The organism is Hydrogenophaga flava NBRC 102514, assembly GCF_001571145.1.
In the GTDB taxonomy this organism is placed as follows: Bacteria; Pseudomonadota; Gammaproteobacteria; order Burkholderiales; family Burkholderiaceae_C; genus Hydrogenophaga; species Hydrogenophaga flava.
In genome coordinates this window covers 110,321-164,455 of the sequence record NZ_BCTF01000003.1, presented here as the reverse complement: position 1 = coordinate 164,455, position 54,135 = coordinate 110,321, and the positions used below count along the sequence as shown (strand labels likewise).

General features: G+C 68.8%; 55 protein-coding genes, 1 tRNA gene and 1 pseudogene (2 of these 57 only partly in view). 27 read left to right on the top strand and 30 right to left on the bottom strand.

Annotated elements, in window-relative coordinates; genetic code table 11:
- From HFL01S_RS04125 to HFL01S_RS04115, 3 genes are all read left to right on the top strand, one after another.
- A protein-coding gene (locus HFL01S_RS04125) for an HpcH/HpaI aldolase/citrate lyase family protein (protein ID WP_245644729.1) crosses the window boundary here: on the top strand, window positions 1-606 show its 3' portion. It extends 378 nt beyond the left edge of the window; only the last 606 of its 984 coding nucleotides appear in the window; the start codon falls outside the window, past its left edge; it ends in the stop codon at window positions 604-606.
- Between the two features lie 41 nt (window positions 607-647).
- On the top strand, window positions 648-3,245 hold the full coding sequence (gene acnB, locus HFL01S_RS04120; protein WP_066255069.1) for a bifunctional aconitate hydratase 2/2-methylisocitrate dehydratase: 2,598 nt from the start codon (window positions 648-650) through the stop codon (window positions 3,243-3,245).
- 149 nt (window positions 3,246-3,394) lie between these two features.
- The gene (locus tag HFL01S_RS04115; protein ID WP_066255065.1) at window positions 3,395-3,991 is read left to right on the top strand and encodes a hypothetical protein; all 597 of its coding nucleotides are present in this window, start codon (window positions 3,395-3,397) and stop codon (window positions 3,989-3,991) included.
- A 13-nt stretch (window positions 3,992-4,004) separates the two neighbouring features.
- Here the strand turns inward: HFL01S_RS04115 and HFL01S_RS04110 are convergent, their stop codons facing one another.
- Both HFL01S_RS04110 and HFL01S_RS04105 read right to left on the bottom strand, forming a co-directional pair.
- A complete protein-coding gene (locus tag HFL01S_RS04110; protein ID WP_066255061.1) occupies window positions 4,005-4,880 on the bottom strand; it encodes a Rossmann-like domain-containing protein in 876 nt (291 codons plus the stop codon).
- Entirely contained in the window at window positions 4,877-5,704 is an 828-nt protein-coding gene (locus tag HFL01S_RS04105; protein ID WP_066255056.1) for a helix-turn-helix domain-containing protein, read from the bottom strand. The genes HFL01S_RS04110 and HFL01S_RS04105 overlap by 4 nt, the downstream gene beginning before the upstream one ends.
- A 112-nt stretch (window positions 5,705-5,816) precedes the next feature.
- Between HFL01S_RS04105 and HFL01S_RS04100 the strand changes: the two genes are divergently transcribed.
- From HFL01S_RS04100 to HFL01S_RS04090, 3 genes are all read left to right on the top strand, one after another.
- Complete coding sequence (locus HFL01S_RS04100) at window positions 5,817-6,218, top strand: hypothetical protein (protein WP_066255054.1); 402 nt, start codon at window positions 5,817-5,819, stop codon at window positions 6,216-6,218.
- Between the two features lie 102 nt (window positions 6,219-6,320).
- The gene (locus tag HFL01S_RS04095) at window positions 6,321-7,484 is read left to right on the top strand and encodes a YjgN family protein (protein ID WP_066255053.1); all 1,164 of its coding nucleotides are present in this window, start codon (window positions 6,321-6,323) and stop codon (window positions 7,482-7,484) included.
- Window positions 7,485-7,495: 11 nt separating this feature from the next.
- Window positions 7,496-8,635, top strand: a complete 1,140-nt coding sequence (locus HFL01S_RS04090; protein WP_066255050.1) for a M48 family metallopeptidase — start codon at window positions 7,496-7,498, stop codon at window positions 8,633-8,635.
- A gap of 7 nt (window positions 8,636-8,642) precedes the next feature.
- On the opposite strand, the gene trhP is transcribed toward HFL01S_RS04090, so the two are convergent.
- Window positions 8,643-10,022, bottom strand: coding sequence for a prephenate-dependent tRNA uridine(34) hydroxylase TrhP (gene trhP, locus HFL01S_RS04085; RefSeq protein WP_066255048.1), 1,380 nt, complete (start codon window positions 10,020-10,022; stop codon window positions 8,643-8,645).
- A gap of 83 nt (window positions 10,023-10,105) precedes the next feature.
- Between trhP and acnA the strand changes: the two genes are divergently transcribed.
- The 7 genes from acnA to HFL01S_RS04050 all read left to right on the top strand — a co-directional run bounded on the left by acnA (window position 10,106) and on the right by HFL01S_RS04050 (window position 19,310).
- On the top strand, window positions 10,106-12,919 hold the full coding sequence (gene acnA / locus HFL01S_RS04080; RefSeq protein WP_066255045.1) for an aconitate hydratase AcnA: 2,814 nt from the start codon (window positions 10,106-10,108) through the stop codon (window positions 12,917-12,919).
- 65 nt (window positions 12,920-12,984) lie between these two features.
- Window positions 12,985-13,917: a S1C family serine protease gene (locus tag HFL01S_RS04075; RefSeq protein ID WP_066255042.1), complete on the top strand. Its 933-nt coding sequence runs from the start codon at window positions 12,985-12,987 to the stop codon at window positions 13,915-13,917.
- A gap of 16 nt (window positions 13,918-13,933) precedes the next feature.
- The gene (locus HFL01S_RS04070) at window positions 13,934-14,935 is read left to right on the top strand and encodes an AAA family ATPase (RefSeq protein WP_066255040.1); all 1,002 of its coding nucleotides are present in this window, start codon (window positions 13,934-13,936) and stop codon (window positions 14,933-14,935) included.
- Between the two features lie 13 nt (window positions 14,936-14,948).
- On the top strand, window positions 14,949-15,977 hold the full coding sequence (locus tag HFL01S_RS04065) for a DUF58 domain-containing protein (protein ID WP_066255038.1): 1,029 nt from the start codon (window positions 14,949-14,951) through the stop codon (window positions 15,975-15,977).
- On the top strand, window positions 15,974-17,041 hold the full coding sequence (locus tag HFL01S_RS04060; protein WP_066255033.1) for a VWA domain-containing protein: 1,068 nt from the start codon (window positions 15,974-15,976) through the stop codon (window positions 17,039-17,041). The genes HFL01S_RS04065 and HFL01S_RS04060 overlap by 4 nt, the downstream gene beginning before the upstream one ends.
- 54 nt (window positions 17,042-17,095) lie before the next feature.
- On the top strand, window positions 17,096-18,319 hold the full coding sequence (locus HFL01S_RS04055; protein ID WP_066255031.1) for an FAD-dependent monooxygenase: 1,224 nt from the start codon (window positions 17,096-17,098) through the stop codon (window positions 18,317-18,319).
- Between the two features lie 16 nt (window positions 18,320-18,335).
- The gene (locus HFL01S_RS04050; protein ID WP_066255027.1) at window positions 18,336-19,310 is read left to right on the top strand and encodes a Bug family tripartite tricarboxylate transporter substrate binding protein; all 975 of its coding nucleotides are present in this window, start codon (window positions 18,336-18,338) and stop codon (window positions 19,308-19,310) included.
- On the opposite strand, the gene HFL01S_RS04045 is transcribed toward HFL01S_RS04050, so the two are convergent.
- From HFL01S_RS04045 to kynB, 4 genes and pseudogenes are all read right to left on the bottom strand, one after another.
- Window positions 19,297-20,388 carry a DNA glycosylase AlkZ-like family protein gene (locus HFL01S_RS04045; protein WP_066255024.1) on the bottom strand — a complete coding sequence of 364 codons (1,092 nt, stop codon included), beginning with the start codon at window positions 20,386-20,388 and terminating at the stop codon, window positions 19,297-19,299. The genes HFL01S_RS04050 and HFL01S_RS04045 overlap by 14 nt on opposite strands.
- A gap of 25 nt (window positions 20,389-20,413) precedes the next feature.
- Window positions 20,414-21,292 (bottom strand): tryptophan 2,3-dioxygenase, encoded by an 879-nt coding sequence (gene kynA, locus HFL01S_RS04040; protein WP_066255021.1) that lies wholly within the window; start codon window positions 21,290-21,292, stop codon window positions 20,414-20,416.
- A gap of 12 nt (window positions 21,293-21,304) precedes the next feature.
- A pseudogene (kynU, locus tag HFL01S_RS04035) lies at window positions 21,305-22,579 on the bottom strand (kynureninase).
- A 19-nt stretch (window positions 22,580-22,598) separates the two neighbouring features.
- The gene (kynB, locus tag HFL01S_RS04030; protein ID WP_066255019.1) at window positions 22,599-23,246 is read right to left on the bottom strand and encodes an arylformamidase; all 648 of its coding nucleotides are present in this window, start codon (window positions 23,244-23,246) and stop codon (window positions 22,599-22,601) included.
- A gap of 191 nt (window positions 23,247-23,437) precedes the next feature.
- On the opposite strand from kynB, the gene HFL01S_RS04025 reads away from it, so the two are divergent.
- From HFL01S_RS04025 to HFL01S_RS04015, 3 genes are read left to right on the top strand one after another with little or no spacing between them, the layout of a single operon-like run.
- Complete coding sequence (locus tag HFL01S_RS04025; protein WP_066255471.1) at window positions 23,438-23,746, top strand: FeoA family protein; 309 nt, start codon at window positions 23,438-23,440, stop codon at window positions 23,744-23,746.
- Entirely contained in the window at window positions 23,743-25,617 is a 1,875-nt protein-coding gene (feoB, locus tag HFL01S_RS04020; RefSeq protein ID WP_066255016.1) for a ferrous iron transport protein B, read from the top strand. The genes HFL01S_RS04025 and feoB overlap by 4 nt, the downstream gene beginning before the upstream one ends.
- The gene (locus tag HFL01S_RS04015; RefSeq protein ID WP_066255013.1) at window positions 25,614-25,799 is read left to right on the top strand and encodes a hypothetical protein; all 186 of its coding nucleotides are present in this window, start codon (window positions 25,614-25,616) and stop codon (window positions 25,797-25,799) included. The genes feoB and HFL01S_RS04015 overlap by 4 nt, the downstream gene beginning before the upstream one ends.
- Before the next feature lie 6 nt (window positions 25,800-25,805).
- Here the strand turns inward: HFL01S_RS04015 and HFL01S_RS04010 are convergent, their stop codons facing one another.
- From HFL01S_RS04010 to HFL01S_RS03990, 5 genes are read right to left on the bottom strand one after another with little or no spacing between them, the layout of a single operon-like run.
- Entirely contained in the window at window positions 25,806-26,735 is a 930-nt protein-coding gene (locus tag HFL01S_RS04010; protein WP_066255010.1) for a class I SAM-dependent methyltransferase, read from the bottom strand.
- 9 nt (window positions 26,736-26,744) lie between these two features.
- The gene (locus HFL01S_RS04005; protein WP_066255007.1) at window positions 26,745-27,065 is read right to left on the bottom strand and encodes a YkgJ family cysteine cluster protein; all 321 of its coding nucleotides are present in this window, start codon (window positions 27,063-27,065) and stop codon (window positions 26,745-26,747) included.
- A gap of 4 nt (window positions 27,066-27,069) precedes the next feature.
- Complete coding sequence (locus tag HFL01S_RS04000) at window positions 27,070-27,381, bottom strand: YkgJ family cysteine cluster protein (protein ID WP_066255003.1); 312 nt, start codon at window positions 27,379-27,381, stop codon at window positions 27,070-27,072.
- An 8-nt stretch (window positions 27,382-27,389) separates the two neighbouring features.
- The gene (gene argF, locus HFL01S_RS03995) at window positions 27,390-28,337 is read right to left on the bottom strand and encodes an ornithine carbamoyltransferase (RefSeq protein ID WP_066255001.1); all 948 of its coding nucleotides are present in this window, start codon (window positions 28,335-28,337) and stop codon (window positions 27,390-27,392) included.
- A gap of 19 nt (window positions 28,338-28,356) precedes the next feature.
- On the bottom strand, window positions 28,357-29,562 hold the full coding sequence (locus HFL01S_RS03990; protein WP_066254999.1) for an aspartate aminotransferase family protein: 1,206 nt from the start codon (window positions 29,560-29,562) through the stop codon (window positions 28,357-28,359).
- Between the two features lie 201 nt (window positions 29,563-29,763).
- Here HFL01S_RS03990 and HFL01S_RS03985 point away from each other — a divergent pair, with 201 nt between their 5' ends.
- Window positions 29,764-30,108, top strand: coding sequence for a DUF3579 domain-containing protein (locus HFL01S_RS03985; RefSeq protein ID WP_439648595.1), 345 nt, complete (start codon window positions 29,764-29,766; stop codon window positions 30,106-30,108).
- A gap of 68 nt (window positions 30,109-30,176) precedes the next feature.
- Window positions 30,177-31,007 (top strand): TIGR00266 family protein, encoded by an 831-nt coding sequence (locus tag HFL01S_RS03980; protein ID WP_066254993.1) that lies wholly within the window; start codon window positions 30,177-30,179, stop codon window positions 31,005-31,007.
- A gap of 151 nt (window positions 31,008-31,158) precedes the next feature.
- Here HFL01S_RS03980 and rpsT read toward each other — a convergent pair whose 3' ends face one another.
- A complete protein-coding gene (gene rpsT, locus HFL01S_RS03975; protein WP_066254990.1) occupies window positions 31,159-31,458 on the bottom strand; it encodes a 30S ribosomal protein S20 in 300 nt (99 codons plus the stop codon).
- Window positions 31,459-31,575: 117 nt separating this feature from the next.
- Here rpsT and murJ point away from each other — a divergent pair, with 117 nt between their 5' ends.
- The gene (gene murJ, locus HFL01S_RS03970) at window positions 31,576-33,141 is read left to right on the top strand and encodes a murein biosynthesis integral membrane protein MurJ (protein WP_066254988.1); all 1,566 of its coding nucleotides are present in this window, start codon (window positions 31,576-31,578) and stop codon (window positions 33,139-33,141) included.
- A 7-nt stretch (window positions 33,142-33,148) separates the two neighbouring features.
- Window positions 33,149-34,006, top strand: a complete 858-nt coding sequence (locus HFL01S_RS03965) for a SirB1 family protein (RefSeq protein ID WP_066254983.1) — start codon at window positions 33,149-33,151, stop codon at window positions 34,004-34,006.
- Window positions 34,007-34,010: 4 nt separating this feature from the next.
- Here HFL01S_RS03965 and HFL01S_RS03960 read toward each other — a convergent pair whose 3' ends face one another.
- From HFL01S_RS03960 to purM, 4 genes are all read right to left on the bottom strand, one after another.
- The gene (locus tag HFL01S_RS03960) at window positions 34,011-35,027 is read right to left on the bottom strand and encodes a GlxA family transcriptional regulator (protein ID WP_066254979.1); all 1,017 of its coding nucleotides are present in this window, start codon (window positions 35,025-35,027) and stop codon (window positions 34,011-34,013) included.
- A complete protein-coding gene (locus HFL01S_RS03955) occupies window positions 35,006-35,638 on the bottom strand; it encodes a DJ-1/PfpI family protein (protein WP_066254976.1) in 633 nt (210 codons plus the stop codon). Before HFL01S_RS03955 ends, HFL01S_RS03960 begins: the two co-directional genes overlap by 22 nt.
- Window positions 35,635-36,201 (bottom strand): cysteine hydrolase family protein, encoded by a 567-nt coding sequence (locus HFL01S_RS03950; protein ID WP_066254975.1) that lies wholly within the window; start codon window positions 36,199-36,201, stop codon window positions 35,635-35,637. The genes HFL01S_RS03955 and HFL01S_RS03950 overlap by 4 nt, the downstream gene beginning before the upstream one ends.
- A 93-nt stretch (window positions 36,202-36,294) precedes the next feature.
- A complete protein-coding gene (purM, locus tag HFL01S_RS03945; protein WP_066254970.1) occupies window positions 36,295-37,353 on the bottom strand; it encodes a phosphoribosylformylglycinamidine cyclo-ligase in 1,059 nt (352 codons plus the stop codon).
- 102 nt (window positions 37,354-37,455) lie between these two features.
- On the opposite strand from purM, the gene HFL01S_RS03940 reads away from it, so the two are divergent.
- The 5 genes from HFL01S_RS03940 to folK are packed head-to-tail and all read left to right on the top strand — an operon-like array spanning window position 37,456 to window position 42,145.
- A complete protein-coding gene (locus tag HFL01S_RS03940; RefSeq protein WP_066254967.1) occupies window positions 37,456-38,568 on the top strand; it encodes an AI-2E family transporter in 1,113 nt (370 codons plus the stop codon).
- A 17-nt stretch (window positions 38,569-38,585) separates the two neighbouring features.
- Window positions 38,586-39,272, top strand: a complete 687-nt coding sequence (gene hda, locus HFL01S_RS03935; RefSeq protein WP_066255468.1) for a DnaA regulatory inactivator Hda — start codon at window positions 38,586-38,588, stop codon at window positions 39,270-39,272.
- Between the two features lie 12 nt (window positions 39,273-39,284).
- Window positions 39,285-39,953 carry a histidinol-phosphatase gene (locus HFL01S_RS03930; RefSeq protein WP_066254964.1) on the top strand — a complete coding sequence of 223 codons (669 nt, stop codon included), beginning with the start codon at window positions 39,285-39,287 and terminating at the stop codon, window positions 39,951-39,953.
- The gene (gene pcnB, locus HFL01S_RS03925; protein WP_066254962.1) at window positions 39,950-41,644 is read left to right on the top strand and encodes a polynucleotide adenylyltransferase PcnB; all 1,695 of its coding nucleotides are present in this window, start codon (window positions 39,950-39,952) and stop codon (window positions 41,642-41,644) included. Before HFL01S_RS03930 ends, pcnB begins: the two co-directional genes overlap by 4 nt.
- A gap of 24 nt (window positions 41,645-41,668) precedes the next feature.
- Window positions 41,669-42,145, top strand: coding sequence for a 2-amino-4-hydroxy-6-hydroxymethyldihydropteridine diphosphokinase (gene folK, locus HFL01S_RS03920; protein ID WP_066254958.1), 477 nt, complete (start codon window positions 41,669-41,671; stop codon window positions 42,143-42,145).
- An 11-nt stretch (window positions 42,146-42,156) separates the two neighbouring features.
- Here the strand turns inward: folK and pdxH are convergent, their stop codons facing one another.
- Together pdxH and HFL01S_RS03910 are read right to left on the bottom strand one after the other, a co-directional pair.
- A complete protein-coding gene (pdxH, locus tag HFL01S_RS03915; protein ID WP_066254955.1) occupies window positions 42,157-42,792 on the bottom strand; it encodes a pyridoxamine 5'-phosphate oxidase in 636 nt (211 codons plus the stop codon).
- 19 nt (window positions 42,793-42,811) lie between these two features.
- Window positions 42,812-43,375 carry a gamma-glutamylcyclotransferase gene (locus tag HFL01S_RS03910; RefSeq protein ID WP_066254952.1) on the bottom strand — a complete coding sequence of 188 codons (564 nt, stop codon included), beginning with the start codon at window positions 43,373-43,375 and terminating at the stop codon, window positions 42,812-42,814.
- Between the two features lie 188 nt (window positions 43,376-43,563).
- Here HFL01S_RS03910 and HFL01S_RS03905 point away from each other — a divergent pair, with 188 nt between their 5' ends.
- Window positions 43,564-44,145 (top strand): OmpA family protein, encoded by a 582-nt coding sequence (locus tag HFL01S_RS03905; protein ID WP_066254949.1) that lies wholly within the window; start codon window positions 43,564-43,566, stop codon window positions 44,143-44,145.
- A gap of 64 nt (window positions 44,146-44,209) precedes the next feature.
- Here HFL01S_RS03905 and gloA read toward each other — a convergent pair whose 3' ends face one another.
- From gloA to HFL01S_RS03850, 11 genes are all read right to left on the bottom strand, one after another.
- Window positions 44,210-44,623: a lactoylglutathione lyase gene (gene gloA, locus HFL01S_RS03900; protein ID WP_066254947.1), complete on the bottom strand. Its 414-nt coding sequence runs from the start codon at window positions 44,621-44,623 to the stop codon at window positions 44,210-44,212.
- Between the two features lie 11 nt (window positions 44,624-44,634).
- Entirely contained in the window at window positions 44,635-45,258 is a 624-nt protein-coding gene (locus HFL01S_RS03895; RefSeq protein WP_066254945.1) for a hypothetical protein, read from the bottom strand.
- 16 nt (window positions 45,259-45,274) lie between these two features.
- On the bottom strand, window positions 45,275-45,865 hold the full coding sequence (locus tag HFL01S_RS03890) for a thioredoxin fold domain-containing protein (protein WP_066254943.1): 591 nt from the start codon (window positions 45,863-45,865) through the stop codon (window positions 45,275-45,277).
- A 49-nt stretch (window positions 45,866-45,914) separates the two neighbouring features.
- On the bottom strand, window positions 45,915-46,325 hold the full coding sequence (locus HFL01S_RS03885; protein WP_066254940.1) for a DUF6691 family protein: 411 nt from the start codon (window positions 46,323-46,325) through the stop codon (window positions 45,915-45,917).
- 11 nt (window positions 46,326-46,336) lie between these two features.
- Complete coding sequence (locus HFL01S_RS03880; RefSeq protein ID WP_066254939.1) at window positions 46,337-46,819, bottom strand: YeeE/YedE family protein; 483 nt, start codon at window positions 46,817-46,819, stop codon at window positions 46,337-46,339.
- A 52-nt stretch (window positions 46,820-46,871) separates the two neighbouring features.
- Window positions 46,872-46,947, bottom strand: a tRNA-Thr gene (locus HFL01S_RS03875).
- Window positions 46,948-46,971: 24 nt separating this feature from the next.
- Entirely contained in the window at window positions 46,972-47,988 is a 1,017-nt protein-coding gene (locus tag HFL01S_RS03870; protein ID WP_066254937.1) for a class 1 fructose-bisphosphatase, read from the bottom strand.
- Between the two features lie 17 nt (window positions 47,989-48,005).
- A complete protein-coding gene (gene pepN / locus HFL01S_RS03865) occupies window positions 48,006-50,705 on the bottom strand; it encodes an aminopeptidase N (RefSeq protein ID WP_066254934.1) in 2,700 nt (899 codons plus the stop codon).
- Window positions 50,692-51,354, bottom strand: coding sequence for an HAD family hydrolase (locus tag HFL01S_RS03860; RefSeq protein WP_066254931.1), 663 nt, complete (start codon window positions 51,352-51,354; stop codon window positions 50,692-50,694). The genes pepN and HFL01S_RS03860 overlap by 14 nt, the downstream gene beginning before the upstream one ends.
- Window positions 51,354-52,458, bottom strand: a protein-coding gene (gene prfB, locus HFL01S_RS24985; protein WP_157538756.1) for a peptide chain release factor 2 whose coding sequence is annotated in 2 segments (ribosomal slippage) — window positions 51,354-52,376 and window positions 52,378-52,458 — 1,104 coding nt in all. Because the reading frame shifts where the segments join, the coding sequence is not laid out codon by codon here. Before prfB ends, HFL01S_RS03860 begins: the two co-directional genes overlap by 1 nt.
- Window positions 52,459-52,512: 54 nt before the next feature.
- A complete protein-coding gene (locus HFL01S_RS03850) occupies window positions 52,513-53,430 on the bottom strand; it encodes an alpha/beta fold hydrolase (protein ID WP_066254927.1) in 918 nt (305 codons plus the stop codon).
- A gap of 35 nt (window positions 53,431-53,465) precedes the next feature.
- On the opposite strand from HFL01S_RS03850, the gene HFL01S_RS03845 reads away from it, so the two are divergent.
- A protein-coding gene (locus tag HFL01S_RS03845) for an acetate--CoA ligase (protein ID WP_066254925.1) crosses the window boundary here: on the top strand, window positions 53,466-54,135 show its 5' end (the start). Its footprint extends 1,079 nt past the window's final position; only the first 670 of its 1,749 coding nucleotides appear in the window; it begins with the start codon at window positions 53,466-53,468; its stop codon lies beyond the right edge, outside the window.

Genomic DNA, 54,135 nt, shown 5'->3' with positions numbered 1-54,135 from the left:
GTGGAGCGCGCAGTGGCCGCAATGAACGCCGCCGGTGCCACCGCGCTGCCGCTGCACGTGCTGATCGAGTCGCCCGCTGCGGTGCACCGTTCGTTCGACATCGCTGCGCATCCTCGCGTCGCGTCGCTGAGCTTCGGACTGATGGACTTCGTCTCGGCCCACGGTGGGGCGATCCCCGCCACGGCCATGACCCTCGAAGGCCAGTTCAGCCACCCGCACGTGCTGCGCGCCAAGATCGAGATGGCCGCTGCCTGTCACGCGCACGGCAAAGTGCCTTCGCACAACGTGGTGACCGAGTTCAAGGACCTGGCCGCGCTGCAGAATGCAGCGCGCAAAGCTGCGACCGAGCTGGGCTACACCCGCATGTGGAGCATCCACCCGGACCAGATCAGGCCCATCGTCACGGCCTTTTCACCGACCGAGGCGGAAATTGACACCGCGCTGGCCATCGTCGAACGCGCCGAGGCCGCCGACTGGGCGCCGGTGCAGCACGAAGGCCGGCTGCACGACCGCGCCAGCTACCGCTATTACTGGCAAGTGATCGAGCGCGCGCACCAGACCGGGCATGCCCTGCCCGAGACTGTGCGTGGCTGGTTTCTTGCATGACTTTCGAAGACCAACCATCACCCACCCCACCGGAGAACGCCATGTCGACCTTCCTGACCGACTACCGCGCCCACGTCGCTGAACGCGCCGCCCTGGGCATCCCCCCGCTGCCACTCGATGCCAAGCAGGTCGCTGCCCTGATCGAACTGATCAAGAACCCGCCCGCCGGTGAGGACGCCTTCCTGCTGGACCTGCTGACGCACCGCGTGCCGCCGGGCGTGGACGACGCCGCCAAGGTCAAGGCCTCGTTCCTGGCCGCCGTGGCCCACGGTGACATCCAGGTCGGCCTGATCTCCAAGGCCAAGGCCACCGAGCTGCTCGGCACCATGGTGGGTGGCTACAACGTGCACCCGCTGATCGAGCTGCTGGACGACGCCGAAGTGGCGGGTGTGGCCGCCGAAGGTCTGAAGAAGACCCTGCTGATGTTCGACTTCTTCAACGACGTCGCCGAGAAGGCCAAGGCCGGCAACGCCAAGGCCAAGGAAGTCATGCAGTCGTGGGCCGACGCCGAGTGGTTCACCACCCGTCCCGAAGTGCCCAAGAGCATCACAGTCACCGTTTTCAAGGTGCCTGGCGAGACCAACACCGACGACCTCTCGCCCGCGCCCGACGCCTGGAGCCGCCCGGACATTCCGATGCACTACCTGGCGATGCTGAAGAACACGCGCCCCGACGCGGCCTTCAAGCCGGAAGAAGACGGCAAGCGCGGCCCGATGCAGTTCATCGAAGACCTGAAGAAGAAGGGCAACCTCGTGGCCTATGTGGGCGACGTGGTCGGCACCGGTTCTTCGCGCAAGTCGGCCACCAACAGCGTGATCTGGGCCACCGGCCAGGACATCCCGTTTGTGCCGAACAAGCGCTTTGGCGGCGTCACGCTGGGCGGCAAGATTGCCCCGATCTTCTTCAACACGCAGGAAGACTCCGGCGCGCTGCCGATCGAAGTGGACGTGAGCAAGCTGGAGATGGGCGACGTCATTGAAGTCATGCCCTACGACGGCAAGATCGTCAAGAACGGCGAGACCGTCACCGAGTTCAAGCTGCGCAGCGATGTGCTGTTCGACGAAGTGCGCGCCGGCGGCCGCATCAACCTGATCATCGGCCGCTCGCTGACCGCCAAGGCGCGCGAGTTCCTGGGCCTGCCCGCCAGCACGCTGTTCCGACTGCCGCAAGCCCCTGCCGAGACCAAGGCCGGTTTCACGCTGGCGCAGAAGATGGTCGGTCGCGCTGTCGGCCTGCCGGAAGGCCAGGGCGTGCGCCCCGGTACCTACTGCGAGCCCAAGATGACGACCGTCGGCTCGCAGGACACGACGGGCCCGATGACCCGCGACGAGCTGAAGGACCTGGCCTGCCTGGGCTTCTCGGCCGACCTGGTGATGCAGTCCTTCTGCCACACCGCCGCCTACCCGAAGCCGGTCGACGTGAAGACCCACCGCGAGCTGCCGGCCTTCATCAGCAGCCGCGGCGGCGTCTCGCTGCGCCCGGGCGACGGCGTGATCCACAGCTGGCTCAACCGCCTGCTGCTGCCCGACACCGTGGGCACCGGCGGTGACTCGCACACCCGTTTCCCGATCGGCATTTCCTTCCCGGCCGGCTCCGGCCTGGTGGCCTTCGGCGCCGCCACCGGCGTGATGCCGCTGGACATGCCCGAGTCGGTGCTGGTGCGCTTCAAGGGCCAGATGCAGCCCGGCGTCACCCTGCGCGACCTGGTGCACGCGATCCCCCTGTACGCCATCAAGGCCGGTCTGCTGACCGTGGCCAAGGCCGGCAAGAAGAACATCTTCTCGGGTCGCATCCTGGAAATCGAAGGTCTGCCCGACCTGAAGGTGGAACAGGCCTTCGAACTCTCCGACGCTTCCGCCGAACGCTCGGCCGCCGGCTGCACCATCAAGCTCAACAAGGAGCCGGTGCAGGAATACCTGAAGTCGAACGTGGTTCTGATGAAGAACATGATCGCCGACGGGTACGCCGACGCGAAGACGCTGGCGCGCCGCATCGAGAAGGTCGAAGGCTGGCTGGCCAAGCCCGAGCTGCTCGAAGCCGACAAGGACGCCGAATACGCCGCCGTGATCGAGATCGACCTGGCCGACATCACCGAGCCCATCGTCTGCTGCCCGAACGACCCGGACGACGCCAAGTTCCTGTCCGAAGTCGCCGGCACCAAGATCGACGAAGCCTTCATCGGTTCGTGCATGACCAACATCGGCCACTTCCGCGCGGCAGCCACCGTGCTGGGTGGCGCGCGCGACATCCCGGTCAAGCTGTGGGTGGCTCCGCCGACCAAGATGGACGCGGCCGAGCTGACCAAGGAAGGCCACTACGCCAACTTCGGCGCCGCCGGCGCCCGCACCGAAATGCCCGGCTGCTCTCTGTGCATGGGCAACCAGGCGCAGGTCCGCGAAGGCGCGACGGTGATCTCCACCTCGACCCGCAACTTCCCGAACCGCCTGGGCAAGAACACCAACGTGTTCCTGGGCTCGGCCGAGCTGGCCGCGGTGGCGTCCAAACTGGGCAAGCTGCCGACCAAGGAGGAATACCTCGCCGCCACCGGCGTGGTCACCGCCAAGGCCGACCAGATCTACAAGTACATGAACTTCGACCAGATCGAGGAGTACGTGGAGACCGCGAAGACGGTGGCCTGATCGGCATCCCTTCGATGAATGAAAGACGGCCCTTCGGGGCCGTTTTTTCTTGCAGGCGCCGGCTGGGCTCGCGGTGGCGCCGCTAACATCCGGCCCGGACGTGGCGGGACGTCTTGCCACGCCAATCAATACATCAGGAGGAATTCACAATGAACAAGCCATTCCGCTATACCGCACTGAGTCGTCGCCAGCTGGGACTGGGTCTGCTGTCCGGCATCGGGCTGGCGCTGGCCGGTTGTGGCGGTGGCGACGACGGCGATGACCAGCCGCTCTACACCGCCTTCAACGACCTGCGCGCCGGCATGACCCGGGACGATGTGCAGCGCCTGGTCAACCGGGCGCCGGTGTCCGGCACCTCGGCCTCGGTGCTGCGCTGGGAGACCGACACCGAGACCCTGGAGGTGACCTTCTCCGGCGACCGGATCGCGACGGCCCGCTGGACCGACCGCACCACCGGGCGCTCCTATCTGCGCACCTTCCGCTTCGCGGGCAATGGTGGTGGCGGGACCGGGACTCTCTACCAGGCCTTCCTGGCCCTGCGCCCTGGCATGACCCGGGGTGAAGTGATCCAGCGGGTGCCCGTGGCCGTGTCGCAGGGGGCCACCACCAGCCAGGTGCTGTGGATCGATGGTGAGGAGGCGCTGGGCGTTCGTTTCAATGGTTCCTCCGACGGTTCCACCATCACCTTTGCGCAATGGGGACTGTCGATTGCGGCGGGCAGCCGCAACGAAACGCGCACCTTCTGACCGGGTGTCCGTTTCAGGCTGGGCCGCCCGTGAGGGCTGCCCAGCCCGGCCAGCCGTCGCGCGCAATCGCAAACTTGCGACTGGCAGAACTCCACGACGCACCGGTGGCCATGGCCTCGGCGAAGGCGGCGCCATCGACCACCTGCGTGCCGCCCAACAGCGTCACGCCACGATCAAACAGCGCGTCTGGCCAGAGCCCAGCCGAGGGGCCGATGACGGCGAAGCGCGTGGCGTTCGGTGCCGCCGCCAGCATCTCGTCCAGAGAGTCGTTGAGCAGCATGGTCGAGGTGCCGACCACGGTGTTGCAGGCGGCCAGTGCCAAGCGGTCGAGCGTGATGTGCACCTTCGGAAAACGTTCCTGCTGCCGCGCCACCATCTCCGCGTTCATCTCCACCACGGTCAGGCGTCCGCCGGCTTCGTCGACACGCCGCACCAGCGGCGGGAAGAAGCCGATCATGCCCAGGTGGTCCTGTGGACCGAGCACCACATCGCCCAGCGAGTTGCCGGCCGGCGGTGGCGTGTAGCCGACGCGGCGCCAGACCGAGTCGGTCAGTGCGTTGACCGCGGCCAGCGCGACCGCGCGTTCCACCTCGTCGCCACTGGCCAGCCGCTGCGCCAGCGCCATCGGGTCGGCGTCCGCCAGTGCGTTGTGGCGGTCGCTGCCGTGCCGCGCAAGCAGATGGTCGAGCGTGCCCCCGAGCAGGATGTAGGACAGACCGAAGGCGCCGTCCCCCAGCTCGATGGCGCAGAACTCGGCGTCGTGTTCGCCCGGTTCGCCGGGGCGCCGCGGGATGTGCAGGCGCCGGACCTTGGGACTCGGCCATCGGGTGGCGATGGCGGCGAGCTGCTGGAGCAGGGCGGCGGCGATCGGAGGCCGGTTCGGTTTCACGCGGCCATGGTAGCCGCGAGGGCGCGCAGCGCCTGCGCCGTCGCCTCGTCGCCGGGGAAGAAGGTTTCCAGCGCCAGTTCCTGCAAGGTGATGTCGGTGGGCGAGCCGAACACGGTGGTGGTGCTGATCAGGTGCAGCACGCCGGCCGGTGTGTGGACCAGGAAGGGCATCAGCACTCCCGGGTGTTCGCCGGCCAGGCGCGCCGCCGACCCGGGCGTCTGGCCCGGGTAGGCGCGCAGCTCGGCGAGCAGGTCTGCCAGTGCCTCGTCACCGGTGGCGCGGATCTGCTGCTGCAATCGCGCGAACAGGTGCTCGCGCCACTGGTCGAGATTGGCGATGCGCGGCGCCAGGCCACCCGGGTGCAGGCTCACGCGCAGCAGATTGACTGGTGGTTGCAGCAGGGCCGGGTAGACGCCGCTCAGCAGCGGCGCGACCATGCGGTTGGACAGCACCATGTGCCAGTGGCGGTCGAAGGCCACCGCGGGCCAGGGTTCGTGGCTGTCCAGGATGTGCTGCACCGCGCGCCGCGCCGCATCCATCGACGGCTCGTCCAGCCGTTGTTCGCGGTACATGGGGGCGTAGCCGGCCGCCACCAGCCACGCATTGCGATCGCGCAGCGGCACCGCCAGCCGCTCGCACAGGCGCAGCACCAGCTCGCGGCTGGGGCTGGCCTTGCCGGTTTCGACACAGCTCAGGTGGCGGGTCGAGAGCTCGGCGTCCAGGGCAAGGTCCTGCTGGCTGAGGCGGCGCAGCTGGCGCCAGTGGCGCAGGTGGTCGCCGACCGAGAGGCGGCGGCTGGCGTGGGGAAGGGCGGCGTTCGACATGGGCGCATGGTAGGCCCGGACGCCGCGCGAACCATGACCTGCGAGGTCATGGACGCCATGTCCTGGCGCGCCGAGCATCGGGCTCCCATCGTTTCACTTCAAGGAGTCCACCATGTTCACCATCTCTGCTCCCACCCTGCGTCGCGTGCTCTGGCTCGATGCCGCGAGCGGCCTGGGCATGGGCCTGTCCCATCTGGTGCTGGCCGAACCGTTGTCCGGCTGGACCGGCATTCCGGCCTCCTGGCTGCAGGTGGCGGCACTGGTCGTGTTCGGCGCGGCCTCATTGGCCGCCTGGCTCGCGAGCCGGGCTGAGCCCCCGGCGGGCGGCGTCAAGCTGCTGGCCGCCGGCAACTTCGCCTGGGTCGCGGCGAGCCTCTGGCTGGCCTTCGGCGCCGGCCTGTCGCTGACAGCGCTGGGCCTGGGCTGGGTGCTGGCGCAGGCGCTGATGGTGCTGGTCATGGCCGAGCTGGAGTGGGCCGGCGCCCGCCGGTCGCAGGGCCTGGCAATGGCCTGAGCCTCTGGCCCGCCGGGCGGGTTCGCGGAGGCGACAGCCGCAGCGGGACGCGGGTGGCGGACGGGCACAATGCCGCGTCTGTCACCACTGTCCCGCTGTCACATGCCCTTCAACGACAACCACATCGAGCCTTCCCCCGTCGCCACCGTCCGCCGCCTGCCCATCGAATTCACCGGTTCGGGCAGCGAGTACTTCCGGATCTGGATCGTCAACCTGCTCCTCCTTCTGGTCACGCTGGGCCTGTACTGGCCCTGGGCCAAGGTGCGGCGGCAGCGCTACTTCTGGGGCAACACCCTGGTCGATGGCGATCCGCTGGGCTTTCATGGCGATCCCAAGCAGATGTTCAAGGGCTGGGCGCTGGTCGGTGTGCTGTTCGTGCTCTACAACTGGGCCAGCAGCTTCTCCGCGGTGGCCGGCCTGGTGGCCTTCGTCGCGCTGGCTGCGCTGTGGCCGGCGCTTTGGCGTTCGTCCATGGCCTTCCGCATGGCCAATACCAGCTGGCGGGGGCTGAGGTTCCGCTTCGTGGGCTCGCTGCGCGACGCCTACCTGGCGCACCTGCCGCCGTTTCTGGTGGTGCTGCCGATGGTGCTGTTGTCGTTTGCCATCCCCGAGGATCCGGAGCAGGCCCCGCCCGAATGGGTGATGGCGTCCTTCGGTGGCGCGTTTGTGCTGCTGGTGCTGACGCTGCCCTGGCTGCTGTGGCGCATGAAGGCCTACCAGCACCGACACTACGTGCTCGGCCTCTTGCAGACCGATTTCCGCGCCAGCGTGGGTTCGTTCTACCTGCTGGCGATCAAGCCCTTCCTGCTGTTCGCCGGTGTGATGGGGCTGATCGCGCTGTACATCGTGACCAGCTTCGGCAGCGCCGGCGCGTTGGGCGGCCTGCTGGGCGAGATGATGTGGGTGCTGCCTGTTCTGGTTGTCGGCTTCTGGGTGCTCATGTTTCTGGGCATCGGTCCCTGGATCACCACGCGCCTGCAGAACCTCGTCTGGACCAAGACCGGCAATGGGCAGATGCGCTTCATCAGCCAGCTGCGCTTTCGCGACATGCTCTGGATGAGTATCAAGAACGGGCTGCTGATCGGCATCACCCTGGGGCTGTACTGGCCCTTCGCCAAGGTGGCGATGGCGCGCCTGCGGCTGGAGGCGGTGCACGTGCGCACTATCACCGACATGCAGGCCCTGCTGGCGGCGGAGCACGAGCGGCCCGCTGAGGCGGCGGGCGACGCCGCCGGTGATTTCTTCGGGCTGGACGTGGGTCTTTGAGCCCGGCGCCCATGGACACCTCAGCACCGTCCGCAAGCCAGGGCCTCACGGTCCGCTACTTTGACGGCCGCAGCAGCCGCCCGCGCGAGGTGCTGGCCTCGCTCGAAGACGGCCGGCTGCACCTGAAAGGGCCGGACGTGGACCGCACGATCGAGGCCCGGCGGGTGCAGTGGCCCGAGCGCACCCGGCGCGGGCCGCGCATTGCCCAGCTGCCGGATGGTGGCAGCCTGCAGTCCGACGACGGGGCGGCCTGGGACGAATGGGTCCGCTCGGCCGGCCACGGTGAGTCGGTGGTGGTGCGGCTGCAGCAGAGCTGGCGCGGCGTCCTGGTCAGCCTCCTGCTACTGGTGGTGGTGAGCGCGGCCGGCTATGTCTGGGGCCTGCCCTGGGCGGCGCGCGCGGTGGCCGACCGGTTCCCGGACGGCGTCGAGCAGCAGATCGGCGAGACGGTGCTGGCCCAGGTCGACGAGTTCGTGAAGCCCAGCCAGCTCAGCGCCCAGGAGCAGCAGGCCATCGAGCAGGCCTGGCAGCGGGTGCTGCGCGCGCACTCCGCGGCGCAGGCGGCGCGCGGCGTGGCGGTACGGCCCTCGCGCCTGCTGATACGCGCCAGCGAGGACATCGGCCCCAACGCGCTGGCGCTGCCGGGCGGCACCATGCTGCTGACCGACGACATGGCGCGGCTGCTGCAGCACGACACCGAGGTGATCGCGGGTGTGCTGGCGCACGAGCTGGGCCACGTGCAGCACCGGCACGGTGTGCGCATGCTGGTGCAGGTGGGCGTGCTCGGCTTCGTCACCTCGACGCTCTGGGGCGACTACAGCGGCGTGCTCGCCACGGTGCCGCTCTGGCTGGGCCAGGCCCACTATTCGCGCGAGGCCGAGCGCGAGGCCGATGCCTACAGCGTGACCGTGCTGCGCGACGCAGGCCTGTCGCCAGCGGTGATGATCCGGTTGTTCGAGCGCTTTGCGCTGTTCAAGCGCTGCGGCGACGACCTCCTCAAGTCCGTGCCGGCGGGCGGTGCGCCGGTGTGCCATGCCAAGGGCAACGAGGTGAAAGAGGACGAGGAAAAAGGCGGCTTCTGGGGTCTGGGCTTCGCCTCGCACCCGGCGGACGAGGACCGCACCGCCTTCTTCCGCGACGCGGCGCGCTGAAAGCCGGTCAGGCGATCAACCGGGCGATCAGGGCGCCCTCGCTGGGCGCGGCCAGCGGCACCCAGACCTTGATGGGGCTGCCCTGGGCGACGTCGATCGCCTCTCCGTCCAGGTTCTGCATGGCGTCCAGCTGCACCACGCGGTTGCCGCTGGGGTGGATGACTTCGAGCCGGTCGCCGACGGCGAAGCGGTTCTTGGTCTCCACCTGTGCCCAGCCGTCCTCACGCACCTGCAGCACCTCGCCCACGAACTGGCTGCGGTGGCTTTCGCTGTGGCCGGTGATGTAGTTCTGGTAATCGTGCGCCGGGCGGCGCTCCATCAGGCCGCCGGTGTAGCCGCGGTTGGACAGGCCTTCGAGTTCGAGCAGCAGCTCGGGGTTGAAGGGCTTGCCGGCCACGGCGTCGTCGATGGCGCGGCGGTAGACCTGCGCGGTGCGCGCCACGTAGTAGTGGCTCTTGGTGCGACCCTCGATCTTGAGCGAGTCGATGCCCATGGCGGCCAGCTTGCCCACGTGCTCGACGGCGCGCAGGTCCTTGCTGTTCATGATGTAGGTGCCGTGCTCGTCTTCCATGATCGGCATCAGCTCGCCGGGGCGGCCGGCTTCCTCGATCAGCCAGACCTTGTTGGCCTCGGGGTGGCGCTGGCCTGAGCCTGTCGTCGAGAAGGCGCTCGCGGCTTCCTCGTCTTCCTGCGCAAAGTTGAAGCCGTCCAGCTTGGCGACCGGGGCGGCGTCGCCGGTGTCGGTGTCGGTGGTGGCGGCCTGGGTTTTGTATTCCCAGCGGCAGGCGTTGGTGCAGGTGCCCTGGTTGGGGTCGCGGCGGTTGAAGTAGCCGCTCAGCAGGCAGCGACCCGAGTAGGCGATGCACAGCGCGCCGTGCACGAACACTTCCAGTTCGATGTCCGGGCAGTCGTTGCGGATGGCGGCGACTTCATCGAGGCTCAGCTCGCGGCTGAGGATGATGCGGGTCACGCCCTGTTTCTGCCAGAACTTCACCGCAGCGCTGTTGGTGGTGTTGGCCTGCACCGAGAGGTGGATTGGAACCTCGGGCCAGAGGCCTTTTTCCATCTGCTCGCGCACCAGCATGATTAGGCCGGCGTCGGCCATGATCAGCGCGTCGGGCTTGAGTTCGACCACCGGCTGCAGGTCGCGCAGGTAGGTGCGCAGCTTGTCGTTGTGGGCGATCAGGTTGCTGGTGACGAAGAACTTCTTGCCGCGCTGGTGGGCCTCGCCGATGCCTTCGGCAATCTGTTCGAGGCGGAATTCGTTGTTGCGCGCGCGCAGGCTGTAGCGCGGCTGGCCGGCGTAGACAGCGTCGGCGCCGAAGTTGTAGGCGGCGCGCATGCGGTGCAGCGAGCCGGCGGGCAGGAGCAGTTCGGGGGCTTTCATCAGGGGGTGGATTGTCCCGCATCGACCGGTTGTGTGCTTGCCGGATACCCGCGCGCCCCGCACAGGCATTCGCCCTGACCACAATGGGCCGCGTGTTTCAAGGAGATGCCCCCGTGCCGAACACCCGCTTCAAGCACCCGTTTTCAAGTGCCGTCAAAACCTTTCGCACCGCGTCCGGCAAGTCGGGGCGGTTCTATTCGCTGCCCGCCCTGGCGCAGCAGTTCCCCAATGTGAGCCGGCTGCCGGTGTCGCTGCGCATCGTGCTGGAGAGCGTGCTGCGCCACTGCGACGGCGAGAAGGTGCTGCCCGAGCAGGTGGCGCAGCTGGCCAACTGGCAGCCCAACGCACCCCGCACCGACGAGATCCCGTTCATGGTGGCGCGCGTGGTGCTGCAGGACTTCACCGGCGTGCCGCTGCTGGCCGACCTCGCCGCCATGCGCAGCACCGCCGAGCGCCTGGGCCACGACCCCCAGCGCATCGAGCCGCTGGTGCCGGTGGACCTGGTGGTGGACCACTCGGTGATGGTCGACCACTACGGTTCGAAGAGCGCGCTGGACCTCAACATGAAGCTGGAATTCCAGCGCAACAAGGAGCGCTACCAGTTCCTCAAATGGGGCATGCAGGCCTTCGAGACCTTTGGCGTGGTGCCGCCGGGCTTCGGCATCGTGCACCAGGTCAACCTGGAACACCTGGCGCGCGGCGTGCACCTCAAGGGCGGGCTGTACTACCCCGACACCCTGGTGGGCACCGACAGCCACACCACCATGATCAACGGCATCGGCGTGGTGGGCTGGGGCGTGGGCGGCATCGAGGCCGAGGCGGCCATGCTGGGCCAGCCGGTGGCCTTCCTCACGCCCGACGTGGTCGGCTTCGAGCTGACCGGCCGCCTGCGCGAGGGCTGCACCGCGACCGACCTGGTGCTCACCGTCACCGAGATCCTGCGCAAGCACAAGGTGGTGGGCAAGTTCGTCGAGTTCTTCGGCGAGGGCACGGCCTCGCTCTCGCTGCCCGACCGCGCGACGATTGCCAACATGGCGCCCGAATACGGCGCGACCATGGGCTTTTTCCCGGTCGACGGCAAGACCATCGACTACTTTCGCGGCACCGGCCGCGGCAGTGCCGAGATCGAGGCCTTCGAGGCCTACTTCCGTGCCCAGGGCCTGTTCGGCGTGCCCGGCGCACCGGGGGCCTCGCAGGCGGCGGGCGATATCCAGTACTCGCAGGTGGTGCGGCTGGACCTGGGACAGGTGACACCCAGCCTGGCCGGTCCCAAGCGCCCGCAGGACCGCATCGAACTCGGCCATGTGGCCCGTCAGTTTGCCGACCTGTTCAGCCGACCCGCCGCCGAGAACGGCTTCAACCAGCCGGCGGCGCTGCTGCACACGCGGCACCAGCCCCATCTGGGGGAGCAGCCCGTGCCCACCGCTCAGAAGAAGCTGACCATCGGCAACGGCGACGTGCTGATCGCCGCCATCACCAGCTGCACCAACACCAGCAACCCGAGCGTGATGCTGGCCGCCGGTCTGCTGGCGAAGAAGGCCGTCGAGGCCGGGCTGAAGGTGCAGCCGCACATCAAGACCTCGCTCGCGCCCGGCTCGCGCGTCGTCACCGAGTACCTGACTCGAACCGGCCTGTTGCCGTATCTGGAGAAACTGGGTTTTGCCCTGGCCGGCTATGGCTGCACCACCTGCATCGGCAATGCAGGGGACCTCCGACCGGACATCGGCGAGGCCATCGTCCGGAACGACCTGGTCTGCGCGGCCGTGCTCTCGGGCAACCGCAACTTCGAGGCGCGCATCCATCCCCGGCTCAAGGCCAACTTCCTGGCCAGCCCGCCGCTGGTGGTGGCCTACGCCATCGCCGGCACCGTGCTGCGCGACCTCATGACCGAACCGGTCGGCTTCGGCACCCGGGGTCAGGCGGTGTACCTGGGCGACATCTGGCCGTCCAGCGACGAGGTGCATGCGCTGATGAAGGCCGCGATGCACGGCAAGACCTACCGCGAGAACTACGAGCGCATTGCCACCGAACCGGGCGGGCTGTGGGAGCGCATCCGTGGCGTGGACGGCCTGGCCTACACCTGGCCCCAGAGCACCTACATCGCCGAGCCGCCGTTCTTCGACGGTTTCGCGCTGCAGGCGCCTGAACAGACCGACCCCGCTGTGCGCGCCGCGCGCGTCATGGCGCTGTTTGGCGACTCGATCACCACCGACCACATCTCGCCCGCGGGCTCGATTGCCGAAGCCTCGCCGGCCGGCCAGTGGCTGCTGGCCCACGGCGTGCAGAAGGCCGACTTCAACAGCTACGGCGCACGGCGCGGCCACCACGAGGTGATGATCCGCGGCACCTTTGCCAACGTGCGCATCAAGAACCTGATGTTGCCGGCCGGCCCCGACGGCTCGCGCGAGGAGGGCGGCTGGACGCTCTACCAGCACGAGGGCGCGGGCCAGGGCCAGAAGATGAGCATCTACGACGCGGCCATGCGCTACCGCGCGGCTGGCGTGCCGACCGTGGTGTTCGCGGGCGAGGAGTACGGTACCGGGTCGAGCCGTGACTGGGCCGCCAAGGGCACGCAGCTGCTGGGCATACGGGCGGTGGTGGCGCGCAGCTTCGAGCGCATCCACCGCAGCAACCTGGTGGGCATGGGCGTGCTGCCGCTGCAGTTCGCACCGGGCGATTCCTGGGAATCGCTGGGTCTGCGCGGGGATGAGCAGATCGACGTGCTGCCCCGGCCGGACCTGCAGCCGCTGAGCGAAGCCACCCTGGTGGTGACCCGTGCCGACGGCTCGCTCCTGACCCGTCCGCTGGTGCTGCGCATCGACACGCCGGTGGAAGTGAACCAATTCAAGGCCGGCGGAATCCTCCCCTATGTGTTGAGGCAGCTGCTGGGCGCTTGAGCCCGGCGCCGCAAACCGGCATCATCCGTTCAACGCGCCCGCGCCGGGCGCCCGAGGAGTCCGCCATGCGCCAGACCCCGCTCTACAGCCAATCGGCCCGCCCCAGCCCAGCGCGAGAGGCGGCGCGGGCGGAGAGCGACGCGGTCCCGGACGAGGCGCCACCGGCATCCGCACCCGCAGCGCCCCGGCCGCACTGGCGCCAGCGGCTGGCCGGCGCCGGCCGGGACCACCGCGTGATCTGGAGCGCCTGGCTGCTGGTGCTGGCCCTGCTGGGTGGCCTCTGGTGGCAGCAGTCCGCGAAGGCGCCCAGAGCCCTCACACAGAAAGACATCGACGCCGCCGTACTGCGTACCCTCAGCACCCAGAACCTGCCCTCGCGCGCCGCGCGCGCCGCCGAGAAGATCCGCCCCGCCGTGGTGCGTGTGGTGGCCTATGGCAAGGACAAGAAGGGCGAGGAGGTGGAGCTGGGTGTGGGCACCGGCGTGGTGATCCAGGACAAGGGCATCATCCTGACCAACCTGCACGTGGTGCAGTCGGCCCAGGGCGTCAAGCTGACCTTCGCCGACGGCAGCGAGTCCCGGGCCAGCGTGGCGGGCGTTCAGGCCCAGCACGACCTGGCCGTGCTGCAGGCCCACACCATTCCCGACGACCTGCACGCGGCCACGCTGCGCACCACCGCCGACCTGGTGCCCGGCGACGAGGTGGTGGCGGTGGGCTTTCCCTTCGGCATCGGTCCCTCGACCTCGGCCGGCGTGATCTCCGGCCTGGGCCGCTCCTTCAAGTCGCCCGAGGGCACGCAGGAGATCGACAACCTGATCCAGTTCGACGCCGCCGCCAATCCGGGCAATTCCGGCGGACCGCTGGTCACCATGGACGGCGAGGTGGTCGGTGTGGTCACCGGCATCCTCAACCCGACCCGCGCCCGGACCTTCCTGGGCATTGGTTTTGCTGTGCCCATCGAGAGCGCGGCCTCCGCCGCCGGTCTTCCCCCCTTCTGACACCAAGGAGCGTTTCATGAGCGAGAACACCAGCCCCGACACCGCCCAGCTCATGGAGCAGATCCTCTACGAGGTCAAGCGCGTGGTGGTCGGGCAGGACCGGTTCCTGGAGCGCGTCATGGTCGCGCTGCTGGCGGGCGGGCACCTGCTGGTCGAGGGCGTGCCGGGCCTGGCCAAGACGCTGACCGTCAAGACCCTGGCCAATGTGGTGCAGGGCCGCTTCAAGCGCATCCAGTTCACGCCCGACCTGGTGCCCGCCGACCTGGTGGGTACGCGCATCTACAACCAGAAGACCGGTGACTTCTCCACCGCGCTGGGGCCGGTGTTCGCCAACCTGCTGCTGGCCGACGAAATCAACCGCGCGCCGGCCAAGGTGCAGAGCGCGCTGCTGGAGGTGATGCAGGAGCGGCAGGTGACGATCGCGGGCGAGACGCACCGCGTGCCCGAACCCTTCCTGGTCATGGCGACGCAGAACCCGATCGAGACCGAAGGCACCTACCCGTTGCCCGAGGCGCAGGTGGACCGCTTCATGATGAAGGTGCTGGTGGACTACCCTACCGACGAGGAGGAGTACGTCATCGTCGAGCGCGTCGCCGGCCCGTCGGTGCAGGTCAACGCTGTGGCCACCACCGACCAGCTGGCCGCCCTGCAGGCCCAGTGCCGCGAGGTGTATGTCGACCCTTCCCTGGTGCAGTACGCGGTGAAGCTCGTGTCGGCCACGCGCACGCCCGAGAAGCACGGGCTCAAGGACGTGGGCCGCCTGATCACCTACGGCGCCAGCCCGCGCGCCACCATCGGTCTGGTCGAGGGGGCGCGTGCGCTGGCCCTGCTGCGCGGCCGCAGCTACGCGCTGCCCGAGGACATGGTGGCCTTGGTGCCCGACGTGCTGCGGCACCGGGTGGTGCTGTCCTACGAAGGCCTGTCTGAAGGGCTGAGCAGCGACGCGCTGATCGAACGCATCATGAAGGCGGTGCCGGCCCCGGCCAAGCCGCTGGAACACGAGCGCAAAGTGGCCTGAACGGAGCGCTGCCATGCTGCTGAGCCTGTTCAAGCGAAAAGCGCCGCCACCACCGGCCGACCTGCCGGTGGGCGACGGAGGACGCACGGAGGCCTTGCTCCGGCGTCTGGAATGGACGGTCCTGAAACGGCTTGATGGCCTGCTGCAGGGCGACCACCGCACGCTGATGCGCGGCACCGGGCTGGACCTGGCGGACCTGCGCGAGTACCAGCACCACGACGACGTGCGCCACATCGACTGGAACGTCACCGCGCGGCTGCAGACGCCGCACGTGCGCGTGTTCACCGAGGACCGCGAGATGGCGGCCTGGTTCCTGCTGGACCTCAGCCCCTCGGTCGATTTCGGCTCCGGCGAACAGCGCAAGCGCGAGCTGCTGCAGGGCTTCGTGGGCGTGCTGGCGCGGATGATCAGCCGCCACGGCAACCGCGTGGGCGCCATGCTCTACGGCGCGCGCGGTGGCGCTGCGGTCGACACGGTGCTGCCGGCGCGCGGCGGGCGTCTGCAGGTCTTGCGGCTCTTGCAGCTGATCGGCGCCGATGCCGCGGCGCCGCCCCCGCGCGGCGCGAAAGAGGCTGGCGCCACCCGCCTGGCCGACCTGCTGCACGCGGCGACGCTCAGCGTGCGCCAGCGCTCCACCGTGTTCGTGGTGTCCGACTTCATCAGCGAGCCCGGCTGGGAGAAGCCGCTGGGCGAGCTGGCGCGGCGCCACGACGTGGTGGCGGTGCGCCTGCTGGACCCGCTGGAGCTGGAACTGCCCGACCTCGGCATGATCCCCATCCGCGACGCCGAAACAGGCGAGCAGCTGATGGTGGACACCGCCGACAAGGGCTTCCGCCAGCGCTTCGCCCGGCTGGCCGCGCAGCGCGAGGCCGCGCTGCGCGAGAGCCTGGGCCGCGCGGGCGTGGACACGCTGGAGCTGTCCACCGGCGACGACCTGGCCGACGCCATCCTGCGTTTCGTGGACCTGCGCAAGCGCCGCAGCAGCCTGCGGCAGGGCCGGCCCGCCCACCTCGCGCCCACGCTTTCCGGAGCCGCCGCATGAAGGACCTACCCGTCAACTTCCTCTGGCCGCAGTTCCTCTGGCTGCTGGCCGTGCTGCCCCTGCTGGTGCTGCTGTACTGGTGGATCCTGCGCCGCCGCAAGAAGGTTGCGCTGCGCTACGCCAGCCTGTCCATCGTGCGCGAAGCCATGGGCCGCACCACCGGCTGGCGGCGCCACATTCCGCCCCTGCTGCTGCTGCTGGCGTTTGCCGCCATGCTGCTGGCCGCCGCGCGGCCGGTGGCCACCATCACGCTGCCTTCGACCCAGCAGACCATCATCCTGGCCATGGACGTCTCGGGCAGCATGCGCGCCACCGACGTGCAGCCCAACCGCCTGGTCGCCTCGCAGAACGCCGCCAAGGCCTTCCTCAAGGAACTGCCGCGGCACGTGAAGGTGGGCATCGTGGCCTTCGCGGGCTCGGCCCAGGTGGTGCAGCCGGTCACACTCAGCCGCGAGGACCTGAACGCCGCCATCGACAAGTTCCAGATGCAGCGCGCCACCGCCATCGGCAGCGCCATCGTTGTCGCGCTCTCCGAGCTGTTCCCCGGTCAGGTGGACCTGGCCAGCGTGACCTACGGCCGCGCCAGCAACGACCCGTTCGCGCCACAGGGCCGGGCCATCGACCAGCCGCAGACCGAGAAGAAGCCGTTCGAGCCGGTGCCAGCCGGCTCCTACGGCTCGGCCGCGATCATCCTGCTGACCGACGGCCAGCGCACCACCGGCGTCGACACTGCGGAGGCGGCCAAGATGGCGGCCGACCGAGGCGTGCGCGTCTACACCGTGGGCGTGGGCACGGTGGACGGCGAGGTGATCGGTTTCGAGGGCTGGTCGATGCGGGTGCGGCTGGACGAGGACACGCTCAAGGCCGTGGCGCGCGACACCAAGGGCGAGTACTTCTACGCCGGCACCGCCGAGAACCTCAAGCAGGTGTACGAGTCGCTGAGCACGCGGCTGACGGTGGAGAAGAAGGAGACCGAGGTCTCGGGCCTGCTGGCGCTGGCGGCGGCGGTGCTGGTGCTGTTGTCTGCTGGCTTGTCGCTGCTCTGGTTCAACAGGGTCCTGTAAACAACCCTGACATTCGTCAACGCTGGTGGGTGGCGGGCCGGCACAATCGCCGCCATGAATCAAAAGGTCGTCGTCGCCGGGGGCGGCATTGGGGGGCTGGCGTGTGCGCTGGCCCTGTCGCGCGCTGGCGTGGAGGTGGATCTGCTGGAGCAGGCCACCGCGTTTGGTGAGGTGGGGGCGGGCTTGCAGCTCGGGCCCAATGCGGTGCGGGTGCTGGAGCAGTGGGGGCTGTCCGGGGCGCTGCACGCCTGTGCGGCCTTTCCCGAGTCGCTGCGGGTGCGCGACGCGCACAGCGCGGCCTCGCTGGGCAAGCTCCGTCTGGGGCCCTTCAGCCGGGCCCACTACGGCGCGCCCTACGCCACCATCCACCGCGCCGACCTGCATGGCCTGCTGCTCGAAGCGGTGCAGCGCGAGGCCGGCGTCCGGCTGCACCTGGACACCCGCCTGGCCGGGTACGAGGAGACGCCCACAGGCATGCGCGTGACCTGCGAGAACGACACCGTCCACGAGGCCGATGCACTGGTGGGCGCCGACGGGCTCTGGAGCCGGGTCCGCATCGGCCTGCTGGGCAACCGGCCGGCGCGGGTGAGCGGCCACCTGGCCTACCGCGGCATGGTGGCGGCCAATGATCTCCCGGGTGTGATGCGCGAACCGGTGGTCACCGCCTGGCTCGGGCCTCGCCTGCACGTGGTGCACTACCCGGTGCGGCGCGGCGAGTGGTTCAACGTGGTCGCGGTGGTCGAGGGCTTGCTCGGCCGCGGCCACGGCGGCCCGCCCGGCAGCGACCCGCAGAGCTGGAGCCACGAGGCGCGGCAGGCCGACCTGATGCGTGCGCTCGGCCCGGTCTGCCCGGACCTCAAGGCCATGCTCGACCGGGTGGGTGGGTGGAAGCTCTGGGCGCTGAACGACCGCTCGCCGGTGGCGAGCCCCGACGAACACGCCCGCGGCCGCGTGGCCCTGCTGGGCGATGCGGCCCACCCGCTGCGGCCCTACCTCGCGCAGGGCGCGGCCATGGCCATCGAGGACGCCTGGACGCTCGGTCGTCTGGCGGGAGCGGCAGAGGAGGGCGCCATCGACTGGACCGCGCTGTTCGCGCGCTACGCGCAGACCCGCTGGCAGCGCAACGCGCGCGTGCAGGCCCGCTCGCAGCGCAACGGCACCATCTTCCACGCCAGCGGACCGCTGCGCTACGCGCGCAACGCGGCGATGGCGGTGCTGGGCGAGTCTCTGATCGACAATCCCTGGCTGTACAGCGGTCCGCCCGATCCGCTCGCATGACATACCAGGAGACACCATGTTCAAGCCTTCCCGCCGCCTCACCATCGCCGCTGCCGCCGTGGCACTCGCCTGCGGCGTCTCGACCTCCTTCGCCCAGACCACCTGGCCCAGCAAGCCGCTGAAGATGGTGGTGGGTTTTCCGGCCGGTTCTTCGCCCGACCTCACGGCGCGCCTGCTGGCCGAACCGCTGTCGCAGGCGCTGGGCCAGCCGGTGGTCATCGAGAACAAGACCGGTGCGGGCGGCAACATCGGTGCCGACGCTGTGGCCCGCGCCACCGACGACCACACCATCGGGCTGATGATCAACGGCAATCTCACCATCGCCAAGATCCTCAACCCCGCCACCACCTACGACCCGCTCAAGGACCTGCAGCCGGTCTCGCTGATCGCGGTCTCGCCCCTGGTGCTGGCCGCGCCCGCGGGTGCGCCGACCGGCAAGGCCTTCTTCGACCAGGCCAGGGCGCAGGGCGACAAGCTCAACTACGGCACCCCCGGCGTGGGCACGGTGGCCCATCTGGGCATGGAGCTGCTCAAGGCCAAGGCCGGCATCGCGCCGGTGCATGTGCCCTACCCGGGCAACCCGCAGGTGATCACCGCGCTGATTGGCGGCCAGATCCAGATGGCGCTGTTGCCGCCGGGGCTGGCGATGGCGCAGGTCAAGGGCGGCAAGCTGCAGGCCGTCGGCGTCACCTCCACCGGCCGCAGCAGTGTGGTGCCCGAGGTGGCGAGCCTGGCCGACGCGGGCGTGCAGGGCCTGCAACTGGAGATCTGGAACGCGGTGGCCGCGCCGGTGGGCCTGCCCAAGGCCCATGTGCAGAAGCTGGCCACGCTGCTGGCCGAGATCGTGCGCCGCCCCGAGATCCGCCAGAAGATCCTGAACCAGGGCTGGCAGGTGGCGGGCACGGCGCCTGAGGGCCTTGCCAAGCGCATCGCCGCGGACACGGCGGCGATGGCCGAAGTGATTCAGAAGAACAACATCAAGGCGAACTGACGCCGAGACTGGCGGCCATGTCCGCCAGTTCGGTGTCCAGCGCCTGGCGGAAACCTTTGTCTTTCGGCGCCTGCCCGCTGACATAGCCCACTTCGGCCTGCAGGCGCCCCTCCACCACCGACAGGTTGCCCCAGCCGATGACTTGGTCGCGCCAGAGCAGGGGCAGCGCGTAGTAGCCGCGCACCCGCTTGGCCGGCGGCGTGTAAGCCTCGAAGCGGTAGGCCCAGCCCCAGAGGCGTTCGAAGCGGTTCCGGTCCCAGACCACCGGGTCGAAGGGCGCGAGCAGGCGCACGCGCTCGTCCACCTGCCAGCGGCGCGCAGCCGGATCTTCGCCCTCCGGCCAGAACCAGCGCACGCCGTCCAGCTCGGCGCTCGGCAGGCGCTGGGTGGCGCGTTGCAGCGCAGCGCGCAACAGGCCCTTCCACTGCGGCACCGCGTGCTGGAGCATGGCCACCAGCTGGCGCAGGCCGGGCTGGGGCAGGGGCGCGTACTTGTTCACCAGCACATCCACCAGCCGGTCCAGCGTGGCGGGCACATCGTCGGGTGCGGTCTGCGGCTGGTGGGCGGCGTAGAGGCGGATGCCGTTGTCGCGCCGCGCCACGCGCAGCAGGCCGCGGTAGTGCATCGCGTCCAGCAGCTGGGTGCTGGCTTTGGACCGGCCACCGAAACCATTGGTGGTGTGGCCGTGGGCGAAATGCGCGTCGACCTCGCGCGGGTGCGCCTCTCCGCGTGCGTGCACGAAGTGCCAGACCGCCTCGGCCTGCGCCCAGCGTTCGGCGGGCCATTCGCGCAGGTCCGAGCGCGGGTGCATCAGCGCGTGCAGTTCGGGCGTGACGAAGCCGTAGTTGACGAAGAAGTCCTCCTCAACCCGGAGCTTTGGATAGCGCCGCTCCAGATCACCGGCCCGGTAGCCCTGGACGCGGTGTCGCAGCGTCAGATCCTGTGCCCGCGCGGGGGCGCGGATCGGATCGGCCTGCACAAACCCCAGGAGCGCGATGGCCTTGGGCAGGGTGGTGGGTGTGAACAGGCTGCGCGCCACGGCGTGGCGGCGCAGGTGGGCAAGGGTGATGGCGGCCATGCGCCATCATGCCGGAGCGGGGAGATCAGAGCGCGGTGCGCAGGGTCCAGATCTCGGGGAACAGCACCACGTCCAGCATCTTGCGCAGGTAGCTCACACCGCCCGTGCCGCCGGTGCCGCGCTTGAAGCCGATCACGCGCTCGACCGTGGTGACGTGGCGGAAGCGCCAGAGGCGGAACGCGTCTTCCAGGTCGGTGAGTTCTTCGCCGAGCTGGTAAAGGTCCCAGTGCTGCTTGGGGTTGCGGTAGACCTGCAGCCAGGCTTGCTCGACCGCCTCGCTGGCCTCGTAGGGCTGGGTCCAGTCGCGCTGCAGATGGCTGGCCGGCACGGCGATGCCGCGGCGCGCCAGCAAGCGCAGGCTCTCGTCGTAGAGCGAGGGCGCTTCGTAGGCCGCCTGCACCATGGCCGCCCGCTCGGGGTGGTGCGCATGCGGCTTGAGCATCGCGGCGTTCTTGTTGCCCATCGCGAATTCGATGCAGCGGTACTGGAAGCTCTGGAAGCCGCTGGAGTGGCCGAGGTAAGGGCGGACGGCGCTGTACTCCGGCGGCGTCATGGTGGCCAGCACGTCCCAGGCGTGAACCAGCTGTTCCATGATCTTGGAGACGCGCGCCAACTGCTTGAAGGCGGCGTTGAGTTCGTCGGCCGCGATGTTGCGGATGGCTGCGGTCAGCTCGTGCAGCATGAGCTTCATCCAGAGTTCGCTGGTCTGGTGCTGCACGATGAACAGCATCTCGTCGTGGGCGGGCGAGAGCGGCTTCTGCGCGGTCAGGATGGCGTCGAGCTGCAGGTAGTCGCCGTAGCTCATGTCCTGGCTGAAATCCAGCTGCGCCTTCTCGTCGCGCACGATGGCTTCGGTGGCCGAGGCGGGGTTGTTGTCGCTGGTGTCGTGGTACGGGCAGGTCATGGCGCGCTCCTTTCAGGTCACCGCATGCTTCTGGTTGAACTCGGGGCGCTTCCACTCGCCCGACTCGAGCACCTGCTTCAGGTGTTCGACCGCGTTCCACACGTCGACGAAACCGATGTACAGCGGCGTGAAGCCGAAGCGCAGGATGTCTTTGTGGCGCCCGCCGTCGCCGGCGCGGTAGTCGCCGATCACGCCGCGCGCGATCAGGGCCTGCACGATGGCGTAGGCGCCTTCGTCGCGGGTCAGGCAGACCTGCGAACCGCGTTGAGCATGCTCGCGTGGCGTCGCCAGGCCCAGGCCGTGGCCCGCGCAGCGCTCTTCCACCAGCTGGATGAAGAGGTCGGTCAGTGCCAGCGACTTGGTGCGCAGCGCGGCCATGCCGCCGAAGGGCTCGGCGCCCAGCACGGTGTCCACGCCGCACTCCAGCGCGGCCAGGCTGATCATGGGTTGTGTGCCGCACTGATAGCGGGTGATGCCCGGTGCGGGCTGGTAGTCGGGCGTGAAGGCGAACGGGGTCGCGTGGCCCCACCAACCGGCCAGCGGCTGCCAGAAGCGGTCGGCGTGCAAGGGGTTGACCCACACGAAGGCGGGCGCACCCGGGCCGCCGTTGAGGTACTTGTAGCCGCAGCCGACCGAGAAGTCGGCCTTGGCGCCTTTGAGGTCCACCGGCACCGCACCCGCGCTGTGCGCCAGGTCCCACACGGTCAGGATGCCTTCGGCGTGCGCCGCGGCGGTCACGATCGCCATGTCGTGCATGGCGCCGGTGCGGTAGTTCACGTGCGTGAGCATGAGGATGGCGACCTCGGCCGTCAGCGCTGCGGCGATCTCCTCGGGCTCGACCAGCACCAGCTCCATGCCATGCTGTTTGCACAGGGCCTCGGCGATGTAGAGGTCGGTCGGGAAGTTGCTGCGCTCGCTCACGATGCGCTTGCGCTGGGGTGCGTCGGCGGCGGCGATGTTCATGGCCGCGCTCAGCACCTTGAACAGGTTGACCGAGGTGCTGTCGGTGGCCACCACCTCGCCCGGGCCGGCACCGATCAGGCGCGCGATCTTGTCGCCCACCTTGCCGGGCATCTGGAATCAGCCGTGCTTGTTCCAGCTCTGGATCAGGTCGGTGCCCCATTCCTGCGCCACCACCTGGGCCACGCGGCCGGGGGCGGCGCGCGGCATCACGCCCAGCGAGTTGCCGTCGAGGTAAATGGTGTCGACGGGCAGGTTGAACTCGTCGCGCAGGTCGCGCAGCGGGTCCTGGATGTCGCGCTGCAGGCAGTCTTCTTTGGTGGTCATCGGTGGGTCTCCTTCGGGTTCACAGTTCACGCAGCACCGCGCGCACCGGGCTGGCGTCGGCGGTGGTCAGCTTCAGGGGCAGGGCGATCAGCTCGTAGTCGCCCTCGGGCACGTCGTCCAGCAGCAGGTTCTCCAGCACGCGCAGGCCGCGCTGGCGGATGGTCTGGTGGCTGTCCAGGGTCTTGCTCTCGGCCGGGTCGATGCTGGCGCTGTCGATGCCGATCAGCAGCACGCCGCGATCGGCCAGCAGCGCCACGGTCTCGGGCGCGAAGGCGGGCAGGGCGGTGTCGAATCGGTCCTGCGGCATTTGTTCATACACACGCACCAGAACCCTCGCCGGCAGCCCGTCCATGGCGTGCGCCAGATGCTCCGGCCGCACCAGAGGCCCGCAGCCGATGGCGTGGATCACCCGGCACGGGCCGATGAAGGCCTGCAGGTCCACGGCGCCGATGGCCGCGCCCTCGGGGTCGTAGTGCAGCGGTGCGTCGGCGTGGGCGCCCACGTGCGGGCTCAGCGTGATCGCGCTCACGTTGACAGGACAGCCGGGGCCGATACGGGCCATCCACTGTTGCGAATAGGCCGTGTCGCCCGGAAACACGGGCGATCCGGCGTGCACAGGAGGGGAAATGTCCCAGAGCTTTTGGGAGCGTGGGGGATGGTTTTTCATGGTTCGGGGAAGGTAGCACCCACGAAAAAACCGTGGTGTCGGTTATTCCCAACGATCAGAAAATAATTTAAGCCTAAAGCAAATTGGATGCAGGACAAAGAAATGCGGGCAGACCTTGATCAAAAGCAAATGAGAAACGATCTCGTTTGAATACATTGGAAACACCTTCTCTTCCGATGCCGGGTTCCACCATGTCCACTGCCCCGTCCCCTTCCTGCACCGGCGCCTGCCCGGACACCCGCGACACCGCGCCGCGCACCCTCGACGCCTGGCCCCTGCGCACCCCGGCGCTGCTGCAGGGCTTTGCGCCGGTGCACGACCCCGAGGTCCGCCGGACCTTGCACCGCCTGGCGGAGATCGGCTTCCTGCCCGGCGAGGTGGTCGAGATCGTGGCGCGCGCCGGCGGCCGCGGCGGGCCGATCGCCGTGCGGGTGGGCGGATCGACCTTCGCGCTGCGGGCCCACGAGGCGGCGCTGCTGCGTGTGCGGGAGGCGGCATGAACGGCGCTGTGGCACTGCCCCGTCTGGCGCTGCTGGGCAACCCGAACTGCGGCAAGACCGCGCTGTTCAACCTGCTCACTGGCGCGCGCCAGAAGGTCGCCAACTACGCCGGCGTGACGGTTGAGCGCAAGCAGGGCTGGCTGGAAACCCCGCAGGGCCGGCGCGCCCAGGTGCTGGACCTGCCAGGCACCTACAGCCTGGAGCCGCTGAGCCAGGACGAGTCGGTGACGCGCGACGTGGTCACCGGCCGGCTGGCCGGCGAGGCGCGGCCCGACCTGCTGGTCTGCGTGGTCGACGCCACCCACCTGCGGCTGAACCTGCGCCTGGTGCTCGAAGCCCAGGCGCTGGGCCTGCCGATGGTGCTGGTGCTGAACATGGCCGATGTGGCGCAGGCGCGGGGGCTGCGCATCGACACCGCCCGCCTGGCCGAAGAACTGGGCCTGTCGGTGGTCACGGCTGTGGGCGTGCAGCGCGACGGCGCCCAGGCCCTGCTGCGCCAGCTCGACGAACTGATGGCGGCCGGCCTGCCGCCACCCCAACCGCCCGGTGACCTGGGCGTGGCGACCGACCCCGGGCAACTGAACCTGCGCGTGCGCACCCTGCTGGCCGCGGTGCTGGACGAGCCGCCGCGCCGCTGGACAGCCGACGACCGCATCGACCGCTGGGCGCTGCACCCGGTCTGGGGCTATGCGCTGCTGGCGGGCCTGTTGCTGCTGATGTTCCAGGCGGTGTTCGCCTGGGCCGCCTGGCCCATGGACCTGATCGAAGCGGGCATGGGCTGGCTGGGAGAGCAGGTGGCTGCGCACATGGCAGAAGGCCCGCTGCGCAGCCTGCTGGTGGACGGCGTGATCGCGGGCGTGGGCGGCGTGCTGGTCTTCCTGCCGCAGATCCTGGTGCTGTTCCTGTTCATCTTCCTGCTCGAAGACTCGGGCTACCTGCCGCGCGCGGCTTTCCTCATGGACCGGCTGATGGGCAGCGTGGGGCTCTCGGGCCGTTCCTTCATTCCGCTGCTGTCCAGCTTCGCCTGCGCGGTGCCCGGCATCATGGCCACTCGCACCATCAGCCACTGGCGCGACCGCTGGCTCACCATCCTGGTGGCGCCGCTGATGACCTGCTCGGCGCGCTTGCCCGTGTACGCGCTGCTGATCGGTGCCTTCGTGCCGCAGCGCAGCGTGGCCGGCCTGTTCAACCTGCAGGGCCTGGTGTTGTTCGGGCTGTACGCGCTGGGCATTGCGAGTGCGATGGCTGTGGCCTTCATCGTCTCGCGCCGCGGCGCTGGCGGTCGGTCGACGCCGCTGCTGATGGAGCTGCCGGCCTACCGCTGGCCCAGCCCGCGCAACATCGCGCGCGGCCTGTGGGAACGTGCGCTGATTTTCATCAAGCGCGTGGGCGGGATCATCCTTGCGCTGATGGTGCTGCTGTGGTTCCTCTCCAGCTATCCGGCGCCTCCCGAGGGGTTCACTGGGGCGCCGGTCGAAGCCAGCTTCGCAGGCCGCCTGGGCCTGTTCCTGGCGCCGCTGTTCGCGCCGCTGGGTTTCGACTGGCGCATCGTGGTGGCGCTGATCCCGACGATGGCGGCGCGCGAGGTGGTGGTCGCGGCGCTGGGCACGGTGTACGCGCTGAGCGCCAGCGGTGACCAGGTGGCCGATGCGCTCGGTGGCCTGATCGGCAGCCAGTGGTCTTTGGCCACGGCGCTGTCGCTGCTGGTCTGGTTCGTCTACGCACCGCAGTGCGTGGCCACGCTGGCGGCCATCCGTCGCGAGGCGGGCGGCTGGCGCCATGCGGCCATTGTCACGGTCTACCTGTTCGCCCTGGCCTGGGTGGCCTCGTGGTTCACCTACCGGCTGGTGCTGGCCTGGAGCGGTTCATGAACATCCAGTTTCTGATCGTGCTGCTGTGCGTGGGCGGCGCGCTGGTGTACCTGCTGCGGCCGTGGTGGCGCCGTGTGCGGGCCGGGTCGCGGCCGGACAAGGCGGCGGGGGCCGAGCCCCCGCAATCGTCGGCCTGCGGCGCCTGCAAGGGCTGCAGCGGCCGCTCGGGCGGCTGCCACTGAAACGCGTCAGGCCAGCGCCGGCAACCGCGCTACCAGCACCTTGAGCGCGCGGTCGGGCGACACGTCGGCGAAGGCGGCGGGGTTGGGCAGTCGCTCCTCCACAACCAGTTCAGGCGCCTCGGCGGCCAGCTGGTCGCGCAGGAACTGCTCGGGAATCTCCGGGGCGTTCAGGCAGAGCAGGGCGTGGCCGCCTGGCTTGAGCAGGTCGGGCAGGCGGCGCAGCAGGCGCGGCCAGTCCTTGGTCGCGACGAAGCTGCCCTTCTGGTAGCTCGGCGGGTCGGCGATCACCAGGTCGTACGGCCCCATGCGCGTGACCTTGCCCCAGGAACTGAACAGGTCGTGCGCCAGGAACTTCGCGCCGCCGTGGATGCCGTTGAGCTGGTGGTTCTGCTGGCCGGTGGTCAGCGCACCCTGCGCCATGTCGAGGTTGATCACTTCCTTCGCGCCGCCCTGCAGCGCGGCCACCGAGAAGGCGCAGGTGTAGGCGAACAGGTTGAGCACCTTGGCGCCGTTCGCGTGCGCGCGCACCCAGCGCCTGCCCTCGGCCATGTCGAGGAACAGGCCGTGGTTCTGGCCGCGCTGCACCTGCACGCGGTAGCGCGCGCCATCCTCGCTGACCAGGTGCGGATCGGGCACGCCGCCGGCCATCAGGTCGGTGACGGGGCGGCTGACCGGGCCGTCGGGCTGGCGGCGCTGGAACACCCAGTTCAGCGGCTGGCCGGGCGCGATCTGCGCCTGCCGGGCCGCCAGGGCCTCACCCACGACACGGGTCTCGTCGTCGGTGGCTTCGCCGAACTTCGTGAGCACCCACACGGGCGGGTACCAGTCCAGTGCCCAGTCTTCGCAGCCGGGGTGCAGGCCGCCGCGGCCGTGGAACAGGCGCTGGGCGTCGGGGCCCGGTGTGGCGTGGGCGATGGTGTCGAGCAGGGCTTGCATGGTGTGTGTTCAGACGGGCAGGCCTTCGCCCAGGGCAGGCAGGCCGTGGCGGGCGCGGGCCTTGTTGCATGCGTAGCTGCCTTCGGTCAGCTCGCGGCAGGGCGCGGCGCGTTGCAGGTAGATCGAACAGCCCACGGACTGGCCCACCGTGCCGGTCAGCGCCACGCATCGGATCGGCACCTCGCCGGTGCCTTGCATGCGGCTGGTGGCGCCATTGACCGGCTCGGTCATCGCAGCGGGGACGGTGCCGCCAGCGTCGTCGAGTTCGTAGACGGAGAACTGCACCCGGTAGGCGGCGCAGCAGGCTCCGCAGGACTGGCAGGCGGACATGCGTTCAGTGGCCGGCCAGCGGTGCCAGGCCGTGGCGGCGCCGCGCGGCGTCGCAGGCGTCGCTGCCTTCCTCGAATTCACGGCAGGGGCTGGGCCGCCACTCGTAGATGCCGCAGGTGGCCTTCTGGCCCACCGGGCCGTACAGTGCTGCGCAGCGCGGACGGCCGTGGTCGGTGCCGCGCATGCGGCTGATGCTGTCGGTCACCGGCACCCACAGCCCATCGGGCACGCTGCCGCCTTCGGATTGCGTCTCGTACACCGAGAAGTCCACGCGGAAGCTGGCGCAGCAGGCGCCGCAGGTCGTGCAGGCGCTCACGGGGCGGCTCAGGCCAGATGGCCCAGCAGCAGGTACTCCATCAGTGCCTTCTGCACGTGCATGCGGTTCTCGGCCTCGTCCCAGACCACGCTTTGCGGGCCGTCGATGACCTCGGCGGTCACTTCCTCGCCGCGGTGGGCGGGCAGGCAGTGCATGAACAGCGCGTCGGGCTGGGCCACGGCCATCATGGCCTCGTCCACGCACCACTGCTTGAAGGCGGCGCGGCGGACTTCGTTCTCGGCCTCGTAGCCCATGCTGGTCCACACATCGGTGGTCACCAGATCGGCGCCCTTGCAGGCTTCCTTCGGGTCGCTGAACACCTTGTAGCAGGCCGGGTTGGAGATGCCGGCGAGCTTCGTGTCCACCTCGTAGCCGCTGGGCGTGCTCACGTGCACGGTGAAGCCCAGCAACTCGGCCGCCTGCAGCCAGGTGTTGGCCATGTTGTTGCCGTCGCCCACCCAGGCCACCACCTTGCCGCGGATCGCGTCCAGCGGATCGCCGCTGGGGGCCGGGCGGTACTCGGTCAGCGTGAACAGGTCGGCCAGGATCTGGCAGGGGTGGAACTCGTTGGTCAGGCCGTTGATGACGGGTACGCGCGAGTACTCGGCAAACTTCTCCAGCTTGTCCTGGCCGAAGGTGCGGATCATCACGATGTCGACCATGCGGCTGATGACACGCGCGCTGTCTTCGATCGGCTCGGCGCGGCCGAGCTGGCTGTCACCGGTGGTCAGGTGCACCACCGAGCCGCCCATCTGGTACATGCCGGCCTCGAAGCTCACACGCGTGCGCGTGCTGGCCTTCTCGAAGATCATGGCCAGGGTGCGGTCCGGGTCGGCGAAGGGCTGGTACTTCTCGACCGCCTTGAACTTGGCCTTGATGAAGGCGGCGCGGCGCAACAGGTAGCCGTATTCCTCGGCGCTGAAATCCTTGAACTGCAGGTAGTGGCGGATGGACATGCGGTGCGCTCCGGGGCGGTCAGCCCTGTTCTTTGAGGAAGGTCTCGATGATCGGCAGCAGGCGGGCGACGATCTCGTCGGCCTCGGCACCGCTGATGATCAGCGGAGGCACCAGGCGGATCACGTTGTCGGCCGTCACCGACAGCAGCAGGCCGGCGTCGGCCGCGCGCTGGGTGATCACGCCGCAGGGCTGCTCCAGCTCGATGCCGATCATCAGGCCCTGGCCGCGCACTTCCTTCACGCCCTTCTTGCCCATCAGGGCGGTGACCAGTTTGGTCTGGATCAGCGTGCCCATTTTCGCGGCGTTCTGCAGCAGGCCATCCTCTTCCATGATGCGGATGGTTTCGATGCCCGCGCGCATGGACAGCGGGTTGCCGCCGAAGGTGGTGCCGTGGTTACCCGGGCCGAAGATGTTCGCGGCCTTGGGGCCGGCGACGACGGCTCCGATCGGCACGCCCGAGCCCAGGCCCTTGGCTAGGGGCATCACGTCGGGCTTGATGCCCGCCCACTGGTGGGCGAACCACTTGCCGGTGCGGCCCATGCCGCACTGCACCTCGTCGATCATCATCAGCCAGTCGTTGGCGTCGCACAGCGCACGCACGCCTTGCAGGTACTCGGCGCGCATCGGGTTCACGCCGCCTTCGCCCTGGATGGTCTCGAAGAACACGGCCACCACGTTCGGGTTGCCCTGGGTGGCCTTCTTCAGAGCTTCAAGGTCGTTCATCGGCACGCGGATGAAGCCCTCCACCAGCGGGCCGAAGCCAGCCTGCACCTTGGGGTTGCCGGTGGCCGACAGCGTGGCAATCGAGCGGCCATGGAAGGCCTTTTCGTAGACCACGATCTGCGGCTTATCGATGCCCTTGTCGTGGCCGAACTTGCGCGCCAGCTTGAGCGCGGCCTCGTTGGCTTCCAGACCGGTGGAGCAGAAAAAGGCGTTGGTCAGGCCGGAGCGCTCCACCAGCAGCTTCGCCAGCTCTTCCTGGCCGGGCACGTGGTAATAGTTGCAGCAGTGGATCATGTCCGCCACCTGCTGCTGCAGCGCCTTCACCAGCTTGGGGTGGCCGTGCCCCAGGGTGTTCACCGCGATGCCGGCCAGCGCGTCCAGGTATTCCTTGCCGTTGACGTCCCAGACTCGGCAGCCCTTGCCGTGCGTCAGCGCGATCGGCAGGCGGCCGTAGGTGTTCATCACATGGGGCGAGGACGGGACGACGGGGGCGGCTTTCATGGGGCAACTCCAGAGACCAAGGGCCAGAAAAAGAAGCGGCTCAACGCAGGTTGAGCCGTTGAAAAGCGATTTTAGGGGCAGGCACCGGCATCTTCTTTGCTTGTTCTGCATCACAGAGATGCGGCACAGTACCGTCTTCCGGCGCCGACCGGGTTAACCCTGACCGCAAGTCTTATATAAGATAGAATACCGCCATCCGCAATGGCATTCCACTCCATGGTCGACCGCCCCACCACCAAACAAGTGTTCATCCAGGGAATCACCCGGGGTGGACGCACGTTTCGCCCCAGCGACTGGGCGGAACGTCTGGCAGGGGTGATGAGCCAGTTCGGACCAGGTGGCGCGTCTGGCCGCATCGGCTGCCACATCGCCTACTCACCCTGGTGCGTGCCCACCGTGATGAATGGCACCAAGGTGGTGATCGTGCACACCGACCTGCGTGAGGCCGAGCCCATGGCCTGGGACTTCGTCATGAACTTCGCCAAGGACAACGACCTCCAGGTGGTCGAAGGCTGCCTGCTGCCCGAGCCGCCCGCCAAGGGCTGAAACCGCTGTTCTTCGCGGGTATGCTCCCGCTCCGGATTTCTTCCCAAACGAATCAGGAGCGTGTTCCCATGGCAATGGACGTTGTTGACTACTACCTGCACGGCGACGACATGCAGTTCGTCGAGATCGAGCTAGACCCGGGCGAGGCTGCGATCGGCGAGGCTGGCAGCATGATGTACATGGAGGACGGCATCGGCATGACCACCGTCTTCGGCGACGGCTCCGCCGGCTCGTCCGGTGGTGGTCTGTTCGGCAAGCTCTTGGGTGCCGGCAAGCGCCTGATCACCGGCGAGTCGCTGTTTACCACGGTCTACACCAACCAGGGCAGCGGCAAGCGCAAGGTGGGTTTCGCGGCGCCCTACACCGGCAAGATCATTCCCTTCGACCTGTCGCAGATCGGCGGCACCCTGATCTGCCAGCGAGACGCCTTCCTCTGTGCGGCCAAGGGCGTGTCGCTGGGCATCGCCTTCCAGCGCAAGCTGGGCACCGGCTTCTTCGGCGGTGAAGGTTTCATCATGCAGAAACTAGAAGGCGACGGCCTGGCCTTCGTGCACTCGGGCGGCACGGTGCTCAAGCGCGACCTGGCGCCGGGCGAGGTGTTGCGGGTCGACACCGGCTGCGTGGTGGCCTACACCACGGACATCGAGTTCGACATCCAGTTCGTCGGGGGCGTGAAAACCGCGCTGTTCGGCGGCGAGGGCCTGTTCTTCGCCACCCTGCGCGGCCCGGGCACGGTCTGGATCCAGTCGCTGCCGTTTGCGCGCCTGGCCTCGCGCATCTTTGCGGCGGCGCCGCGCACGCAGGGCGGTGGTGGCTCGGGTGGAGAACAGGGCGGTCTGGCCGCGGGCATCCTGGGCGGCGGCCTGCTGGGCGGACTCATTGGCGGGGATGACGACTGAGGCGTCCGGAGCGCCCAAAGAAAAACCGCCCCGAGGGGCGGTTTTCTTTTTTTGCTGGCAGCGCACCGTTTCAAACGGCGGACCGGGGCATCGGGGATGTACCGTTCCGGGCTGAGGCCTGCAGGAGCAGGCCGTTGGCCGTCGCTGAAATTTAAGCGGCGGCGGTGGCCAGGGCCTTGACCTTGGCAGACAGGCGGCTCTTGTCGCGCGAGGCCTTGTTCTTGTGGAAGATGCCCTTGTCGGCAACGCTGTCGACCACGGCCTGCATCTTGCCGAACAGCTCGGCGGCCTTGGTCTTGTCGCCGGCCAAAACAGCCTTCTCGACGTTCTTGACGGCGGTGCGGTACTTGGAACGCAGCGAGGTGTTGGCGGCGTTCAGTCTGACGTCCTGGCGGACGCGCTTGCGGCCAGACGCCAGACGGGGGTTCTTTTTCTTCGGCTTGGTTGCCATGTGTATATCCTTTAAGTGTTTGGGGATGTTGCCAGCAAAGCCCGCGATTCTACCACGCACCCCCAAGCGGAGCCAGTTCCGCCCGCCGGGCGGTGGCCGGGTGGTTACACTGCCGCGGTGTCGCTCTTCAAGTCCGCCTCCCTGGTTTCCCTGCTGACGCTGGCCTCGCGCATCACCGGTCTGGTGCGCGAGCTGCTGATGGCATCCACGTTCGGCGCCAGCGCCTTGACCGACGCCTTCAACGTCGCCTTCCGCATCCCGAACCTGCTGCGCCGGCTGTTCGCCGAGGGTGCGTTCAGCCAGGCTTTTGTGCCGGTGCTTGCTGGCGTGCGCGCCAAGGAAGGCGACGACGCCACCCGCGAACTGGTGAACCAGATCGCCACCGTGTTGGTCTGGGCGCTGGTGGCCACCTGCGTGGTGGGGGTAGCGATCTCGCCTGTGCTGGTCTGGGCCATGGCCAGCGGCCTCAAGCAGAGTCCCCAGGGCTTCGAGTCGGCGGTGCTGATGACGCGCTGGATGTTCCCCTATATCGGCTTCATGTCGCTGGTGGCGCTGTCGGCGGGTGTGCTGAATACCTGGAAAAAATTCGCCGTGCCGGCGGCCACGCCGGTGCTGCTGAACGTGGCGATGATCGGCGCCGCCTGGCTGGGCGCGCCCTGGTTCCAGTCCCTGGGCATCGAGCCGATCTACGCGATGGCGGCCGGCGTGATGCTCGGCGGCGCCCTGCAGCTGGGGGTGCAGATCCCGGCGCTGCTGCGCATCGGCATGCTGCCGCGCGTGGGCCTGCGCTGGTCGTCGCTCAAGGCGGCCTGGGCGCACCCGGGCACGCGGCGCGTGACCACGCTGATGCTGCCGGCCCTGCTGGGAGTGAGCGTGGCGCAGATCTCGCTGCTGATCAACACCCAGATCGCCTCGCACCTGGCCACCGGCAGCGTGAGCTGGCTCAGCTACGCCGACCGGCTGATGGAGTTCCCGACCGCCATGCTGGGCGTGGCGCTGGGCGTGGTTTTGCTGCCCCAGCTGGCGGCCGCCCGGGCTGCCGACGACGGCGAGCGCTACAGCGCCCTGCTGGACTGGGGTCTGCGGCTCGTGGTGCTGCTGGCGGTGCCCTGCGCAGTGGCCCTGCTGACCTTTGCCAAGCCCCTGGTGGCGGTGCTTTATCACTATGGCGCGTTCAGTGTGCGGGACGTGGCCCAGACCACGACCGCCCTGATGGGCTACGGCGCAGGCCTGCTCGGTCTGGTGGCGATCAAGGTGCTGGCGCCCGGCTTCTACGCGCGCCAGGACATCCGCACGCCGGTGAAGATCGCCATCGTGGTGCTGCTGCTGACCCAGGCCATGAACCTGGTGTTCGTGCCCTACCTGGCGCACGCCGGTCTGGCGCTGGCCATCGGCCTGGGCGCGATGGTCAACGCGCTGTGGCTGCTGATCGGTCTGGTGCAGCGCGGCGCCTACCGGCCTGCCCCCGGCTGGGCACGGTTTTCGATGCAGGTGCTGGCCGCCAGCGCCTTGCTGGCGGTGTTCCTGATGTGGAGCGCCGGGTCGGTGAACTGGGTGGCGTTCGAGGGCGGCGCACTGCTGCGGGTCGGCCTGATGGCCGCGATCGTGGTGGGGGCGGCGCTGCTGTACTTTGTCGCGCTGATGCTCTCGGGTTTAAAACTTCGGCAATTCGTCCGAAAATGAATCCATCATGCCTTCTGCCTTTGAACTTCCCTCGTCAACGCCGCTGGCGTATTTCGCCTCGCTGGTGAAGGACGACGACAGCCTGCCCCTGCTGGAGGCGGCGGCCTCCATCGCCCAGGACGAGTACCCGGACCTGGATGTGCAGGAGGTGCTGGGCGAGGTGGATGTGCTGCTCTCCCGCCTGCGCCGGCGCAGCCCCTCGGACGCCGAGCCCCTGCAGCGCCTGCGCGCGCTCAACCAGTTCTTTTTCCGGGATCTGGGCTTTGGCGGCAATGTCAACGACTACCACGACCCCGACAACAGCCACCTCAACGTGCTGCTCAGGACGCGCCGCGGCATCCCGATCTCGCTGGCCGTGCTGTGGCTGGAGCTGGCGCAAGGGCTGGGCCTGAAGGCGCGCGGCATCAACTTCCCGGGGCACTTCCTGGTCAAGATCAACCTGCCGGAAGGGCAGGTGGTGATCGACCCGTTCACGGGCCAGTCGCTCAGCCGCGAGGAGCTGTCCGAGCGGCTGGAGCCCTACAAGCGGCGCAACGGGCTGGTCGACGACTTCGACGTGCCGGTAGGCCTGTACCTGCAGGCGGCGCCCTCGCGCGACATCATCGCCCGCATGCTGCGCAACCTCAAGGAAATCCACCGCACGCAGGAAGACTGGTTGCGCCTGATCGCGGTGCAGGACCGGCTGCTGATCCTGCTGCCCGATGCCTGGATCGAGTACCGCGACCGGGGGCTGGCCTGGGCCGAAATGGGCGACGCGGCCCTGGCCGCCCAGGACCTGGAGGTCTACATCGCCAACACCGACGATGCGCTGGACCGCGACGCCATACAGTCGCGCCTGAACGAGCTGCGCCGCGCCCGCGGCTGAGCGCTCAGCGGGCCGCCGCTCTGTGCGTGGTGCCAGGCGTGCCAGGCTGCCCGTGTCGGTGCCAGGCGCGGCGCAACTGGGTGTCCGACCCGAACCCCGAGATCTGCGCGGCCTGTGTGACGTTGTGTCCGCTCTGCAATGCCGCCTGGGCCACCGCGAGCCGGATGCGCTGCAGGTAGGTCAGGGGCGACACCCCGGCGTGCTCCTCGAACAGGCGGGTCAGGTGGCGCGCCGAGGTGTGGCCCTGGTCTGCCATGCGCGGTACGGTCCAGGCCTCCTGCGGCGCCTGGCTCACCGCGTCCTGCACCCGATGAAGGGCGGGGTGCAGGTGGTCGCGGTGGTGCAGGAAGGGCGAGAGTTCGGGGTCCTGTGGGCCCCGGCGCAGCGCCACCACCATGGTCTGCGCCACTTCGGCCGCGAGCGCCGGCCCCAGGCGGGCGGCGATGCGGTGCAGCGTGAGGTCGATGCCGGTGGTCACGCCGGCGCTGCTGAACACCGGAGCGTCCAGCACGAACACCCGGTTGGCCAGCACCTCGCAGTCGGGCGCGGACTGGCGCAGCTCGTCCAGGTGGTGGTGGTGCGTCGTGGCCTTGCGCCGCGCCAGCAGACCGGCGCGGGCGGCCACCACGGCGCCTGCACAGATGCACATCAGCTCCACCTGTCCCTCGGCCAGGCGCAGGCCACGCAGCCAGTGCAGCAGCTCGCGCGCGGCGGGACTGTCCAGTTCGACCCGGTCGCCCGGCTGGCCCACCAGCACCACCCACTGCGGGCGCTGGGGCTGGGACAGGTCGGGCAGTGGGGTCAGATGCGACACCCGGGCGCCCACCGAGCTGACAGTTTCGGCGCGGGGGCCGGTGAAATGCAGTGCAAAGGCCGCCGGCCGGCCTTTGGCGAGCAGCGACTGGTTGGCCATGCGCAGTGCCTCGGCCGGGCCCGCCCAGTCGAGGATCAGGCTGTCGTCCAGCAGCACAAAATGCACGTCCACCACGGTGGCGGGCGTCAGTCGGGTCGGCTCATCCATCGGTAGTCCATCTGTCGTGCGGTGCGTTCGGCCAGCTCGGGGCAGGTCAGGCGGGCCACCAGGTGCAGCGACAGGTCGATGCCGGCGCTGATGCCCGCGGAGCTGAACACGTGGCCGTCCTCGACCCAGCGCGCGCCGTCAACCACATCCAGCGACGGCCACTGGCGGCGCAGGTCGTCCAGGTCTTCCCAGTGCGTCGTCACCCGGTGGTTGTCCACCACCCCGGCAGCGGCCAGCACGAACACGCCCGTGCAGACCGAGGCCGTGAGCGTCGCCTGCGCGCTGGCGCGGCGCACCCAGGCCAGCGTGTCCGGGCAGCGGGCGGCGGCGTCGGCCACACCGCCGGGCACGATCAGCAGGTCCACCGGCGTCTCGTCGCTGAAATCCCGGGTCGGCAACACCTGCAGCCCGGCCCTTGCGCGCACCAGCGCCCGGGTGCGCGCCACACAGGCCACCTGCCAGCCCGCTGCGACGGGTTGGCCGGGCCAGTCCGCGGCCTCGGGACGGGCCGCCATGCGGGCGGCGGTGGTGAACACTTCGTAGGGACCGGCCAGGTCCAGCGCCTCGACATCGTCGAAGGCCAGGATGGCGATGCCGAACGGTCGGGTCACGCCGCAGCCCCGGCGCGTGCCAGCGCCTCGCCTACCGAGGTGAGGGTGCAGAAGCGGCCCTGCAACACGGTGGCGGTGCGGGCATTGATCTCGGCCGCGGTCAGGGGCGAGCCGTCGGGCTGGGTCATGTCGAAGGTCAGCGTGGCGTCCAGCACATAGTCGACCTCCCAGCCGAGGTCGGAGGCGTGGCGGGTGGTGGTTTCGCAGCACTGCTCGGCGCGGATGCCACTCACGATCAGCCGGCGGATGCCGTTTGCGGTCAGCCAGACGTCCAGCCCGGTGCCGACGAGGGCACTGTGCCGGTGCTTGACGAAGCTGGCGGCCGGATCAAAAACGGACAGCTCGGCCAGCGGGCAGACATGGCCGCTGGCGTGCGAGAAGGGGTTGTCCGGTGTTTCCGGTCCGTCGCTGTGCAGGATGCGCACCACCGGGATGCCCTGCGCGACGCAGCCGTCGATCAGGGCGTTCTGCTCGGCCATGTAGGCCGGCAGTGCCGAGGCGTCGAAGTAGGGGCGGTGGCGGAAGGATTCCTGGACGTCGATGACCAGCAGGGCGGTGTTCATGGGGCAGCTCCTTTGACAAGATGGCTGCATTGTTCCCGCCGTGACGCCTCCTGTCCGCCACCGCTGCGGACAGGTTTCGATCAGATCAGGACATCAGGCCACGACCACCGAAGCGCCGTCGCCCTTGGACGCGATGGCGCCGATTTCATAGACCGTCTCGCCCAGTTCGCGCAGGGTGGCGGCGCAGGCGGCGGCCTCTTCGGCGGCGATCACCACCACCATGCCGATGCCGTTGTTGAAGGTGCGGTTCATCTCGATGTCGTCGATGCCGGCCACCTTCTGCAGCCAGGCGAACAGCTCGGTCTGCGGCCAGCTGCCCTTCTTGAGGTGGGCGGCCGTGCCTTCGGGCAGCACGCGCGGGATGTTCTCCAGCAGGCCGCCGCCGGTGATGTGGGCCAGGGCCTTGATGCCAGAGGCATCTCCTGTCTTCGGGTGTTTGGCCAGGGCAGCCAGCACACTTTTCACGTACAGGCGGGTCGGCGCCATGATGGCCTGGCGGAACGGCTGGCCGTCCAGCGTTGCGGGCAGGTCGCTGCCGGCGCGTTCGATGCACTTGCGCACCAGCGAGAAGCCGTTGGAATGCACGCCGTGCGAGGCCAGGCCCAGCACCACGTCGCCCGGTTTCACGTCCTTGCCTGTCAGGATCTTGCTCTTCTCGACCGCGCCGACGCAGAAGCCGGCCAGGTCGTATTCGCCGGCCGGGTACATGCCGGGCATTTCGGCGGTTTCGCCGCCGATCAGGGCGCAGCCGGACAGTTCGCAACCCTTGGCGATGCCACCGACCACGGCCGCGGCCGTTTCCACGTCCAGCTTGCCGCAGGCGAAGTAGTCCAGGAAGAAAAGCGGTTCGGCGCCCTGCACCAGCACGTCGTTCACGCTCATGCCGACCAGGTCGATGCCCACGGTGTCGTGCAGGTTCCATTCGAAGGCCAGCTTGAGCTTGGTGCCCACGCCGTCGGTGCCGCTCACCAGCACCGGCTCTTTGTAGCGCTTGGGCACTTCGAACAGGGCGCCGAAGCCGCCGATGCCGGCCAGCACGCCTTCGCGCATGGTCTTTTTGGCTAGCGGCTTGATGCGCTCGACCAACGCATCGCCCGCGTCGATGTCAACGCCGGCGTCTTTGTAGGAAAGGGGGGTGGTGCTGGAGGTCATAGGGGGAGGGCGGGGAGAGGGCCCGCGCGGGCCGGGGACTAGAATTTGCGGCTGATTTTAAGGGTTCGCCCTCCGGCCCCCATTCACCTGAGCTTGCACCCCATGACCCTATCCCCCGCGCAGATCCGTTCCCTGACCTGGGTCGCCATCGCCGTGGCGGTCTGGGCGCTGCTGACGGTGCTGGCGCCGGTGCTGATGCCCTTCGTGCTGGCTGCGGTGATGGCCTACGCCCTGCATCCCCTGGTGGAAAAGCTCAATGACCGGCGGATTCCCCGTTGGCTCGGGGCGGGCGTGGCCATCGCCCTGCTCATGCTGGTGCTGCTGGCGGTGGTGCTGCTGATCGTGCCGGTGATCACCAAGCAGGTGCCGCTGCTCAAGGAGCAGGTGCCGGCGCTGCTGGACCGGGTCAACGACGGCCTGGTGCCGCTGGCGGGGCGCTTTGGCATCGACCTGCAGATTGATGTCGGCCAGGTGCGCGAATGGCTCCGGGAGCTGGTGACCGGCCACGAGCAGGAGCTGATCAACGGCCTGCTGTCCTCGCTGCGCATCGGCGGCAGCGCGCTGGCGGCTGTGTTCGGCAACCTGGTGCTCACGCCTATCGTCGCTTACTACCTGCTGCTGGACTGGGCGGGGCTGGTGGAACGCAGCAAGCGGCTGATTCCGCCGCGCTGGCTGCCCTCGGTGCAGAGCTTCCTGGACGAGACCGACGAGGTGCTGGGCCAGTACCTGCGCGGCCAGTTGCTGGTGATGGGCGTGCTGGCGGTGTTCTACACCGTGGCGCCGGCCCTGGTGGGGCTCAAGCTGGCGCTGCCGATCGGCGTGTTCACCGGTCTGGCCGTGTTCGTGCCCTACCTGGGCTTCGGCCTGGGCCTGGTGATGGGCCTGCTGGCGGCGGTGCTGCAGTTCCAGAGCCTGACCGGCGTGGTGCTGGTCGGTGTGGTCTACGCGGTGGGCCAGGTGGCCGAGAGCATGTACGTGACGCCGCGCCTGCTGGGCGAGCGTATCGGTTTGCATCCCATCGCGGTCATCTTCGCCCTGATGGCCTTCGGCCACCTGTTCGGCTTCGTGGGGGTGCTGATCGCGCTGCCGGCCAGCGCCGTGCTGCTGGTGGCGATCCGCCGCGCCAAGGCCGGTTACCTGGCCAGCGACCTGTACCTGCCCGGTGCAGCCACCGCCCCGGCCGCGCCGGCCCAGCCGAAGGACGGCTCGGAATGAAGCCGGTTCAGCCGCCCATGAAACAGATGGCGCTGGACATCGGGCTGGCGCCTGTGCCCACGCTGGACAACTTCGTGGCGGCGGGCAACGAGGCCGTGCTGGAGCATCTGCGGCTGTGGACCTACAACCCCCTGCGGTCGCCGGTGCCCACTTACCTCTGGGGCGAGCCCGGCAGTGGCAAGACCCACCTGCTGCGGGCGGTGCGCGAAACACTGCGCGACCTGGGCGCCCGCACCGGCTGGATCGGGGCGGGCATCCTGCACCCGATCGAGTTCGACGAGAGCTGGGACGCGGTGATCCTCGACGACTGTCATCTCTACACCGCCGAGCAGCAGGCCGCGGCCTTCAACTGGTTCGTCAACGCCCAGACCCCGGCCCACGGCCCGGCGCGCTGGGTGCTGGCCGCGGCCGACCGGCCACCGGCCGACCTGAAACTGCGAGAAGACCTGCGCACGCGCCTGGGCTGGGGCCATGTGTTCCAGCTCAAGGCCTTGGGCGAGACCGAGCGCCGTTCCGTGCTGCGGCGGGCCGCTGACGAGCGAGGCGTGTTCCTGGGCGACGAGGTCATGGACTTCATGCTCAACCGCTTCTCGCGCGACCTCTCCAGCCTGATGATGCTGCTGGACCAGCTCGACGCCTACGCCCTGCGCACGCAGCGCGCCATCACGATTCCGCTGATCAAGTCCATGCTGGACAACGAATGAAGACTTCCCCGAATGAGACTTGCGCTGTTTGACCTGGACCACACCCTGCTGCCCCTGGACTCCGACCACGCCTGGGGCCAGTTCACCGTGGAGCTGGGCTGGCGCGACGCCGAAACCCACACCCGCGCCAACGACGCCTTTTACGAGCAGTACAAGGCCGGCACACTGGACATCCACGAGTACATCCGCTTCTCGGTCGCCCCGCTGGCCGAGCACGGGGTGGACAAGTCCAACGCCGCACACCGCCGCTTCATGGACCAGGTGATCCGCCCGGCCATCCGGCCGGTGGCCGTCGAGCTGGTGCGCCGCCACCAGGCGGCGGGTGACCAGGTGCTGATCGTCACCGCCACCAACGAATTCGTCACCCGCCCCATCGCCGCCGCCTTCGGCGTCTCCGAGCTGATCGCCATCGACCTGGAGCGCGACCCGCAGGGCAATCCGACCGGTGCCATCTGGGGCACGCCATCGTTCCGCGAGGGCAAGGTCGTGCGTGTGGAACAATGGCTGGCTTCCCGAGGCCTGTCCTGGGCCGACGTGGAGCACAGCAGCTTCTACGGCGACTCCCTCAACGATCTCCCGCTGCTGGAGAAAGTCACCGAGCCGGTGGCAACCAACCCGGACCCCCGCCTCAGCGCCATCGCCACCGAGCGAGGCTGGCGCATCCTGAACCTATTCGAATGATCAAGAAATTCATCGACAAGCTGCTGGGCAAGGCCACTGGCAGGAGCGCCAAGGACACCAAGTTCGGCAAGCGCGAAGACGTCCCCGCCACCGTGCACGGCATCGACCCCAAGCTGGTCGACCAGCGTGCGCTGGACGTGGTGCACACCCTCAAACAGGCTGGTTTCGAAGCCTATATCGTCGGCGGCGCGGTGCGCGACCTGCTGCTGGGCCTGCGGCCCAAGGACTTCGACGTCGCCACCAGCGCCACGCCCGAGCAGGTCAAGAACCTGTTCCGCCGCGCCTTCATCATCGGCCGGCGCTTCCGAATCGTGCACGTGGTCTATGGCCGCGGCCGCGAACACGAGGTGATCGAGGTCTCGACCTTCCGCGCCTACCTCGACAGCGCCGACGCCGAACAGGTCAGCGGCAACGAGCGCACCAGCAAGGGCGAACTCTCGGGCATGAAGCACGCGGTGGACGCCAGCGGCCGTGTCCTGCGCGACAACGTGTGGGGCCCGATCGAGCAGGACGCCGCGCGGCGCGACTTCTCGATCAACGCCATGTACTACGACCCCGAAGCGCAGGTCGTGGTCGACTTCCACCACGGCATCCGCGACGCGAAGAAGCTCACCCTGCGCATGATCGGCGACGCCGCCACGCGCTACCGCGAAGACCCGGTGCGCATCATCCGCGCCGTGCGCTTCGCCGCCAAGCTCAATGCCCTGGGCTTCAAGTTCGACCCCAAGACGCGCGAGCCGCTGGTCGCCTCGGCCGATCTGCTCAAGGAGGTGCCGCAGAGCCGCCTGTTCGACGAGATGCTCAAGCTGCTGCAAACCGGCCACGCGCTGGCCAGCGTCGAGGCGCTCAAGACCCACGGCCTGGCCCGTGGCATCTACCCGCTGCTCGATCTGGTGGTCGAGCGGGCCGAGGACGACTTCGTCAAGCTGGCGCTGCAGGACACCGACCGCCGCGTCGGCGAGAGCAAGCCGGTGGCGCCCAGCTTCCTGCTGGCTTGCGTGCTCTGGGCCGACGTGCGAAAAGGCTGGGAGCGGCGGCTGCAGCCGCGCGGCAACCAGCGCCCGCCCACGCCGTTCGCGGCGCTGCAGGACGCGGTGGACGAAGCCTTCGACGCGCGCATCGGCGACGTGTCGGGCCGCGGCAAGCTGGGCACCGACATGCGCGAGATCTGGATGATGCAGCCGCGCTTCGACAAGCGCGTGGGCACCGGTCCGTTCAGCCTGGTTGAACAGCCGCGCTTCCGTGCCGGTTTCGACTTTTTGCGCCTGCGCGCGCAAACCGGTGAAGTCGACGAAGAGCTGGCGCACTGGTGGGAAACCTTCAGCACCGCCGACGATGACCTCCGCCAGGACATGGTCGACGCGCAGCGCAAGGCCGGCCAGCCCAAGGGCGCCAGCGGCAGTGGCAAGGCCCGCCGCGTGAAGAAGACGGACGCCGACCATCCGGCGTCGGGCGCCAGTGAGCCGGCGCGGGACGATCCGCGTTTGCGCCCAGTGGACGGCGGTGAAGAGCAGGACGAGAGCCCTGCGCGCACCGTGTTCTACGGCAGTGCCTTTGCGCCCGACAGCGACCATGTCGACGACACCGCCGCGCCCAGCGACGGTGATGCCCCGGCCCGCAAGCGCCGCCGTCGCCGCCGCAAGCCGTCCGGTGGTGGTGAAGGCACGCCTCCAGCGCCGTCGGCCGACTGACAGAAAACCTCTGCATCTGAATATATGAGCGACACCGGGCGCCCCGAGGTCACGGCCTACGTGGCCCTCGGTGCCAACCTCGGCGATGCCGCCCGCACGCTGCGCGACGCGCTGCAGACGCTGGGCCGCACGCCCGGTATCCGGCTGACCCAGGCCTCCAGCCTCTACCAAACCGCCCCCATCGACTCCAGCGGCCCCGACTACCTCAACGCCGTGGCCGAAGTGAGCACCACGCTCACCGCGCCCGGGCTGCTGCGCGCGCTGCAGGCCATCGAAAACGCCGCCGGCCGCGAACGCCCTTACCGCAACGCCCCGCGCACGCTGGACCTCGACCTGCTGCTGTACGGCAGCGCCCGCATCGACTCACCCGAACTGACCGTGCCGCACCCGCGCATGTGGGAGCGGGCGTTTGTGCTGGTGCCGCTGGCGGAGATGGCGCCCGACCTGGTGGCTGCGGACCGACTTTCAACCGTTGCCGGCCAGGCGATCGAACGTCTCTGAAGGGGGGGGGGTCACGGCGCCAGCCGCTCCCGCAACCACTGACCATCGGCCTGCAGCGAATAGCGCAGCCGGTCGTGCAGGCGGCTCTTGCGGCCCTGCCAGAACTGCCAGTTGTCGGGCTTGAGGCGGTAGCCGCCCCAGTGCGGCGGGCGGGGCGGGCGCAGCATGAACTGGGCACCGTACTTGGCGGCGTTGGTGACCAGCACCGTGCGGTTCTCGATCACCTCGCTCTGCGGGCTGGCCCAGGCGCCGATGCGGCTGTCCAGCGGGCGGCTGTGGAAGTACTCGTCGCTTTCCTCGTCGCTTACTTTCTCCACCACACCCTCGATGCGTACCACGCGCTCGAGCTCGACCCAGTGGAACTGCAACGCGGCGTACGGGTTGCCGGCCAGTTGCCGGCCCTTCTGGCTGTTGTAGTTGGTGTACCAGACGATGCCGCGCTCGTCGTAGCCCTTGATCAGCACCACGCGCGTGGTCGGCCGCAGGTCGGCGCCCACGGTGGCCAGGGTCATGGCATTGGGCTCGGGTACTTCACCGCTGATGGCCTCGTTCAGCCATTGGTCGAATTGCTTCAATGGATCGGCGTGCGAGGCGGATTCGCTGAGTTCCGCTTTTTCGTAGCTCTTGCGCAGGTCGGCGATGTTCATGGTGTTGTCTTTCCGTTGATCAGGGGAGATCGTCCGCGATGCTGAGCAGCCGGCCCAGCGCACGGTCCTCTATGCCGTGCGCGCGCAGGCCCTGCAGGGTCTGGCGCGCGTAGTCCAGCGTGGTGCCGTATCGGCCGCGCGCGTGCATGAAGATGTCGCGGTACTGGGCGTCGCTCAGCGGTCCGGTGTGGTTGGGGCTGCGGGGCGAGAGGGTGAAGGCCAGAGCGCACACCGGCCCCTGCGCGGTCCGGCAGAGCAGCCACCTGGGGTCGTAGACCGGGTTGGGCATCTCGCGCGCCCACAGTGCGGGCATGGCCGCCTCGACCTGGTCGTGCGGCAGGCGCAGCGCCATGCCGGTGCAGCTGCCGCCCGGCATGAGCGCGAACACCAGGCCTGGGCGCTCGGGCGTGCCGCGGTTGACGCGGCTGTACATGTTCAGGCAGCGGTGGTAGCCGTGCACCTGGGCCAGGCGCTGCTCGGCGGCTTCGAACTCGGGGCGCCAGACCAGCGAGGCGTAGCCGAACACCCAGAGGTCGGCATCGGGGCCTAGCGAGCGCCACTGCGCCAGGGTGTCCTCCATCATCTGCCGCCCATCGCGTTGCGAGGGCTCCCAGGTGCTCTGGGGGCGGTTGCGGGGCAGGTGAAGCAACGGTCGGGCGCGAGGGGCAGCCATTTACAATCTTCTGGTTTTTGCGCCTGTCGGACTCCTTCAGGGAGGAGCTGCAGGGGGCTGAAGTTCAATCCCTCATTATTCTTCACGGAGTGTTGCCCATGTCTTCCCAGGACGAACAACAGGAAAACCGCGTTGCGGCGGTGGTGCTGATTGCAGCGGTGCTGATGGCGGTCGGTCTGGCCATCGGTGTGGCGATCCAGAAGGTGCGCGGTTCGGGCGCGAAGGCGGCTCCGGCCGCGGTGGCCGCAGCGACCGCGGGCGGCGCCTCTGCTGGTACTGCGAACGGCGCCGCGGCCAGCGCGCCGGCCTCCGCTGCACCCGAGGCCGCGGCACCTGCGGCCGCCAGCGACGATGCCAGCGTGGTGGTGGAAAACGGCGTGGTGAAGTTCTACTTTGCGTCGGGCAAGTCCGACCTGGCACCGGGCGCCGTGGAAGCGCTGGCCGATGCCATCGCCGCCGGCAAGGCGGGCCAGAAGCTGGTGATCTCCGGCTTCCACGACTCGACCGGCGATCCGGCCAAGAACGCCGAGCTGGCCAAGCAGCGTGCCCTTGCCGTGCGCGACGCGCTCAAGGCCGCCGGTGTGGCCGATTCGGGGATCGAGCTCAAGAAACCCGAGACCGCCACCGGCTCCGGCAACAACGCGGAGGCCCGCCGTGTGGAGGTGATGATCGCTTCCTGAGCGGCCCCTTTGCCCAACAAAAAAGCCCGCTGTCCAGCGGGCTTTTTTGTTGGTGGTCCGGTTCTCAGCGCAGGCCCTGACCGGCGCCGGTGTCGGCGCGCTGGATGAGTTCGATCTTGTAGCCGTCGGGGTCGGTGACGAACGCAATCACCGTGGTGCCGCCCTTGACCGGCCCGGCCTCGCGCGTGACGGTGCCGCCGGCGGCGCGGATCTTGTCGCAGGCGGCGTAGGCGTCGGGCACGCCCAGCGCGATGTGGCCGTAGGCCGTGCCCAGCTCGTACTGCTCCACGCCCCAGTTGTAGGTCAGTTCGATCTCGGCCTGGCCGGGGTTGCCGCCGTCAAAGCCGAGGAAGGCCAGGGAATACTTGTATTCCGGGTTCTCGGAGGTGCGCAGCAGCTGCATGCCCAGCACCTGGGTGTAGAAGTCGATGGAGCGTTGCAGGTTGCCGACGCGCAGCATGGTGTGGAGGATTCGCATGGTCGTGATGGTCAGGCAAGAGGGGCGCGCACGCCGGTGAGGGCCTGATAGCCCTCCCGCGTGGCAGGGGAAACCGCCTGCAGCACCTGCGCGTAGGCGGTTTTGTGGCGGGCCAGCAGCCGCGCCGACGCCAGTGCGTGCGAGCGGCAGAACCAGTGGCAGCTGTGCTGCATCAGGTAGAGCTCGGCCAGCAGGGTGCGGGCGCGCTCGCGCACTGGCCACTGCTGCGGATTGGCAACCACGCGCGCGATGCCCTGCGCGTGCAGCTGCATCAGGGCGCGCGCATCGAAGCCCGGGGCCAGCCAGGCGGGCAGCCAGCGGTGGGCCTGGGGCAGCGGGTTGCGGTTGACCCAGGTGGAGGAGGCCTCGGCCTTCGAAAACGCCTGCGCAAAGCGCTCGAACTGCTGGGCCAGCGCCTCCTCGGTGGCAGTGTGCAGCGACCAGATCTGCTGCTGGCGCTGCTCGTCCGGCTCGTCCAGCGCTCTGAGATAGCCGTCGTTGAGCCGCTCCATCAGCTTCTCGATCTGGAACTGTCCGAGGTGGGCGCCCAGCAGGGCGATGCGCTGGCGCTGTTCGTGGGTCTTGAGCAGGAAGCTGCCCACCGCAAACAGCAGGGCGAGGGTGAGGATGTCCATTCGGCGGGCCGGCGCGTCAGGGCTGCATGCCCAGCCAGCTGGAGAGGCCGGCGGTGTCCATGGAGCCTGCGCGGGTGATCACCTGGCCGCTGGTCGCGTGGCGCGCCACGATGAAGGGCACCGAGTCGGCGCCCAACCGGTCCAGCAGGGCGGTGTTGGCCTTGATGGTGGCCTCGATCTCGGCCGGGATGCTGGCCGAGGCGGACATGCCGCCCTGTCCCGCCAGCAGCGATTTTTCGTGCGCGGTCATGGTCTCGACCGGGTTGGCCGCCTGCATCAGTGCCGCGCTCTGCGGCAGGCTCTTGGGACCGATGATGGCCACCGGCGCCCACACGAATTTCACCTTGGTCTGCAGCGGCAGGGACGACTCCCAGAGGTGGCTGCAGTGTGGGCACTGCGGGTCGAACATCACGTAGACCGTGCGGGCGCTCATCATCGCGCCAGCGGTGAACCCCTTGGCCTCCCGGGCCACGGTGTCGTAGGCCTGGGCAGGATCGATCGGGGCAGAGGCCGCGGGCTGTCCGCCGGCGGCATCTTCTTTGGAGCAGGCCATCAGCGTGAGGGCGGAGGTGGCCAGCAGGGCGAGCGAGAGGCGGCGGGTGATCATGGTGTTCTCCGGGAAATGGGTTGGGATCGGGCGACAGCGGCGAAGTTCGTCAGGTGCGGGCGCGCAGGCCCTGCAGCAGGGCACCCACGGCAATGCCGCCCAGCGCCCACAGCAGGTCCCAGTTGCCGGTGCCCAGCCCGGCGATGGCCGGGCCGGGGCAGACGCCACACAGGCCCCAGCCGGCGCCGAACAGGGCGGCACCGACCAGGGTGTCGCGGTTCCAGACACTCACGTGCTGGTGAAAGTAGCCGCCCAGCAGCGGCTGGCGCAGCAGCGCCGGGCCGAACCGGTAGGCCAGCAGGGTGACCAGCACCGCGCCACCCATGACCAGCATCAGCCCCATGTCCTGGAAGCGCAGGAAGCCCAGCACCACCTCGGGCCGGACCATGGTCGACAGCGAGAGGCCGAAACCGAACAGCGCGCCGCTGGCGAGCACGGCCAGGGCTTTCGCTGGGGTCATGGAAAAACCGCTCATGCGAAGCTCCCGACCAGATTGGCCACGAGAAAGGCGGTGGCCATGAAGGTCAGCACCGCGCCCAGAGAGGGCAGTTGCAGCGAGCCCAGACCGCAGATGCCGTGGCCAGAGGTGCAGCCGTTGCCCAGCCGGGCGCCGTAGCCGACCAGCACGCCCCCCAGCAGCAACTGCCAGGCCGGGATGTCGGTGGAGCCGGGCGCGCCGTCAGAAAAACCGAGCCACCAGACCAGCGCTCCCAGGACCAGGCCGGCGGCGTAGACCAGGCGCCAGACCCGCGAGTCGGTGAACCGCGCCTGCTGGAAGAACGGCCGCCGCACGACGAACGACCAGGTGGACGAGAACACCGTGCTCATGCCGCCCACCAGGCCGGTGCAGACGAACAGCAGGGCCACGCCCGCGCCGATCAGCAGTCCGCCAGCCAGGTAGTGGACCCAGCCCAGGGGGAACAGGGCGGCGAAGGAAGAAGCGACGGCGTCCATGGTGTGAATGAAATGAAAAAGCCCTGAGTCTTTCGAGTCAGGGCTTTGGGATTGGTGCCGGAGAGAGGAGTCGAACCCCCGACCTTCTCATTACGAATGAGCTGCTCTACCAACTGAGCTACACCGGCGAAGCCCGCAATTCTAGCAAAAACTCATTTCGCTGCTTCGGCCTCGAGATGGTAGGCGGTGATGCGCTCGACCTCGTTCTTCGAGCCCAGGATCACGCTCACACGTTCGTGCAGCTTGGTCGGGGTGATGTCCAGGATGCGGCCGCGACCGTTGGTGGCCGCGCCGCCTGCCTGTTCCACCAGCCAGCCCATGGGGTTGGCTTCGTACAGCAGGCGCAGCTTGCCCGGCTTGTCCGGTTCGCGCTTGTCCCAGGGGTACATGAAGACGCCGCCGCGGGTCAGGATGCGGTGCACGTCGGCCACCATCGAGGCGACCCAGCGCATGTTGAAGTCCTTGCCGCGCGGGCCTTCCTTGCCGGCCAGGCACTCGTCCACGTAGCGCTTCACCGGCGGCGCCCAGTGGCGCATGTTGCTCATGTTGATCGCGAACTCCTTGGTGTCGGCCGGGATCGTGACGTTTTCCTTGGTCAGAACGAACGAGCCCTGTTCGCGGTCCAGCGTGAACATGGCCACGCCGTCGCCCACGGTCAGCACCAGGGTGGTCTGCGGGCCGTAGACGCAGTAGCCGGCGGCCACCTGCTGGCTGCCCGGCTGCATGAAGTCGGCCTCGCTCACGCCCGGGCTGCCTTCGGGCTTCTTCATCACGCTGAAGATGGTGCCGATGGAGACGTTGACATCGATGTTGGAGGAGCCGTCCAGCGGGTCGAACATCAGCAGGTACTCGCCCTGCGGGTAGCGGTTGGGCACTAGGTAGATGCTGTCCATTTCCTCGCTGGCCATGGCCGCCAGGTGGCCGCCCCATTCGTTGGCCTCGATCAGCACCTCGTTGGCGATGATGTCCAGTTTCTTCTGGACCTCGCCCTGCACGTTTTCCGTGTCGGCCGAGCCCATGACCTCGCCCAGGTCGCCCTTGTTGACGGCCTGGCTGATGCGCTTGCAGGCGCGCGCGACCACTTCCAGCAGCAGGCGCAGGTCGCCGGGGATGTGGCCGTCGACGCGCTGCTGCTCGACGAGGTAGCGGGTGAGGGAGATGCGTTTCATGGGAGCTCCAGGGTTTTTTATTCGGCCAGGGCGCGGGTGACGACTTCGCGCACGTCGGCGCTCAGGTCGGATTTGGCGGCCACGCGGGCGATGGCCTCGCGGGCGGCGCTGCGGTAGGGTTCGGCCAGCTTCTTCCAGCGGTCCAGCGCACGCGCCAGGCGGGCGGCGACCTGGGGGTTGATGGCGTCGAGTTCGAGCACGCGCTCGCTCCAGAACACATAGCCCGCGGCGTCGCTGCGGTGGAAGCCCGCCGGGTTGGCACTGCAGAAGCTGAAGATCACGCTGCGCGCACGGTTGGGGTTCTTGAGGTTGAAGTCGGGGTGGGCCATCAGCTGGCGCACGGCGGGCAGCACGTTGCCGCCGCGGTCGGGCGCGCCGGCCTGCAGCGCGAACCACTTGTCGATCACAAGGGCCTCGTCCTTGAACAGCGCATGGAAGCGCGCCAGCGCCTCCTGCGCCAGCGGCTGACCGCTGACCACCAGGGCCGACAGCGCGTTGAAGCGGTCGGTCATGTTGCCGGCGTCCTTGAAGCGCTGGTAGGCCTTGCCGGGCCAGACCGTGTCGCGGGTTGCGCGGGCCGCGATGCACAGCATGGTCAGCGCCATGCCCGCCAGCGCGCGGCGGCCGCTGCTGACCGGGTCGGGCCGGTAAGCGCCGTTGTCCTTGTGCTGTTCGAACGCCCAGGCCCAGTCGGCCTGCAGCGCTTGGGCCAGCTGCTCGCGCATGGCTTCGCGCACCGTGTGGATGCGCTGCGGATCGACCACGTCCAGCTGTTCGGCAATATAGGTTTCGGCCGGCAGGGTGAGCACCAGCTCCTTGAGCGCGGCGTCCAGCGTGGGGTGGCGCAGCACGGCGCGCATCGCGTCGATGAAGGCGTCGTCCAGCGGCGCAGCGCCCACCGGGCCGTCGGCGCGCACGGCCTGCACCGCGCGGCGCAGGGCCAGCTGCTGGCCCGCTTCCCAGCGGTTGAAGGCGTCGCTGTCGTGCGCCAGCAGGTGCAGCAGCTGGTCGTCGGTCAGGCCATTGTCGATGATCACCGGGGCGGAGAAGCCGCGCAGCAGGGACGGCACCGGCTCGGCGTCGATGTCCTCGAAGACAAAGCTCTCGCTGGCCTGCGTGAGCACCAGCAGGCGGGTGCCACTGCTGGTTTGCGATTCGCCCTGCAGCCGCAGTGCCAGGTCCTGGCCCTGGGCGTCGATCAGGCCGAGCGCGACCGGGATCACGAACGGAAGCTTCTCGCTCTGGCCCGGCGTGGCCGGGCAGCTCTGGCTGAGCGTGAGGGTGTAGCGGCGTTCGGCGGCGTCGTAGCGGCCACTGGCCTGCAGCCGTGGCGTGCCCGACTGGCTGTACCAGCGCTTGCACGGCACGAGCTGGCGCGCCAGTTCGCTGTCGGGGTTGGCGTCGGCAATCGCCTGCGCGAAGTCGTCGCAAGTGACGGCCTGACCGTCGTGGCGCTGGAAGTACAGGTCCATGCCCTTGCGGAAGCCGTCGCGCCCCACCAGGGTCTGCATCATGCGCACGACCTCGGCACCCTTTTCATACACCGTGACGGTGTAGAAGTTGTTGATCTCGACGTACTGGTCGGGTCGCACCGGGTGGGCCACCGGGCCTGCGTCCTCGGGGAACTGCATGGTGCGCAGCACGCGCACGTCCTCGATGCGCTTGACCGCACGCGCCGAAGGCTCGGCGCACAGGTCCATGCTGAACTCCTGGTCGCGGAAGACCGTCAGGCCCTCCTTGAGCGAGAGCTGGAACCAGTCGCGGCAGGTGATGCGGTTGCCGGTCCAGTTGTGGAAGTACTCGTGGCCGACCACCGATTCGATGTTGGCGAAGTCGGTGTCGGTGGCGGTGGCGCTGTTGGCCAGAACGTACTTCGTGTTGAAGATGTTCAGGCCCTTGTTCTCCATCGCGCCCATATTGAAGTCGCTGGTGGCGACGATCATGAAACGCTCCAGGTCCAGCGGCAGGCCGAAGCGGGCTTCGTCCCAGATCACGCTGGAGATCAGCGAGTTCATGGCGTGCTCGGTCTTGTCCATGTCGCCCGGGCGCACGTAGACCTGCAACAGGTGTTCCTTGCCGGCGCGGCTGACGATGCGCTGTTCGCGGGCCACCAGGCGGCCGGCCACCAGGGCGAACAGGTAGGACGGCTTGCGGTGCGGGTCGACCCACTTCGCGAAGTGGCGGTTGTCGGGCAGTTCGCCCTGCTCGACGAGGTTGCCGTTGGACAGCAGGACCGGGTATTGGTCCTTGTCGGCGCGCAGCGTCACGGTGTAGCTGGCCATCACGTCGGGACGGTCCAGGAAGTAGGTGATGCGGCGAAAGCCCTCGGCCTCGCACTGGGTGAAGAAGTCGCCCTGGCTGAGGTACAGGCCCGAGAGCTGCGTGTTCTTCTCGGGCGAGCAGGTGGTGAAGATCTCCAGTTCGAAGGGCTCCGGTCCTTCGGGCAGGCTGCCCAGCACCAGGGCGTCGCCGTCCATCTTGAACGAGCAGCCGCCGCCATTGAGCACCACGCGCGCCAGGTTCAGCTCTTCGCCGTCCAGGCGCAGGGGCTGTGCCGGCACCTCGGTGTTGCGGCGCAGGACCATCTTGTTGAGCACGCGGGTCTTGGCCGGGTCGAGGTCGAACGTGAGCTCGATGCGGTCGATCCAGAACGGGGGCGGGGTGTAGTCTTCGCGACGGATCACCATCGCAGGGCCGGTGGCCTCACGCAGTTGCATGGACGGTCTCCAGAAAACGGTTGTGGATCAGGGTCTGGTAGTCGGGAACACGGGCCAGCACATGGGGTCCGTCGAGTTCGTCGGCGGCGTGCGAGCTGCAGATGCCCACGGCGCGCATGCCGGCACGGCGTGCGGCCTCGATGCCCAGCGGCGCGTCCTCGAACACGATGCAGTGTTCGGGCGCCACGCCGAGCCGGCGCGCCACCTCTAGGAAGATCGCGGGCTCGGGCTTGCCGGGCAGGCCTTCGTCACCCCCCACGGTGGGCAGGGTCTGGCCCAGCGCCAGGTGCCGGTAGGCGAAGGCCTGGTTGTGGCGGTCGCCGGCCGTGCCCACGCCCACCGCCAGACCGCGCGACTGCGCCAGGCCGAGGAAGGCCTTGAAGCCGGCGATCTCGGCGAACACGGGGGCGAACAGCTCGCGGTAGATGCCTTCCTTCTCGTCGACATAAGCCTGCGCCTGTTCGTGCGGAAGGCCTCCGAACAGCTCGACCATGCATTCGATGCCGGTGCGGCCAGTGGTGCGGCGCATCAGGTCGGCCACGTCGATGTCCAGGCCGCGGCGCTCGCAGAACGCGACCCAGCTCTTCTGGTGCCACGGCATCGAATCAATCATCGTGCCGTCCATGTCGAAGATCAGCGCGCCGACCATCACACGCCCTGCTTGAGCGAGGCTTCGATGAACGGGTCCAGGTCGCCGTCGAGCACCTTCTGGGTGGCCGAGATTTCAACGTTGGTGCGCAGGTCCTTGATGCGGCTGTTGTCCAGCACGTAGCTGCGGATCTGGTGGCCCCAGCCCACGTCGGTCTTGGTGTCTTCCAGCTTCTGCTGCTCTTCCATGCGCTTGCGCATCTCGTGGTCGTACAGGCGCGAGCGCAGGCGCTGCCAGGCGACGTCGCGGTTGCTGTGCTGGCTGCGGCCGTCCTGGCACTGCACCACGATGCCGGTCGGAATGTGCGTCAGGCGCACGGCCGAGTCGGTCTTGTTGATGTGCTGGCCACCCGCACCCGAGGCACGGAAGGTGTCCACCCGCACGTCGGCCGGGTTGATGTCGATCTGGATCGAGTCGTCGATCTCGGGATAGACGAACAGCGAGGCGAACGAGGTGTGGCGGCCGCCCGAGCTGTCGAACGGGCTCTTTCGCACCAGGCGATGCACGCCGGTTTCGGTGCGCAGCAGGCCGAAGGCGTACTCGCCCTCAATCTTGATGGTGGCGCTCTTGATGCCGGCGGTGTCGCCCGGAGTCTCGTCCTCGACCGTGGCCTTGAAGCCCTTGCGTTCGGCGTACTTGAGGTACTGGCGCAGCAGCATGCTGGCCCAGTCGCAGGCCTCGGTGCCACCGGCACCGGCCTGGATGTCCACAAAGCAGTTCAGCGGGTCGGCCGGGTTGTTGAACATGCGGCGGAATTCGAGCTTCTCGACCTCGGCCTGCACGTTCTTCGCTTCGCCTTCGATGGTCTCCAGCCCGGCGTCGTCGCCCTCGGCCTCGGACATCTCGAACAGCTCGGTGTTGTCGGCCAGTTCGCTGGTCAGGCGGTCGAGCACGACCACCACGTCTTCCAGCGATTTCTTTTCCTTGCCCAGCTCCTGGGCGCGTTTGGGGTTGTCCCAGACGGTGGGGTCTTCCAGCGCGCTGGTGACCTCCGACAATTTCAATGCCTTGGCATCGTAGTCAAAGATACCTCCGGAGCTCGACCACGCGTGCGCTGAGGTCGGCCAGTTGATTGCGGATGGCGTTGGTGCGTTCGGCTTCCATGGGGTGTTCTCGCTGTCGGTGGCGCGGGGCGGGCCCGCGAAACCCGCGATTTTCTCACGCCAGGAAGTTTTCGATCAGCTGTGCCAGTTCTTCCGGCTGGTCGTGGTGCAGCATGTGGCCCGCGTCGTCGATGTGGGCCTCGGTGAGGTGCGGCACGTGGCGCAGGCGCTCGCGGTACTGTTCCAGCGTGAACCGGCCCTTCCACCACTGGCCCAGGCTGTCGTCGCTGGCCGTCACCGAGAGCACCGGCGCGCTGATCCGCTCGTACAGGGCCAGCGCCTCGGGCACCTGGTAGAGGTGCGCGTTGACCACCTTGTGCGCCGCGTCGCCCAGGATCGTCCAGCGGCCCTGGGCGTCCGGCGCGGCCCACTGGCGGGCCAGCCAGCCGGCCTTGTCCTCTGTCAGGCGCGGGTTGGTCTTCATCAGCCGCCGCGCCACACCCTCGGCGCTGTCGTAGGGCTTGAGGTCCATCTCGCCGCGGTGCAGCACCTTGAGCTCGTCGATCCACTGGGCATAGCGGCCCGGGGCCTGGGCGGGGCGGGTTTCGGGCATGCCGAAGCCTTCGAGGTTGACCAGGCGCCGGATACGCTCGGGCCGCACGCCCGCGTACATCATGGCGACGTTGCCGCCCATGCTGTGGCCGACCAGATCCACCGACTGGCCAGGCGCGAGCGCGTCGAGCAGAAAGTCCAGGTCGGCCAGGTAGTCGGGGAACCAGAAGTTGTCGGCCGGCGGTCCGTCGCCGATGCCCGATTTCGTGAGACCGTAGCCGCGCCAGTCGGGCGCCACGATCCAGCGCGGCGTGCGCAGCGCGTCCACCATGAACTGCCACGAGGCCGCCACGTCCATCCAGCCGTGCACCAGCACCAGCGGCGGTTCCCCGGTCACCGGCGTGCCCCATTCGCGCACGTGGTAGGACAGGTGGCGCACGGGCACGAAGCGGCTGCGGGAGGCGTTCAGGGCTTGATACATTCGATCCATCATAAGGAACGACACGGAGACACGCGATGCGCCAGCGTCAACACAGCGACACCCCCAAACCGCGGCCGCAGGCCGATGGCTACGCCGATCTGCACCGGCGCTTTGGCTGGAAGGTGCCGCGCCACTTCAACATGGCCGAGGTGTGTTCGCGCCGCTGGGCGGCCAACCCGGACACAGCCTCGCAGACGGCGGTGATTGCTTGCTCCGCCGACCGCGAGGACCGCTACCACGGCTACGCCGAGCTGCAGGCGCAGGCCAACCGGCTGTCGAATGCGCTCGCCGCTCTGGGCGTGCGGCGTGGCGACCGCGTGGCCATCGTGTTGCCGCAGCGCTTCGAGACCGCTGTGGCCTACATGGCGGTGCTGCAGATGGGCGCGGTCGGCATGCCGCTGTCGCAGCTGTTCGGGCCCGAGGCGCTGGAGTTCCGCCTGCACGACAGCGAGGCGGTGGTAGCCATCTGCGACGCGAGCACCCTGCCGGCGCTGCAAGCGGTGGCGGCCCAGTGCCCGCTGCTTGGCCACGTGATCGCGGTGGACGCCGCGGCGCCCGGTGTGCTCGACTGGTCGGCGGTGCTGGCGCAGGAGCCTGCGAAGTTCGACCTGGTGAACACGCTGGCGGACGAGGCGGCGGTGCTGATCTACACCAGCGGCACCACCGGCAACCCCAAGGGCGCGCTGATTCCGCACCGCGCGCTGA

Excerpts from the sequence above, each read along its gene's own strand:
- HFL01S_RS03860 (WP_066254931.1), bottom strand. The coding sequence starts at position 51,354 with ATGGTCGGCGCGCTGATCTTCGACATGGACGGCACGATGATTGATTCG.
- kynB (WP_066255019.1), bottom strand. The coding sequence starts at position 23,246 with ATGAAAAACCATCCCCCACGCTCCCAAAAGCTCTGGGACATTTCCCCT.
- HFL01S_RS03850 (WP_066254927.1), bottom strand. The coding sequence starts at position 53,430 with ATGTATCAAGCCCTGAACGCCTCCCGCAGCCGCTTCGTGCCCGTGCGC.
- HFL01S_RS03905 (WP_066254949.1), top strand. The coding sequence starts at position 43,564 with ATGTCTTCCCAGGACGAACAACAGGAAAACCGCGTTGCGGCGGTGGTG.
- HFL01S_RS04025 (WP_066255471.1), top strand. The coding sequence starts at position 23,438 with ATGTCCACTGCCCCGTCCCCTTCCTGCACCGGCGCCTGCCCGGACACC.
- HFL01S_RS03985 (WP_439648595.1), top strand. The coding sequence starts at position 29,764 with ATGGCATTCCACTCCATGGTCGACCGCCCCACCACCAAACAAGTGTTC.
- HFL01S_RS04045 (WP_066255024.1), bottom strand. The coding sequence starts at position 20,388 with ATGGCCGCCATCACCCTTGCCCACCTGCGCCGCCACGCCGTGGCGCGC.
- HFL01S_RS04070 (WP_066255040.1), top strand. The coding sequence starts at position 13,934 with ATGAGCGAGAACACCAGCCCCGACACCGCCCAGCTCATGGAGCAGATC.
- rpsT (WP_066254990.1), bottom strand. The coding sequence starts at position 31,458 with ATGGCAACCAAGCCGAAGAAAAAGAACCCCCGTCTGGCGTCTGGCCGC.
- HFL01S_RS03870 (WP_066254937.1), bottom strand. The coding sequence starts at position 47,988 with ATGAAACGCATCTCCCTCACCCGCTACCTCGTCGAGCAGCAGCGCGTC.
- acnB (WP_066255069.1), top strand. The coding sequence starts at position 648 with ATGTCGACCTTCCTGACCGACTACCGCGCCCACGTCGCTGAACGCGCC.
- HFL01S_RS03965 (WP_066254983.1), top strand. The coding sequence starts at position 33,149 with ATGCCTTCTGCCTTTGAACTTCCCTCGTCAACGCCGCTGGCGTATTTC.
- HFL01S_RS03880 (WP_066254939.1), bottom strand. The coding sequence starts at position 46,819 with ATGGACGCCGTCGCTTCTTCCTTCGCCGCCCTGTTCCCCCTGGGCTGG.
- HFL01S_RS03960 (WP_066254979.1), bottom strand. The coding sequence starts at position 35,027 with ATGGATGAGCCGACCCGACTGACGCCCGCCACCGTGGTGGACGTGCAT.
- HFL01S_RS03940 (WP_066254967.1), top strand. The coding sequence starts at position 37,456 with ATGACCCTATCCCCCGCGCAGATCCGTTCCCTGACCTGGGTCGCCATC.
- feoB (WP_066255016.1), top strand. The coding sequence starts at position 23,743 with ATGAACGGCGCTGTGGCACTGCCCCGTCTGGCGCTGCTGGGCAACCCG.
- HFL01S_RS04065 (WP_066255038.1), top strand. The coding sequence starts at position 14,949 with ATGCTGCTGAGCCTGTTCAAGCGAAAAGCGCCGCCACCACCGGCCGAC.
- pdxH (WP_066254955.1), bottom strand. The coding sequence starts at position 42,792 with ATGAACATCGCCGACCTGCGCAAGAGCTACGAAAAAGCGGAACTCAGC.
- hda (WP_066255468.1), top strand. The coding sequence starts at position 38,586 with ATGAAACAGATGGCGCTGGACATCGGGCTGGCGCCTGTGCCCACGCTG.
- HFL01S_RS03895 (WP_066254945.1), bottom strand. The coding sequence starts at position 45,258 with ATGGACATCCTCACCCTCGCCCTGCTGTTTGCGGTGGGCAGCTTCCTG.
- HFL01S_RS04015 (WP_066255013.1), top strand. The coding sequence starts at position 25,614 with ATGAACATCCAGTTTCTGATCGTGCTGCTGTGCGTGGGCGGCGCGCTG.
- HFL01S_RS03890 (WP_066254943.1), bottom strand. The coding sequence starts at position 45,865 with ATGATCACCCGCCGCCTCTCGCTCGCCCTGCTGGCCACCTCCGCCCTC.
- argF (WP_066255001.1), bottom strand. The coding sequence starts at position 28,337 with ATGTCCATCCGCCACTACCTGCAGTTCAAGGATTTCAGCGCCGAGGAA.
- HFL01S_RS04050 (WP_066255027.1), top strand. The coding sequence starts at position 18,336 with ATGTTCAAGCCTTCCCGCCGCCTCACCATCGCCGCTGCCGCCGTGGCA.
- pepN (WP_066254934.1), bottom strand. The coding sequence starts at position 50,705 with ATGCAACTGCGTGAGGCCACCGGCCCTGCGATGGTGATCCGTCGCGAA.
- HFL01S_RS04100 (WP_066255054.1), top strand. The coding sequence starts at position 5,817 with ATGTTCACCATCTCTGCTCCCACCCTGCGTCGCGTGCTCTGGCTCGAT.
- purM (WP_066254970.1), bottom strand. The coding sequence starts at position 37,353 with ATGACCTCCAGCACCACCCCCCTTTCCTACAAAGACGCCGGCGTTGAC.
- HFL01S_RS04105 (WP_066255056.1), bottom strand. The coding sequence starts at position 5,704 with ATGTCGAACGCCGCCCTTCCCCACGCCAGCCGCCGCCTCTCGGTCGGC.
- HFL01S_RS04075 (WP_066255042.1), top strand. The coding sequence starts at position 12,985 with ATGCGCCAGACCCCGCTCTACAGCCAATCGGCCCGCCCCAGCCCAGCG.
- HFL01S_RS03950 (WP_066254975.1), bottom strand. The coding sequence starts at position 36,201 with ATGAACACCGCCCTGCTGGTCATCGACGTCCAGGAATCCTTCCGCCAC.
- HFL01S_RS04055 (WP_066255031.1), top strand. The coding sequence starts at position 17,096 with ATGAATCAAAAGGTCGTCGTCGCCGGGGGCGGCATTGGGGGGCTGGCG.
- HFL01S_RS03885 (WP_066254940.1), bottom strand. The coding sequence starts at position 46,325 with ATGACCCCAGCGAAAGCCCTGGCCGTGCTCGCCAGCGGCGCGCTGTTC.
- HFL01S_RS04010 (WP_066255010.1), bottom strand. The coding sequence starts at position 26,735 with ATGCAAGCCCTGCTCGACACCATCGCCCACGCCACACCGGGCCCCGAC.
- gloA (WP_066254947.1), bottom strand. The coding sequence starts at position 44,623 with ATGCGAATCCTCCACACCATGCTGCGCGTCGGCAACCTGCAACGCTCC.
- HFL01S_RS04060 (WP_066255033.1), top strand. The coding sequence starts at position 15,974 with ATGAAGGACCTACCCGTCAACTTCCTCTGGCCGCAGTTCCTCTGGCTG.
- folK (WP_066254958.1), top strand. The coding sequence starts at position 41,669 with ATGAGCGACACCGGGCGCCCCGAGGTCACGGCCTACGTGGCCCTCGGT.
- pcnB (WP_066254962.1), top strand. The coding sequence starts at position 39,950 with ATGATCAAGAAATTCATCGACAAGCTGCTGGGCAAGGCCACTGGCAGG.
- acnA (WP_066255045.1), top strand. The coding sequence starts at position 10,106 with ATGGGCCGCGTGTTTCAAGGAGATGCCCCCGTGCCGAACACCCGCTTC.
- kynA (WP_066255021.1), bottom strand. The coding sequence starts at position 21,292 with ATGACCTGCCCGTACCACGACACCAGCGACAACAACCCCGCCTCGGCC.
- HFL01S_RS04095 (WP_066255053.1), top strand. The coding sequence starts at position 6,321 with ATGCCCTTCAACGACAACCACATCGAGCCTTCCCCCGTCGCCACCGTC.
- trhP (WP_066255048.1), bottom strand. The coding sequence starts at position 10,022 with ATGAAAGCCCCCGAACTGCTCCTGCCCGCCGGCTCGCTGCACCGCATG.
- HFL01S_RS04005 (WP_066255007.1), bottom strand. The coding sequence starts at position 27,065 with ATGTCCGCCTGCCAGTCCTGCGGAGCCTGCTGCGCCGCCTACCGGGTG.
- HFL01S_RS03980 (WP_066254993.1), top strand. The coding sequence starts at position 30,177 with ATGGCAATGGACGTTGTTGACTACTACCTGCACGGCGACGACATGCAG.
- HFL01S_RS04115 (WP_066255065.1), top strand. The coding sequence starts at position 3,395 with ATGAACAAGCCATTCCGCTATACCGCACTGAGTCGTCGCCAGCTGGGA.
- HFL01S_RS04090 (WP_066255050.1), top strand. The coding sequence starts at position 7,496 with ATGGACACCTCAGCACCGTCCGCAAGCCAGGGCCTCACGGTCCGCTAC.
- HFL01S_RS03910 (WP_066254952.1), bottom strand. The coding sequence starts at position 43,375 with ATGATGGAGGACACCCTGGCGCAGTGGCGCTCGCTAGGCCCCGATGCC.
- HFL01S_RS03990 (WP_066254999.1), bottom strand. The coding sequence starts at position 29,562 with ATGAAAGCCGCCCCCGTCGTCCCGTCCTCGCCCCATGTGATGAACACC.
- HFL01S_RS03930 (WP_066254964.1), top strand. The coding sequence starts at position 39,285 with ATGAGACTTGCGCTGTTTGACCTGGACCACACCCTGCTGCCCCTGGAC.